The 55,395-nt window shown below is 74.1% G+C and carries 55 protein-coding genes and 2 pseudogenes (2 of these 57 only partly in view); 25 read left to right on the forward strand and 32 right to left on the reverse strand.

The window, feature by feature from the left end:
* From AC1WTP_RS11965 to AC1WTP_RS11980, 4 genes are all read right to left on the reverse strand, one after another.
* Positions 1-471, reverse strand: the 5' portion of a protein-coding gene (locus tag AC1WTP_RS11965) for a M67 family metallopeptidase (RefSeq protein WP_481649296.1). Its footprint begins 18 nt before the window's first position; the window shows 471 of its 489 coding nt (coding positions 1-471); its start codon is at positions 469-471; its stop codon lies off the left edge, out of view.
* Positions 472-524: 53 nt separating this feature from the next.
* The gene (locus AC1WTP_RS11970; RefSeq protein WP_481649362.1) at positions 525-1,019 is read right to left on the reverse strand and encodes a DUF2017 domain-containing protein; all 495 of its coding nucleotides are present in this window, start codon (positions 1,017-1,019) and stop codon (positions 525-527) included.
* Positions 1,020-1,080: 61 nt separating this feature from the next.
* Positions 1,081-1,371, reverse strand: coding sequence for an ATP-dependent Clp protease adapter ClpS (clpS, locus tag AC1WTP_RS11975; RefSeq protein ID WP_481649297.1), 291 nt, complete (start codon positions 1,369-1,371; stop codon positions 1,081-1,083).
* 148 nt (positions 1,372-1,519) lie between these two features.
* The gene (locus AC1WTP_RS11980; protein ID WP_481649298.1) at positions 1,520-3,058 is read right to left on the reverse strand and encodes a P-loop NTPase family protein; all 1,539 of its coding nucleotides are present in this window, start codon (positions 3,056-3,058) and stop codon (positions 1,520-1,522) included.
* Between the two features lie 228 nt (positions 3,059-3,286).
* Between AC1WTP_RS11980 and AC1WTP_RS11985 the strand changes: the two genes are divergently transcribed.
* From AC1WTP_RS11985 to AC1WTP_RS12000, 4 genes are all read left to right on the forward strand, one after another.
* Positions 3,287-5,965: a LuxR C-terminal-related transcriptional regulator gene (locus AC1WTP_RS11985; protein ID WP_481649299.1), complete on the forward strand. Its 2,679-nt coding sequence runs from the start codon at positions 3,287-3,289 to the stop codon at positions 5,963-5,965.
* Between the two features lie 16 nt (positions 5,966-5,981).
* Positions 5,982-7,268, forward strand: coding sequence for a nicotinate phosphoribosyltransferase (locus AC1WTP_RS11990; RefSeq protein ID WP_481649300.1), 1,287 nt, complete (start codon positions 5,982-5,984; stop codon positions 7,266-7,268).
* A gap of 42 nt (positions 7,269-7,310) precedes the next feature.
* Positions 7,311-7,892: an isochorismatase family protein gene (locus AC1WTP_RS11995; RefSeq protein ID WP_481649301.1), complete on the forward strand. Its 582-nt coding sequence runs from the start codon at positions 7,311-7,313 to the stop codon at positions 7,890-7,892.
* A 65-nt stretch (positions 7,893-7,957) separates the two neighbouring features.
* A complete protein-coding gene (locus AC1WTP_RS12000; protein ID WP_481649302.1) occupies positions 7,958-9,199 on the forward strand; it encodes an MFS transporter in 1,242 nt (413 codons plus the stop codon).
* Positions 9,200-10,009: 810 nt separating this feature from the next.
* Here AC1WTP_RS12000 and ctaD read toward each other — a convergent pair.
* Together ctaD and AC1WTP_RS12010 are read right to left on the reverse strand one after the other, a co-directional pair.
* On the reverse strand, positions 10,010-11,770 hold the full coding sequence (gene ctaD, locus AC1WTP_RS12005) for an aa3-type cytochrome oxidase subunit I (RefSeq protein WP_481649303.1): 1,761 nt from the start codon (positions 11,768-11,770) through the stop codon (positions 10,010-10,012).
* A 165-nt stretch (positions 11,771-11,935) separates the two neighbouring features.
* Complete coding sequence (locus tag AC1WTP_RS12010; protein WP_481649304.1) at positions 11,936-13,042, reverse strand: FAD-dependent monooxygenase; 1,107 nt, start codon at positions 13,040-13,042, stop codon at positions 11,936-11,938.
* A gap of 304 nt (positions 13,043-13,346) precedes the next feature.
* Between AC1WTP_RS12010 and AC1WTP_RS12015 the strand changes: the two genes are divergently transcribed.
* Positions 13,347-14,483, forward strand: coding sequence for a glycoside hydrolase family 12 protein (locus AC1WTP_RS12015; RefSeq protein ID WP_481649305.1), 1,137 nt, complete (start codon positions 13,347-13,349; stop codon positions 14,481-14,483).
* A gap of 50 nt (positions 14,484-14,533) precedes the next feature.
* On the opposite strand, the gene AC1WTP_RS12020 is transcribed toward AC1WTP_RS12015, so the two are convergent.
* The 3 genes from AC1WTP_RS12020 to AC1WTP_RS12030 all read right to left on the reverse strand — a co-directional run bounded on the left by AC1WTP_RS12020 (position 14,534) and on the right by AC1WTP_RS12030 (position 16,600).
* Positions 14,534-15,496, reverse strand: a complete 963-nt coding sequence (locus tag AC1WTP_RS12020) for a golvesin C-terminal-like domain-containing protein (RefSeq protein WP_481649306.1) — start codon at positions 15,494-15,496, stop codon at positions 14,534-14,536.
* Positions 15,496-15,663, reverse strand: a complete 168-nt coding sequence (locus tag AC1WTP_RS12025) for a hypothetical protein (protein WP_481649307.1) — start codon at positions 15,661-15,663, stop codon at positions 15,496-15,498. Before AC1WTP_RS12025 ends, AC1WTP_RS12020 begins: the two co-directional genes overlap by 1 nt.
* A 151-nt stretch (positions 15,664-15,814) precedes the next feature.
* On the reverse strand, positions 15,815-16,600 hold the full coding sequence (locus AC1WTP_RS12030) for an aldo/keto reductase (protein WP_481649308.1): 786 nt from the start codon (positions 16,598-16,600) through the stop codon (positions 15,815-15,817).
* 118 nt (positions 16,601-16,718) lie between these two features.
* Between AC1WTP_RS12030 and AC1WTP_RS12035 the strand changes: the two genes are divergently transcribed.
* Entirely contained in the window at positions 16,719-17,768 is a 1,050-nt protein-coding gene (locus tag AC1WTP_RS12035; protein ID WP_481649309.1) for a DNA polymerase ligase N-terminal domain-containing protein, read from the forward strand.
* 16 nt (positions 17,769-17,784) lie between these two features.
* A pseudogene (locus tag AC1WTP_RS12040) lies at positions 17,785-18,976 on the forward strand (threonine synthase).
* A 14-nt stretch (positions 18,977-18,990) separates the two neighbouring features.
* On the opposite strand, the gene AC1WTP_RS12045 reads toward AC1WTP_RS12040, so the two are convergent.
* The 4 genes from AC1WTP_RS12045 to AC1WTP_RS12060 form a co-directional block, all read right to left on the reverse strand.
* A complete protein-coding gene (locus AC1WTP_RS12045) occupies positions 18,991-20,784 on the reverse strand; it encodes a glycoside hydrolase family 15 protein (RefSeq protein WP_481649310.1) in 1,794 nt (597 codons plus the stop codon).
* Between the two features lie 202 nt (positions 20,785-20,986).
* Positions 20,987-21,379: a cupin domain-containing protein gene (locus AC1WTP_RS12050; protein ID WP_088995725.1), complete on the reverse strand. Its 393-nt coding sequence runs from the start codon at positions 21,377-21,379 to the stop codon at positions 20,987-20,989.
* A gap of 258 nt (positions 21,380-21,637) precedes the next feature.
* Complete coding sequence (locus AC1WTP_RS12055; protein WP_481649311.1) at positions 21,638-22,042, reverse strand: hypothetical protein; 405 nt, start codon at positions 22,040-22,042, stop codon at positions 21,638-21,640.
* A gap of 181 nt (positions 22,043-22,223) precedes the next feature.
* Positions 22,224-22,685, reverse strand: coding sequence for a septum formation initiator (locus AC1WTP_RS12060; protein ID WP_481649312.1), 462 nt, complete (start codon positions 22,683-22,685; stop codon positions 22,224-22,226).
* Positions 22,686-22,788: 103 nt separating this feature from the next.
* On the opposite strand from AC1WTP_RS12060, the pseudogene AC1WTP_RS12065 reads away from it, so the two are divergent.
* From AC1WTP_RS12065 to AC1WTP_RS12080, 4 genes and pseudogenes are all read left to right on the forward strand, one after another.
* Positions 22,789-23,483, forward strand: a pseudogene (locus tag AC1WTP_RS12065) (response regulator transcription factor).
* A complete protein-coding gene (locus AC1WTP_RS12070; RefSeq protein ID WP_481649313.1) occupies positions 23,480-24,754 on the forward strand; it encodes a sensor histidine kinase in 1,275 nt (424 codons plus the stop codon). The pseudogene AC1WTP_RS12065 and the gene AC1WTP_RS12070 overlap by 4 nt, the downstream one beginning before the upstream one ends.
* 103 nt (positions 24,755-24,857) lie before the next feature.
* Positions 24,858-25,394, forward strand: a complete 537-nt coding sequence (locus AC1WTP_RS12075) for a PepSY domain-containing protein (protein WP_481649314.1) — start codon at positions 24,858-24,860, stop codon at positions 25,392-25,394.
* Between the two features lie 126 nt (positions 25,395-25,520).
* Positions 25,521-26,597 carry a beta family protein gene (locus AC1WTP_RS12080; RefSeq protein ID WP_481649315.1) on the forward strand — a complete coding sequence of 359 codons (1,077 nt, stop codon included), beginning with the start codon at positions 25,521-25,523 and terminating at the stop codon, positions 26,595-26,597.
* A gap of 24 nt (positions 26,598-26,621) precedes the next feature.
* Here AC1WTP_RS12080 and AC1WTP_RS12085 read toward each other — a convergent pair whose 3' ends face one another.
* Positions 26,622-26,900: an adhesin gene (locus tag AC1WTP_RS12085; protein ID WP_481649316.1), complete on the reverse strand. Its 279-nt coding sequence runs from the start codon at positions 26,898-26,900 to the stop codon at positions 26,622-26,624.
* 177 nt (positions 26,901-27,077) lie between these two features.
* On the reverse strand, positions 27,078-28,151 hold the full coding sequence (locus AC1WTP_RS12090; protein WP_481649317.1) for an NAD(P)-binding domain-containing protein: 1,074 nt from the start codon (positions 28,149-28,151) through the stop codon (positions 27,078-27,080).
* A 152-nt stretch (positions 28,152-28,303) separates the two neighbouring features.
* Here AC1WTP_RS12090 and AC1WTP_RS12095 point away from each other — a divergent pair, with 152 nt between their 5' ends.
* A complete protein-coding gene (locus AC1WTP_RS12095) occupies positions 28,304-28,744 on the forward strand; it encodes a hypothetical protein (protein WP_481649318.1) in 441 nt (146 codons plus the stop codon).
* Positions 28,745-28,851: 107 nt separating this feature from the next.
* Positions 28,852-30,435: a D-alanyl-D-alanine carboxypeptidase/D-alanyl-D-alanine endopeptidase gene (dacB, locus tag AC1WTP_RS12100; protein WP_481649319.1), complete on the forward strand. Its 1,584-nt coding sequence runs from the start codon at positions 28,852-28,854 to the stop codon at positions 30,433-30,435.
* Positions 30,436-30,472: 37 nt separating this feature from the next.
* On the opposite strand, the gene AC1WTP_RS12105 is transcribed toward dacB, so the two are convergent.
* From AC1WTP_RS12105 to AC1WTP_RS12125, 5 genes are all read right to left on the reverse strand, one after another.
* On the reverse strand, positions 30,473-30,793 hold the full coding sequence (locus tag AC1WTP_RS12105) for a hypothetical protein (protein ID WP_481649320.1): 321 nt from the start codon (positions 30,791-30,793) through the stop codon (positions 30,473-30,475).
* Between the two features lie 98 nt (positions 30,794-30,891).
* Positions 30,892-31,236, reverse strand: a complete 345-nt coding sequence (locus AC1WTP_RS12110) for a DUF1330 domain-containing protein (RefSeq protein ID WP_481649321.1) — start codon at positions 31,234-31,236, stop codon at positions 30,892-30,894.
* Positions 31,237-31,377: 141 nt separating this feature from the next.
* Entirely contained in the window at positions 31,378-32,340 is a 963-nt protein-coding gene (locus AC1WTP_RS12115; RefSeq protein ID WP_481649322.1) for a hypothetical protein, read from the reverse strand.
* Positions 32,341-32,505: 165 nt separating this feature from the next.
* A complete protein-coding gene (locus tag AC1WTP_RS12120; RefSeq protein ID WP_481649323.1) occupies positions 32,506-32,955 on the reverse strand; it encodes a pyridoxamine 5'-phosphate oxidase family protein in 450 nt (149 codons plus the stop codon).
* 45 nt (positions 32,956-33,000) lie between these two features.
* On the reverse strand, positions 33,001-33,594 hold the full coding sequence (locus tag AC1WTP_RS12125; protein ID WP_481649324.1) for a pentapeptide repeat-containing protein: 594 nt from the start codon (positions 33,592-33,594) through the stop codon (positions 33,001-33,003).
* A gap of 81 nt (positions 33,595-33,675) precedes the next feature.
* Between AC1WTP_RS12125 and AC1WTP_RS12130 the strand changes: the two genes are divergently transcribed.
* Both AC1WTP_RS12130 and AC1WTP_RS12135 read left to right on the forward strand, forming a co-directional pair.
* Positions 33,676-34,908, forward strand: coding sequence for a serine hydrolase domain-containing protein (locus AC1WTP_RS12130; RefSeq protein WP_481649325.1), 1,233 nt, complete (start codon positions 33,676-33,678; stop codon positions 34,906-34,908).
* Between the two features lie 54 nt (positions 34,909-34,962).
* Positions 34,963-35,604: an NAD(P)-dependent oxidoreductase gene (locus AC1WTP_RS12135; protein WP_481649326.1), complete on the forward strand. Its 642-nt coding sequence runs from the start codon at positions 34,963-34,965 to the stop codon at positions 35,602-35,604.
* Positions 35,605-35,610: 6 nt separating this feature from the next.
* Here AC1WTP_RS12135 and AC1WTP_RS12140 read toward each other — a convergent pair whose 3' ends face one another.
* Both AC1WTP_RS12140 and AC1WTP_RS12145 read right to left on the reverse strand, forming a co-directional pair.
* On the reverse strand, positions 35,611-36,075 hold the full coding sequence (locus AC1WTP_RS12140; RefSeq protein ID WP_481649327.1) for a PPOX class F420-dependent oxidoreductase: 465 nt from the start codon (positions 36,073-36,075) through the stop codon (positions 35,611-35,613).
* Positions 36,076-36,222: 147 nt separating this feature from the next.
* On the reverse strand, positions 36,223-36,864 hold the full coding sequence (locus AC1WTP_RS12145) for a DUF6642 family protein (protein WP_481649328.1): 642 nt from the start codon (positions 36,862-36,864) through the stop codon (positions 36,223-36,225).
* A 307-nt stretch (positions 36,865-37,171) separates the two neighbouring features.
* Between AC1WTP_RS12145 and AC1WTP_RS12150 the strand changes: the two genes are divergently transcribed.
* Positions 37,172-37,960 (forward strand): D-Ala-D-Ala carboxypeptidase family metallohydrolase, encoded by a 789-nt coding sequence (locus AC1WTP_RS12150; RefSeq protein WP_481649329.1) that lies wholly within the window; start codon positions 37,172-37,174, stop codon positions 37,958-37,960.
* Positions 37,961-38,058: 98 nt separating this feature from the next.
* Here AC1WTP_RS12150 and AC1WTP_RS12155 read toward each other — a convergent pair whose 3' ends face one another.
* The 3 genes from AC1WTP_RS12155 to AC1WTP_RS12165 form a co-directional block, all read right to left on the reverse strand.
* Positions 38,059-38,523 (reverse strand): hypothetical protein, encoded by a 465-nt coding sequence (locus AC1WTP_RS12155; protein ID WP_481649330.1) that lies wholly within the window; start codon positions 38,521-38,523, stop codon positions 38,059-38,061.
* A 185-nt stretch (positions 38,524-38,708) separates the two neighbouring features.
* The gene (locus AC1WTP_RS12160) at positions 38,709-39,434 is read right to left on the reverse strand and encodes a response regulator (RefSeq protein WP_481649363.1); all 726 of its coding nucleotides are present in this window, start codon (positions 39,432-39,434) and stop codon (positions 38,709-38,711) included.
* Positions 39,413-40,666: a sensor histidine kinase gene (locus tag AC1WTP_RS12165; RefSeq protein ID WP_481649331.1), complete on the reverse strand. Its 1,254-nt coding sequence runs from the start codon at positions 40,664-40,666 to the stop codon at positions 39,413-39,415. The genes AC1WTP_RS12160 and AC1WTP_RS12165 overlap by 22 nt, the downstream gene beginning before the upstream one ends.
* Positions 40,667-40,799: 133 nt before the next feature.
* Here AC1WTP_RS12165 and AC1WTP_RS12170 point away from each other — a divergent pair, with 133 nt between their 5' ends.
* The 5 genes from AC1WTP_RS12170 to AC1WTP_RS12190 all read left to right on the forward strand — a co-directional run bounded on the left by AC1WTP_RS12170 (position 40,800) and on the right by AC1WTP_RS12190 (position 45,447).
* Complete coding sequence (locus AC1WTP_RS12170) at positions 40,800-41,735, forward strand: ABC transporter ATP-binding protein (RefSeq protein WP_481649332.1); 936 nt, start codon at positions 40,800-40,802, stop codon at positions 41,733-41,735.
* Positions 41,732-42,523 carry an ABC transporter permease gene (locus tag AC1WTP_RS12175; protein ID WP_481649333.1) on the forward strand — a complete coding sequence of 264 codons (792 nt, stop codon included), beginning with the start codon at positions 41,732-41,734 and terminating at the stop codon, positions 42,521-42,523. The genes AC1WTP_RS12170 and AC1WTP_RS12175 overlap by 4 nt, the downstream gene beginning before the upstream one ends.
* Before the next feature lie 2 nt (positions 42,524-42,525).
* On the forward strand, positions 42,526-43,266 hold the full coding sequence (locus AC1WTP_RS12180; protein ID WP_481649334.1) for a YqeB family protein: 741 nt from the start codon (positions 42,526-42,528) through the stop codon (positions 43,264-43,266).
* Between the two features lie 39 nt (positions 43,267-43,305).
* Positions 43,306-43,863 (forward strand): SOUL family heme-binding protein, encoded by a 558-nt coding sequence (locus AC1WTP_RS12185; RefSeq protein WP_481649335.1) that lies wholly within the window; start codon positions 43,306-43,308, stop codon positions 43,861-43,863.
* A gap of 141 nt (positions 43,864-44,004) precedes the next feature.
* The gene (locus tag AC1WTP_RS12190; protein ID WP_481649336.1) at positions 44,005-45,447 is read left to right on the forward strand and encodes an amino acid permease; all 1,443 of its coding nucleotides are present in this window, start codon (positions 44,005-44,007) and stop codon (positions 45,445-45,447) included.
* On the opposite strand, the gene AC1WTP_RS12195 is transcribed toward AC1WTP_RS12190, so the two are convergent.
* The 4 genes from AC1WTP_RS12195 to AC1WTP_RS12210 all read right to left on the reverse strand — a co-directional run bounded on the left by AC1WTP_RS12195 (position 45,384) and on the right by AC1WTP_RS12210 (position 49,715).
* Positions 45,384-46,403 carry a hypothetical protein gene (locus tag AC1WTP_RS12195; RefSeq protein WP_481649337.1) on the reverse strand — a complete coding sequence of 340 codons (1,020 nt, stop codon included), beginning with the start codon at positions 46,401-46,403 and terminating at the stop codon, positions 45,384-45,386. The genes AC1WTP_RS12190 and AC1WTP_RS12195 overlap by 64 nt on opposite strands.
* Before the next feature lie 99 nt (positions 46,404-46,502).
* A complete protein-coding gene (locus tag AC1WTP_RS12200; protein ID WP_481649338.1) occupies positions 46,503-48,626 on the reverse strand; it encodes a hypothetical protein in 2,124 nt (707 codons plus the stop codon).
* Between the two features lie 269 nt (positions 48,627-48,895).
* Positions 48,896-49,264, reverse strand: coding sequence for a DUF4180 domain-containing protein (locus tag AC1WTP_RS12205; RefSeq protein WP_481649364.1), 369 nt, complete (start codon positions 49,262-49,264; stop codon positions 48,896-48,898).
* Complete coding sequence (locus AC1WTP_RS12210; RefSeq protein ID WP_481649339.1) at positions 49,257-49,715, reverse strand: helix-turn-helix domain-containing protein; 459 nt, start codon at positions 49,713-49,715, stop codon at positions 49,257-49,259. Before AC1WTP_RS12210 ends, AC1WTP_RS12205 begins: the two co-directional genes overlap by 8 nt.
* A gap of 154 nt (positions 49,716-49,869) precedes the next feature.
* On the opposite strand from AC1WTP_RS12210, the gene AC1WTP_RS12215 reads away from it, so the two are divergent.
* Positions 49,870-50,409 (forward strand): DUF1697 domain-containing protein, encoded by a 540-nt coding sequence (locus AC1WTP_RS12215; RefSeq protein WP_481649340.1) that lies wholly within the window; start codon positions 49,870-49,872, stop codon positions 50,407-50,409.
* Between the two features lie 46 nt (positions 50,410-50,455).
* Here the strand turns inward: AC1WTP_RS12215 and AC1WTP_RS12220 are convergent, their stop codons facing one another.
* Positions 50,456-51,445, reverse strand: coding sequence for an MBL fold metallo-hydrolase (locus AC1WTP_RS12220; protein ID WP_481649341.1), 990 nt, complete (start codon positions 51,443-51,445; stop codon positions 50,456-50,458).
* 154 nt (positions 51,446-51,599) lie between these two features.
* Positions 51,600-52,520 carry a serine hydrolase gene (locus AC1WTP_RS12225; RefSeq protein WP_481649342.1) on the reverse strand — a complete coding sequence of 307 codons (921 nt, stop codon included), beginning with the start codon at positions 52,518-52,520 and terminating at the stop codon, positions 51,600-51,602.
* Positions 52,521-52,594: 74 nt separating this feature from the next.
* Between AC1WTP_RS12225 and AC1WTP_RS12230 the strand changes: the two genes are divergently transcribed.
* The 3 genes from AC1WTP_RS12230 to AC1WTP_RS12240 all read left to right on the forward strand — a co-directional run bounded on the left by AC1WTP_RS12230 (position 52,595) and on the right by AC1WTP_RS12240 (position 55,287).
* Positions 52,595-53,551 carry a LysR family transcriptional regulator gene (locus AC1WTP_RS12230; protein ID WP_481649343.1) on the forward strand — a complete coding sequence of 319 codons (957 nt, stop codon included), beginning with the start codon at positions 52,595-52,597 and terminating at the stop codon, positions 53,549-53,551.
* A gap of 107 nt (positions 53,552-53,658) precedes the next feature.
* Entirely contained in the window at positions 53,659-54,510 is an 852-nt protein-coding gene (locus tag AC1WTP_RS12235; protein ID WP_481649344.1) for an aldo/keto reductase, read from the forward strand.
* A gap of 81 nt (positions 54,511-54,591) precedes the next feature.
* Positions 54,592-55,287 (forward strand): hypothetical protein, encoded by a 696-nt coding sequence (locus AC1WTP_RS12240; RefSeq protein ID WP_481649345.1) that lies wholly within the window; start codon positions 54,592-54,594, stop codon positions 55,285-55,287.
* Positions 55,288-55,356: 69 nt separating this feature from the next.
* Here the strand turns inward: AC1WTP_RS12240 and AC1WTP_RS12245 are convergent, their stop codons facing one another.
* Positions 55,357-55,395, reverse strand: partial view of a nuclear transport factor 2 family protein gene (locus AC1WTP_RS12245; RefSeq protein WP_481649346.1) — the end only. Its footprint extends 486 nt past the window's final position; the window shows 39 of its 525 coding nt (coding positions 487-525); its start codon lies beyond the right edge, outside the window — the gene reads right to left on this strand; the stop codon is at positions 55,357-55,359.

The following is a 55,395-nucleotide window of genomic DNA, read 5'->3' on the forward strand; positions in this document are numbered from 1 at the left end:
GTAGTCGACCGTCGCCGGGCTCTGCCCGAACATGTAGGACTGCACGGCATGCGGGTCCACCACCGCGTCGAGGATGCGCACCGGCTCCTCGGTCACCACGCCGTCGACGATCCGGAACGAGCGGATCTCCTCGGTGTCCGGTTCCCGGGTGGAGACGAGCAGGTAGTGCGCGCCCGGCTCACCGGCGAAGGAGACGTCCGTGCGGGACGGGTAGGCCTCGGTCGCGGTGTGCGAGTGGTAGATGACGACGGGCTCCTCGTCCCGGTCGTCCATCTCCCGCCAGATGCGCAACTGCTCCATCGAGTCGAACTCGTAGAACGTCATCGAGCGGGCGGCATTGTCCATCGGGATGTGCCGGGTGGGGGTGTCGCTGCCGGCGGGACCGGCGACCACGCCGCACGCCTCGTCCGGGTGGTCCCGGCGGGCGTGGGCGACGATCGCGTCGACGATCGACCGGTCGATGCTCAGCACGCGCTCCAGCCTAACGCCTGGCGGGCCGCAGCTTAAGGTGGTGCCGGTCACGCTCAGTCGATCAAGGCGTTGAGCAGCGACTCCTGGAGATAGCCGAGGTACACGTAGACCGACAGCTGGAACACCCGGCTGGAGGTCGGGTCCTCGGCGACCGCGTCGTCGAGCTCCTCGCCGAGATCGGTGCCGTCCTTGATCTCCAGCCGGACGCCCATCGCCAGCCGGGCGTCGTTGAGCGCGCGCAGCCACGCCTCGGCCGCCTCGGCGTCGAGGCGCACCTCACCGCCGGCCTCGCCGGGCAGCGCGGCGAGGATCGCGCCCGCCTGGTCGATCTTGGCGGTCTTGAGGTCGCCCTCGGTGTACCGGCGAAACTCCGCGGTGCCGCCCGGGTCGTCCGGGTAGACCTCGGGGAAGAGCCGGCACACCACCGGGTCGGAGTGGTCGAAGCCGTCGGTGAGCAGCCCGACCACCTCGGAGGCCACCTTCCGCAGCACCCGAACCTCGTCGGCGGCGAAGGTGGCGACGTAGCGGCCGCCCTGGCGGCGGAACATGCTCACAGCGCCATCCCTGTCCGCGACCGCGGGGCTCGCAACCCCGGCCCACTCCTCGCGCTCACGCGCGGTCCACCGTCGCCCAGAGCCCGTACGCGTGCAGCTGCGACGCGTCGTGCTCCATCCGCTCGCGGGCGCCGCTGGAGACCACCGCCCGCCCCTTGTGGTGCACGTCGAGCATGAGCCGCTCGGCCTTCTCCCGGCTGTAGCCGAAGAGCTTCTGGAAGACCCAGGTCACGTACGTCATCAGGTTGACCGGGTCGTCCCACACGATCGTCACCCACGGCCGGTCGGCAGCCGGCACCTCTTCGGTGTCCGGCGTCTCGACCGGTGCAACCTGCGGAGCCGTCATGCCCCCCATCGTGCCACCGGATTCGGCGAACCGAGGAACCGGAACGCCGGCCCGGCGCGGATCGCCGTCCGCGACCGCCCCCACCGGGCGGCGGGCGGGGGCGGCCGCGGCCCCGGCGGGGCGGCCGGCCGGGGTGGCGGGGACGCCGTCAGGCGAGCAGGATGCCGTGGTCGACCGCATCGGCCAGCACCGCTCCCAGCGAGAGACGGACCACCTCGAACCGCCGGGAGATCTCCCGGGACAGCTCCAGCTCGATCTCGCGCAGCGCCCGCTGGGCCCAGGCGCGGGCGGCGTTGGGGTCGTCGTTGCCGGGACTGCGCCAGTGCTGCCAGCAGCCGCCGGAGAGCGCCACCGCGACCGGCGGCAGCACCTCGGCCCGGGCCGCGCCGGGGTAGCCGGCGAGCGCGTCGATGGCCGCTGCCCCGGTCAGCCCGGCGACCCCGGCCGTGCTGGTGACCAGCAGCACGCGGTCCAGGTCCTGGCCGGCGGGGTGGTCGGCCAGGCCCCAGCGCACCGCGGCGAGGATCCGTCGACGGACCCCCTCGGGCAGCGGCCCGCCGAAGACCAGCGCGCCGCACTCCTCGACGATGCCCCGCACGGCCTGGTCGCACTGGGCGGTGGCCAGCAGCGACAGCGCCTCCATCTCGCGGTCGAGCAGCTGCGGCAGGCCGGCACAGCCGACCCCGAAGACGATCTCCTGCACCACCCGCAGGTGGGTGTTGGCCAGCTCCAGCGCGAGGTGCTGGCGGATCCGCCGGGCGCAGGAGCGGGCCCGCCGGTCGAGCCCCTCGGACCAGTCGCCCGGCTCGGCGAGCACCGGCACCCGGCCGTGCGCGCCGGGCAGCACCGGCGGCTCGGCGCTGGCCCGGCGCAGCCCCTCGTCGGCGGCCCAGCCGACCAGGGCCCGGCGGAGGTCGGCGCCCTCGTCGTCGCGGACCGGGAACCAGCGGGCCTCGGCCAGCGCGGGCACCGCGGACAGCAGGGCCGCCCGGTGCGCCTCGACGGTGACCGCGACCGGGTCCACCGTCTCGGCGCCGGGACCGTGCGGGGCGGCCCCGGTGCCGGCCGGCGGGACGGACGCCCCCGCGTCCTCCGTCGTCGCCGCGCTCTCCGGCACCGGGGCCCAGCCGGTGGTGCCCGGGGTGACCGCGAAGAAGACCTCGACCTCGGCCCGGGCGACCTCGGCGAGCAGGTTGAGCTCCACGGCGGTGAACGCCTGGTCGGCGGCGATCACGAAGAGCAGCGCGCCGGCGCGGCCCACCGCGTCGAGCAGCACCCGGCCGCCCGCCGCGCCGAGGGCCCCGGTGTCCGGCGTGTCGACCAGGTTGAAGTGCCGCAGCAGCGGATCGGACAGGCTCAGCTCCACCCGCCGCGGCGGCCGGGCGAGTGCCGGGCCCGCGGCGAGCGGGTCGGCGCCGTAGGCGTGCGGCTGCCGGTAGCCGGGCACGTAGGCGGCCCGCGTCGAGACCTTGGCGTGTCGCACCACCAGCCAGCTGCCCGCCGGCACGGCGAGCATCCCCCGCTGCACCCGCAGCAGCCGGGCGAGCGCCTCCGGCCGACCGGCGCCGGCGGGCCCGGCCGCGACCACGGCCAGCGGTTCCTGTGGGCTCGGCTCGGTCACCCCGATCCGGGTGGGCAACCGCCCGCACTGCGGCAGGTCGGCTCGCCCGGCCGTGTCGTCGGGCATGTCGACCGAGGGGAGAGGACCCGGCACTGTCACGCGGCCTCCCGTGGCAGGCGACCGGCGGCAACCGGTCGCGCGGAAAATCCGGTTATGACACCCGGATGCCGGAAGAGACGGGCGGCCGCACCCCCCGGCGGAACACTTCGGATACTCAGCAGTAATCACGAGATTACTCAACTTCGCAGCGTGACGATCTGCGCGCGGACGGAATCCGGTCGATATGCTGCCCGGATGAGTCGGTGGAGGTTCGTCGGCCGCACGGATGAGCTCAACCGTCTGCTGTCGGCGGTGACCGGCACGGAGGGGCGTGGGATCTTCTTCAGCGGCAACGCGGGGATCGGCAAGAGCCGGCTGCTGCGGGAGGGGGTCGCCGCGCTGCCCCGCGACGGGTACGCGGTCTGGTCCATCGCGGCCAGCGCGACCACCGCCGCGCTGCCGTTCGGCGGGCTGGTCCAGGTGCTGCCGGCCGAGCAGCCGCAGGGCCTCTCCCCCGCCGGCATCCTGCGCTGGGCGGTGGACGTGCTGCAACAGCAGGCCGCCGGCCGCCGGATCGTGCTCGCCATCGACGACGCCCACCTGCTGGACCCGCCGTCGGCCGCGCTGGTGCACCTGGTCGCCCGGGCCGAGAACGCCATCGTGATCGGCACGCTGCGCAACGGCGAGCAGATCCCGCTGCCCATCCGGGCACTCTGGACGGACGACCTGGTCGACCACGCCGAGCTGAGCCCGATGGCGCCGGCCGACACCGCCGGGCTGCTCGCCGCCATCCTGGAGGGGCCGGTCGACGCCGCCTCCGCCGACCGGCTGGGCCGGCTCTCCGCCGGCAACCCGCTGCTGCTGCGCGAGCTGGTGCACGCCGCCGCCGGCAGCGGCGAGCTGACCCGCACGTACGGGATCTGGAAGTGGACCGGCCGGTTCGAGCTGGCACCCAGCCTGACCGACCTGATCGACACCCGGATCGGCCAGCTCACCCCCGGCGTACGGGCGGTGGTCGAGCTGGTGGCCTTCGGCGAGCCGCTCGGCCTGCACCTGCTCAACCAGGCCGTCGACCCGGTCGACGTGGAGACCGCCGAGGAGCGCGGGCTGATCACGATGGTCCAGCACGACCGGCGGCTCAACGTCCGGCTGGCCCACCCGCTCTACGGCGAGGTGATGCGCCGGCAGTGCCCGGTCAGCCGGACCCGCCGGTTGCAGGCCCGGCTGGCCGAGCTGCTGGAGCAGGTCGGCAAGCGCCGCCGTGACGACCTGCTCCGGGTGGCGGTCTGGCGGCTCGACTCGGGCACCGCGCAGGACCCGGCGATGCTGCTCGACGCGGCCGGGCAGGCGTTCGCCCGGTACGACGTACCGCTGGCGACCCGGCTGGCCCGCGCGGCGCTGGAGGCGGGTGGCGGGTTCGACGCCGCGGAGCTGCTGGCCACCATCCTGATGTTCGCCGACCGGCCGGAGGAGGCGATCGAGGTGCTCGACGCGGTCTCCGCCGACATCGAGGGCGACCGGCGGCTCAGCCGCTGGCTGACGGTGCACGGCATGGTCAGCTACTGGGGCCTGAGCCGGGAATCCACGGTGGAGGAGATCTCCGCCCGCGGCGCCGCCCTGAAGGACTCCGCCGACCAGGCCCGGGTGCTCGCCTTCGAGGGCATCATGCGGCTGCACCGGCTGGACACCGGCATCGCGCTGCGGCTCGGGCAGACCGTCCTGGACCGGCCGGCGGCCAGCGTCGCGGCCCGGGAGCTGGCCCGCAGCACCGTCGCCTACCTGCAGGCCGCGCAGGGGCAGCTGCGCCGCAGCGCCACCGCGATCAACCAGGTGCAGGCCGAGGCGGCCCGGTGGCGGGCCGACATGCCGTACCTGCAACTGGCCCTGGAGCTGGCCCGCGGCACCCGGCTGGCGCTCGCCGGCGACCTGGCCGGGATCGACGCGATCGTGGCCGACGAGTTCGCCGACCTGGCCGGCGCGGGCGACTTCCGGCTCGGCACCGGCTACCTGGCCATCCTCCAGGCGTACGCGGCCCGGCTGCGCGGGCAGAGCGACACCGCGCTGCGCACCAGCCTCGGCGCCTGCGCGGTGCTGGCGACCAGCCGGGTCTACGCCGGCCTGGCGCAGGCCGAACGGGCCCAGGCGGCGGCGCTGCGGGGCGACGCGGCGCAGGCGGCCGAGGCGATGGCCGAGGCCGACCGGACCCACGCGCCCAGCATGGCGGTGCTCTACCCCTGGTTGGAGCAGGCACGCGGCGCGGTGCTCGCCGTCGGCGGCGACGTGCCCGGGGCGGTCAAGCAGCTGACCGAGCTGGCCGAGCGGCTGCGCACCGACGGGTTCGCCGGTCACGAGGTGCACGTGCTGCACGACCTGGTCCGGCTCGACCAGGCCGGCGCCCAGGTCGGCCCGACCTGCTCCGACGGCAGCCGGCGCACCGTCGCACAGCGGCTGGCCGAACTCTCCGAGCGGGTGGACGGGGTGCTGCCGCCGCTGCTGGCCCGGCACGCCCGGGCCGCCGGGGGCGGCTCCGCCGACGAGCTGCTGGCGGTCGCCGACGGCTTCGCCGCGCTGGAACTCGCGGTCTACGCCGCCGAGGCGACCGCCGCCGCCCTGCACCGGCTGCGCGAGCAGCGGTCCCCGGCCGCGGCGGTGGCCCGGGAACGCCTGGCCGCCCTGCTCGGCCGCTGCGACCTGATCCGCACCCCGGCGTTGCAGGCCGGGATGCCGTCGTTGACCGAGCGGGAGTGGCAGGTGGCCCGGCTCGCCGCGGACGGGGCGAGCAGTCGGGCCATCGCCGAGCGGCTCTACCTCTCGGTGCGCACCGTGGAGAACCACCTCCAGCGCATCTACAGCAAGCTCGGCGTGACCGGCCGGGCCGAGCTGCGCGCGGCGCTGCGGGCGATCCCGGGCCACGAGGGCGGCGAGCCGGAGTGAACTCTAGGCTGGGCCGGTGAGCACCCTCCGCCCCGCGCTGCTGACCGACCACTACGAGCTGACGATGATCAGCGCCGCCCTGCGCGACGGCACCGCCGACCGCCGCTGCGTGTTCGAGGTGTTCACCCGGCGGCTGCCCACCGGCCGCCGCTACGGCGTGGTCGCCGGCACCGGCCGGCTGGTCGAGCTGATCCGCGATTTCCGCTTCGACGCCGACGAGATCGACTTCCTGCGCCGCGCCGGGGTGGTCGACGAGCAGGCCGCCGCCTGGCTGCGGGACTACCGCTTCACCGGCGACGTCCACGGGTACGCCGAGGGCGAGCTCTTCTTCCCCGGCTCGCCGATCCTCACCGTCTCCGGCGGCTTCGCCGAGTGCGTGGTGCTGGAGACGCTGGTGCTCTCCGTGCTCAACCACGACTGCGCGGTGGCGGCCGCGGCCGCGCGGATGGTGACCGCGGCCCGCGGGCGCACGCTGATCGAGATGGGCTCCCGGCGGGCGCACGAGGAGGCGGCGGTGGCCGCCGCCCGGGCCGCGTACCTGGCCGGCTTCCGGTTCACCTCCAACCTGGCCGCCGGGCAGCGGTACGGCATCCCGACCGCGGGCACCGCGGCGCACGCGTTCACCCTGCTGCACGACGACGAGCGGGCGGCGTTCGCCTCGCAGGTCGCCACGCTGGGCAAGGACACCACCCTGCTGGTCGACACGTACGACATCACCCAGGGCATCCGCAACGCGATCTCGGTGGCCGGGCCGGAGCTGCGGGCCGTCCGGATCGACTCCGGCGACCTGGCGGTGATCGCCCAGCAGTCCCGGGAGCTGCTCGACTCGCTCGGTGCCACCGAGACGAAGATCATCGTCTCCGGCGACCTGGACGAGTACTCGATCGCCGCGCTCGCCGCCGAGCCGGTCGACATGTACGGCGCGGGCACCTCGGTGGTGACCGGCTCCGGCGCGCCGACCGCCGGCCTGGTCTACAAACTGGTCGAGGTCGAGGGGCGCGCGGTGGTGAAGCGCTCCGAGCGCAAGGCCACCATCGGCGGCCGGAAGGTGGCCGTCCGGCGGCACAAGCCGACCGGCACCGCCACCGAGGAGGTCATCGTCCCGCAGGGCGAGCCGGAGCGGCAGCCGAACGACCGGCTGCTGCAGCGGCCGTTCCTCACCGGGGGCGAGCCGGTCAGCCTGCCGACGCTGGACGAGTCCCGGGAGCACCTGCGGCAGTGCCTGATCTCCATCCCCTGGGAGGGGCTGAAGCTCTCCGCCGGAGACCCGGCCGTGCCGGTCACCGTCGTACCCGCGGACTGAACCGGTCGCGCCAGCGGACCGGACGAGGAAAGGAGCACCCTGGTGGGCAACGCGCTGATCATCGTGGACGTGCAGAACGACTTCTGCGAGGGCGGGTCGCTGGCGGTCGGCGGCGGCGCCGGCGTGGCGGCCGGCATCAGCCGGCTGCTCGCCACCGAGCCGGACCGCTGGGACCACGTGGTGGCGACGAAGGACTACCACATCGACCCGGGCGCGCACTTCGGCGATCCGCCGAACTTCGTGGACACGTGGCCGCGGCACTGCGTGGTGGGCACCCCGGGCTCGGAGTTCCACCCCGACCTGGCGACCGACCGGGTCGAGGCGATCTTCCACAAGGGCGAGCACGCGGCCGCGTACTCGGGCTTCGAGGGGCACACCGACTCCGGCGAGTGCCTGGCCGACTGGCTCCGCCGGCACGGCGTCGACTCGGTGGAACTGGTCGGGATCGCCACCGACCACTGCGTCCGGGCCACCGCCCTGGACGCCGCCGAGGAGGGCTTCGCCACCACGGTGCTGCTGGACCTGACCGCCGGGGTCGCCCCGGACACCACCGACGTGGCGCTGCGGTCGCTGGACGGCGCCGGGGTCACCCTGCGCGGGAAGCCTGTGATCAGGGCCGCATGAGGCGGTAAATGGTTGGCGGGTGTCGTACCCCCGGTCGAGGATGTCGGGCGGAGGTACGCACCGACATGAACTTGAAGCCTTACCGGGCGGCGCTCGCCCTGCCCGGTCTCCGGTCGCTGCTGCTGGTGTCGGTGCTCGCGCGCGTCCCACTCACCGCGACCGGCGTCACGCTGACCTTCTTCGTCGTGCTCGACCTCGGTCGGGGCTACGGTGCGGCCGGCCTGGTCGGCACGGCGATCACCGTGGGCGCGGCGATCGGCGGCCCGCTGCTCGGCCGGCTGGTGGACCGCCGGGGCCTGCGGCCGGTGCTGGTGCTGACCGGCATCGTGGAGGCGATCTTCTGGTCGACCGCGCCGATGCTGTCCTACCCGCTGCTGCTGCCGGCGGCGTTCGTGGCCGGGATGCTGGCCCTGCCGATCTTCTCGGTGGTCCGGCAGTCCATCGCCGCGCTGGTGCCGGCCGAGCGGCGACGCCCGGCGTACGCGCTGGACTCCATGTCGGTGGAGCTGTCGTTCATGGTGGGCCCGGCGCTCGCCGTGGCGGCGGTCACCGCCATCTCCGCCCGCACCACCCTCTACCTGGTCGGCGCCGGGATCGTCGCCTCCGGCGTGGCGTTCTGGCTGCTCAACCCGCCCGTCCGGGGCGCCGACGAGCCGGCCGGCCCGCAGCCGAAGCTGCCCCGCCGGGCCTGGATCACCCCGCGGCTGCTCGCCGTGCTGGCGGTCAGCACCGCCGGCACCCTGGTGCTCGGCGGCACCGACGTGGCGGTGGTCGCGGTGCTGCGGGACAGCGGCGAGGTCGGCTGGACCGGCGCCGTGCTGGCCATCTGGGCGGTCGCCTCGCTGATCGGCGGCTTCGCGTACGGAGCGGTGCGCCGCTCCTTCTCCCCGCTGGCGCTGATGGCCGCTCTCAGCCTCTTCACCATCCCGGTGGGCCTGGGTGGCTCGCACTGGTGGCTGCTCGGCCTGGCGTTGATCCCGGCCGGCATGCTCTGCGCGCCCACCATCGCCGCCACCTCCGACGCGGTGAGCCGGCTCGCCCCGACATCGGTCCGGGGTGAGGCGATGGGCCTGCACGGCTCGGCGGTCACCGTCGGCATCGCGGTGGGCGCCCCGCTGGCCGGCGCGGTGATCGACGCCTCGGCGCCGCTCTGGGGCTTCGCGGTGACCGGCGCGATCGGCGCGCTGGTGGCGCTGGTCGTGCTCCCGATCGAGCTGCGCCGCCGCCGCGCCGCGACCCCGCCGGCGCCGCCCGTGCCCGACGCGCCCGACACGCCCGACGCCGAACTGGCCACCGCCAGCGCCTGACCGGACCGCGCCGTCCGACCGGACCGGGGCATGCGGCGCCCCGGCTTCCAGAGCGGCACGCCCGGACCGCGCCGTCCGACCCGGACCGGGGCATGGGGCACCCCCGCTTCCGAAGCCGCACGCCCCGGACCGCGCCGTCCGACCCGGACCGGGGTATGCGGCACCCCGGTTCCGGAGTGGCACGCGGCAGGGCAGCGGCGCCCCGGTTTCCGGAGCGGCCCGCGGCCGGGCAAGTGGCGCCCGTTCTCTCCGGCGTCGGCGCCGCATCGCCCCGCATGCGGCGGGCGCCAGCCGGTTGACGGGCATTCCTCGCAGGCAGATGGCCATGAATGACCGACACGACCTGTTGGCCGGCGTTACCGGTGGCAGGCGACCGGCACGGTGCCGGCCGAACGAGCGGACGACGGCCGCCACCATGCGCCCTTGGCACCCGAGGGGTCACGCGGTCCGGCCGCCGCAGGAGACGAGGTGCTCACTAGGGCGATACCTCAGAGTCATATCGATGACTCTGAGGTATCACGCTCATCGGCGCGACCGTCCCCGGCGAGATCGCTCTCCGTGTCAGGCGGCTGGTCACGCGCACCCATCGCGGCACATCGCGTGGCCGGCCCACATACGACACGTCGCGTGGTCGCCGACATACGGCACGGCGCGCGGCCGGCCGGCATAGGGCACGTCGAGCAGTGGGGTGGCAGGCCCGGCGCCGTTTCGACGGCGCGGATGCCGTAGGCCCCGCCGAGGGCGTCCCGCGACGGCGACGGGCGCCGTCCCCCGGGTGGGGGGCGGCGCCCGTCGTGGTGGAGCTGAGCGTCAGTTGCGGTCGATGTTGCTGGCGGTGTCCTCGGTGTAGCGGGCTCCGCCGTCGGACTCGCTGGTCAGCGGCTTGGCGCCACCCTCGGGCGGGCCGGCCAGGCTCTGGCCACCGGCAGCCAGCTCGGGGAACTTCAGGTCGAACGCCGGCCGCTCGGAGCGGATCCGCGGCATCCGGTCGAAGTTGCGCAGCGGCGGCGGCGAGCTGGTCGCCCACTCCAGGGAGTTGCCGTGGCCCCAGGGGTCGTCGACCTCGACGACCGGACCGGCCTTGTACGACTTCCAGCAGTTGTAGATGAACGGCAGCGTCGAGATACCGGTGATGAAGGCACCGACGGTGGAGATCATGTTCAGCGTGGTGAAGCCGTCGCCGGGCAGGTAGTCGGCGTACCGCCGCGGCATGCCCTCGCTGCCCAGCCAGTGCTGCACCAGGAACGTGGTGTGGAAGCCGATCATGGTCAGCCAGAAGTGCACCTTGCCGAGGCGCTCGTCGAGCATCCGGCCGAACATCTTCGGGAACCAGAAGTAGATGCCGGCGAAGACCGCGAACACGATCGTGCCGAAGAGCACGTAGTGGAAGTGCGCCACCACGAAGTACGAGTCGGAGACGTGGAAGTCCAGCGGCGGGCTGGCCAGCAGCACGCCGGTGAGGCCGCCGAAGAGGAACGTCACCAGGAAGCCGATCGACCAGAGCATCGGCGACTCGAAGCTGATCTGGCCGCGCCACATGGTGCCGATCCAGTTGAAGAACTTCATACCGGTGGGCACGGCGATCAGGAAGCTCAGGAAGCTGAAGAACGGCAGCAGCACCTGGCCGGTGGCGAACATGTGGTGCGCCCAGACGCTCATCGACAGGGCGGCGATGGCGAGGGTCGCGGCGACCAGGCCCTTGTAGCCGAAGATCGGCTTGCGGGAGAAGACCGGGATGATCTCGCTGATGATGCCGAAGAACGGCAGCGCGACGATGTACACCTCGGGGTGGCCGAAGAACCAGAACAGGTGCTGCCAGAGCATCGGCCCGCCGGTCGCCGGGTCGTAGACGTGGGCGCCCATGAGGCGGTCCGCGGCGAGCGCGAAGAGCGCGGCGGCCAGCAGCGGGAAGACCAGGATCACCAGGAGGCTGGTGACCAGGATGTTCCAGGTGAAGATGGGCATCCGGAACATCGTCATGCCCGGGGCGCGCAGGGTGAGCACCGTGGTGATCATGTTGACCGCGCCGAGGATGGTGCCCAGACCGGAGATGGCCAGACCCATGATCCACATGTTGGCGCCGACACCCGGGGAGTGCTCCACGCTGCTCAGCGGGGCGTAGGCGAACCAGCCGAAGTCGGCCGCGCCGCCCGGGGTGATGAAGCCGGCGGTGGCCATGGTGCCGCCGAAGAGGTACAGCCAGTACGCGAAGCTGTTGAGCCGCGGGAACGAGACGTCCGGCGCGCCGATCTGGATCGGCACGATGTAGTTGGCGAAGGCGAACACGATCGGCGTCGCGAAGAACAGCAGCATGATCGTGCCGTGCATGGTGAACAGCTGGTTGTACTGCTCGGGCGACAGGAACTGCAGCCCGGGCCGGGCCAGCTCGGCCCGCATGACCAGGGCCATCAGGCCGCCGATCATGAAGAACGCGAACGCGGTGACCATGTACATGATCCCGATCTGCTTCGCGTCCGTGGTACGCAGCAGCCGCGCGATGGCCGACCCCTTGACCGGCGTTCGGACCGGCCAGGGCCGGGTCACGACCGGCTTGGGTGCGACGGTGGTCACGAGTGGCCTCCGGTTCTCGGTTGTCCCGCTCGGCACGCGCTGTTGTCTGCGGGCCGTCATCCGCAAGGAGGATAGTCCCCGGCAGGTGGCAGCGCCGCGTGGGGTGGCCGGGTACCCTCCGCCCCCCGGCCCGGCGACGGGGACCGGTCGGCCCCGGTCGCGCCGCTAGAGCGGGCCGAGCAGCAGCCGGTAGTGCTCGCCGAAGATCCGGCCGCCACGGCCGCGCAGCAGCGGGTCGCGCAGCGCCGGCGGGACGTCCCGGGTCCGGTTGCGGTCCCGGGTCCGGTCCCGCACCCATCGGGTACGCGGGCGGCGGCGACTCTCGTACGCGGTCAGCGCCGCCTCCACGCTGCCGGCCATGCGCAGCGACTCGGCGAGCACCACGGCGTCCTCCAGGGCCATCGCGGCGCCCTGGGACAGCGTCGGCGCGGTGGCGTGCGCGGCGTCGCCGACCAGCAGCACCCGACCCCGGGACCAGCGCCCCAGTTCGACCTCGTCGGTGATCCCGACGTGCACGTGCTCCAGCGACTCCAGCACGGCCGGCACCGGGCCGCCGTACGAGCCGAAGAGCTCGTGCAGCCGGGCCAGCGGGTCGGCCGGCGGCTCGACGCCGGTCTCGTCGGCGTAGCAGTGCAGCCGGCCGGCGCCGATCGGCACCACCAGGAAGCCGGCCCGCTGCCCGAGCAGCGCGGTCCACTCGGCAACCGGCGGGCCGTCGCGGACCACTCCCCGGTAGACGACCTGGCCGGTGGGGCGGGGCGGGCCGCCGAGGGCGGCGAGGGTACGGATCGAGGAGCGCGGCCCGTCGGCGCCGATCACCAGGTCGTACTCGGCGGTGGTGCCGTCGACGAAGGTGACGCCGACGCCGGCGGGGAGCAGGTCGATGGTGCGGACCTCGGCGCCGTGCCGGACGGCGCCGCCGGCCCCGGTGAGCAGCACCCGGTGCAGTTCGCCCCGGGGCAGGGCGCGGCACTCGCCGACGCCGGCCCAGAGGGCGTCGAGGTCGACCTCGCAGAGCGGGGCCCCGGCCGCGTCGAGGAACCGCTGCCGGTGGATGACCTGGCCGAGCGGGCGGACCGGTCCGTCGAGGTCCAGCCGGCGTAGCGCCCGGGCGGCGTTGCCCGGTAGGTAGAGACCGGTGTCGGTGAGTTCGCCCGGGGGAAGCTTCTCGGTGACGTCGGGCCGGAAGCCCGCCATCCGCAGCGCCCGGGCCACGGCCAGACCGGCGATGCCCGCGCCGACGACGAGGATGCGCAGGGGAGAGCCACCCATGGTGGTGTACGCCTCCGGAGGGGTTCGGCACGCGTTGGAGGCAAGACACTACTCGGCGCTACCGACTCACACCAGAGTCAATCGGTCCACGCGTGACACTCCTCGGCCGGTGGCGACGGTCGGCTGGACGACACCTGCCGACCGCGTGTCGCCAGCGTGACAAACCTCACTTTCGCCACCAATACCGCAGGGCCATTGCGCCAGAGTTTCAGAAGTGTAAATGTGTCGACGAAGCGTGGGAGCGCTCCCGTCCGGTCCTCGTCCGACATGTCCGGCGTCCATGCGCCGTATGCCAAGGAGCATCATGAAACGTCCACTCCGGGCCCTCGCGGCGGCCGGCCTGCTCGCCGCCGGCTCGATCGTCGCCGTGGCCCTCGGCGGCACCGCCTCCGCCGACACCCAGATCTGCGAGCAGTACGGCTCGACCACCATCCAGGGCCGGTACGTGGTGCAGAACAACCGCTGGGGCACCACCGCCCAGCAGTGCATCAACGTCACCGACACCGGCTTCGAGATCACCACCCAGAACGGCAGCAACCCCACCAACGGCGCCCCGACCGCGTACCCGTCGGTCTACCTGGGCTGCCACTACACGAACTGCTCCCCCGGCACCAACCTGCCGATCCAGGTGAGCCAGATCAGCAGCGCCACCAGCAGCATCACCTACCGGTACGTCAGCGGCGCGACCTACAACGCCTCGTACGACATCTGGCTGGACCCGACGCCGAAGCGGGACGGGGTGAACCAGATGGAGATCATGATCTGGCTCAACCGGCAGGGCTCCATCCAGCCCATCGGCTCGCCGGTCGGCACCGCCACGCTGGCCGGGCGCACCTGGGAGGTCTGGCGGGGCAGCAACGGCTCCAACAACGTCGTCTCGTACGTGGCGCCGTCGGCGATCAGCAGCCTGAGCTTCAGCGTGCTCGACTTCATCAACGACGTGCGCAACCGCGGCGCGATCACCAACTCCTGGTACCTGACCAGCATCCAGGCCGGCTTCGAGCCCTGGCAGGGTGGCGTCGGGCTGGCGGTGACCTCGTTCTCGGCGGCGGTCAACGGCGGCGGCAACCCGACCACCCCGCCGCCGACCACGCCCCCGCCGACCACTCCGCCGCCGGGCGGCTCGGGTTGCGCGGTGAAGTACACGCCCAACGCGTGGAACAACGGCTTCACCGCCGACGTGCAGATCACCAACACCGGGTCGAGCGCGGTCAACGGTTGGACGCTGACCTACTCCCTGCCCGCCGGGCAGCAGGTGACCAGCGCCTGGAACGCCACGGTGAGCCAGAGCGGGTCGACGGTGACCGCGCGGAACCTGAGCTGGAACGGCTCGATCGCACCGGGCGGCACGGCGAGCTTCGGCTACCAGGGCACGCTGAGCGGGGCGTACTCCTCGCCCACCAGTTTCTCCCTCAACGGCGTCGCCTGCTCCCGCAGCTGACCGATCGGCGGGCGGCGGCCTCGCGTTCGCGGAGCCGCCGCCCGCACCCGTCAGACCCGGGTGAGCCGGACGGCGTCGGCGATGATCAGCCCGCTGGCCGAGCTCCACCGGCTCACCGCGACCCGGTTGGCGTCCCCGGCCGGCAGCGCGAAGGTGCCGAGGATCCGCCACTGCCCGCCGGTCACCCGCTGGTCGACGTGGACCGTCTGGTTCCCGCTCGACGTGGCGATGATGTACGGGGTCGAGGCGTTGTAGCCGGCGTTCGCCGGCCACCAGGCGTCGACCCGGTAGTTGCCGGCCTCCGGCACGTTGAACTTGTACCAGGCGGCGTCGCTGGCCAGGACCGGGTCGGCGAAGCGGTAGTCGGTGCCGTAGCGCTGCCCCGAGTACGACGACACCCCCCAGTTGGCACTGGCGGTGAACCGGCCGGCGGTGGTGTTGTCCACCACCGAGGACCACGCCGTGCCGCCGGCCATCTTGGCGGCGACGTCGGCCCGCATCACGTTCAGGTCGATGAAGGACGGGTCGATCTTGCCGGTGGTGCTGGTCTCCCGGTGGCCCCGGGCGTAGCTGGCGTCCCGGCCCAGCCGCTTCAGCACGGCCGCGGTGGCCGCGATGGAGGCGTTGTACTGCGCCGCGGTCATCTCCTGGTTGACGCCGTTGTAGTCGATCTCCCAACCGATCAGCATGGTGTTGCCGTCACCGGCCGGGATGGGCCCGCTGGCCCTGGCGGTGCCCGCGTGGTTGCAGCGACCGGCGGAGATGACGTGGAAGACGCCGTGGTAGTCGACCAGGGCCTGGCAGAGCGGGCCCGGCAGGTCGGACCGGCCGTTGATGCAGATGTTCAGCGCCGGGTGCGGGTTGGTGGCGCTGGAGGTGGCCGCGGTGTGGTGCCACAGCACCCCGATCGGGTCGAACGAGCCGGGGCGCATCCGGTTGAGCCAGTCACCCTCGACGACGACCTGGACGCCGGCCGAGCGCAGCACGTCCACCAGCCAGGGAATGGTGGCCATCAGGACTCCCCGAGCAGGTCGGCGAGGCACTCGGGCTTCGGCGCGGCGAGCGGGGCGGCGCCCGCCGGGGCGGGCCGCACGGCAGCGGCGGTCAGCGCGGCGGCCGCCAGGGCGGGGATGCCGAGCAGACCTCGGCGCCGCAGACGGATGGTTCGGGACGTGGCCATGGCGCTCCTTCAGCGGGGGCGGAGGGGTCCGACGGATCGACGATCGTCGTGACGCGCACGGTATATCGTCACGAGCGTCTATGTCGATACCCTTCACTGCCGAAGGCTCGGCTGAAGGAAATTGGCAAAAACCCGGGCGGCGGACGGCCGCTCAGGCGGTGCCGAGCGCGTCGATGTCGCGCATCTCCTCGGCGGTGAGCGCGAACCGGAAGACGTCCGCGTTGGCCCGGATCCGGTCCGGCGTCACCGACTTCGGGATCACCACGATCTCGTGGTCGATGTGCCAGCGGAGCACCACCTGGGCCGGGGAGACGTCGTGCGCGGCCGCGATCCGGCTGAGCACCGGATCGGACAGGTCGCTGCGCTTGAACGGGCTGTAGCCCTCCAGCACCACGCCCCGGTCCCGGTGCTCGATGTGCCGCTGCCGGTCGTACAGGAAGGGGCTCCAGGGGATCTGGTTGACCGCCGGGCTCTCCTCGGTCGCCTGGATCAGCTCGTCGATCTGCGCGGTGCTGTAGTTGCTCACCCCGACCGCGCGGGCCAGCCCCTCGTCGCGGGCGGCGAGCATCTCGCGCCAGACCGGGATGCTGTCGGCCGGGTTCGACGGCGGCCAGTGCACCAGCCACAGGTCGACGTGGTCGACGCCGAGGGCGCGCAGGCTCGCCTCGATGGCCGCCCGCTCGCGGCCCACGTCGTCGGGCAGCAGCTTAGTGGTGAGGAAGACGTCCTCGCGGCGCAGCCCGCTCTCCTGCACCGCCCGGCCGACCTCCTCCTCGTTGCGGTACATGGTGGCGGTGTCGACGTGCCGGTAGCCGGCGTCCAGCGCGGCCAGCACCGCGTCGTACGCGGCCCTGCCGGTGGCCTGCCAGGTGCCGAAGCCGAGCAGGGGCATCCGCACCTCGCCCGGGAGCGGGATGGTGGGCTGGTCGAGGTCCATGCCGACGGTTCTACCCGTGATCGTCCGCGACATGCCCGGGATTCGGGCATCCGGGCGGTCGGCGGTCAGCCGGCACCGCCGGCCGGCGAACCGGGCCGGATTGCCGGAGAATGCGGATGTGGCCGACCGGCTGGAGGAGTACCGGCGCAAGCGGGACGCGGCGCGCACCCCGGAGCCGGTGCCGCGGCGCGCCCCCCGCCGGAAGAAGCCGGCCGACGGCACCGCCCGCTTCGTCATCCAGCAGCACCACGCCCGCAGCCTGCACTGGGACCTGCGGCTGGAGCACGAGGGGGTGCTCGCCTCCTGGGCGGTGCCGCGTGGCCTGCCCCGGGACCCCGGCCGCAACCACCTCGCCGTGCACACCGAGGACCACCCGATGGAATACCTGACCTTCCACGGCGAGATCCCGGCCGGCGAGTACGGCGGCGGCCGGATGACCATCCACGACCGGGGCACGTACCGGCTGGAGAAGTGGCGCGACGACGAGGTGATCGTCGTGCTCGACGGCGAGCGGACCAGCGGCCGGTACGTCCTCTTCGCCACCGGCGGCAAGGACGGCAAGGACTGGATGGTCCGGCGGACCGACCCGCCCCCGGAGGGCTGGACGAGCATGCCGGAGCTGGTCCGCCCGATGCACCCCACCCCCGGCGGGAAGCTGCCCCGGGACGAGGCGCAGTGGGGGTACGAGCTGCGCTGGGACGGGGTGCGCGCGGTCGCGTACGTCTCCGGCGGCCGGCTGCGGCTGCTCTCCGAGACCGACGAGGAAGTCACCGGTTCGTACCCCTGGCTGCGGGAGCTGGCCGAGGAGCTGGCGCCCACCGAGGCGGTGCTGGACGGCGTGCTGGTGCGGATCGACACCGCCGGCCGGGTACGGCCGGCACGCGGCGGGCGGGCCACCGCGGACGCCCAGTACCTGATCTTCGATCTGCTCTGGCTGGAGGGGGTGACCAGCGTCGACCTGCCGTACGCGCAGCGCCGGGAGCTGCTCGACGGCCTGGCGCTGACCGGAGCGCACTGGCAGACTCCGCCCTGGTTTCCCGGCACCGGCGCCGAGGCCCTGCGCACCGGGCGCGAGCAGGGGCTGCCCGGGGTCGTGGCCAAGCGACTCGACTCGGTCTACGAACCGGGCCGACGCAGCCGGCGCTGGCTGAGCATCGACACGGGCTGAGACGGCGAGGAGCGATGTGTACCTGACCCATCTGGAGTGCCCGCGCTGCGGCCGGGAACACGACGCCGGCAAGCCGCGCAACCTCTGCGACTGCGGTTCCCCGCTGCTGGCCCGCTACGACCTGGCCGCGGTGGCCGAGGTGGTCACGCCGGAGCGGTTCGGGCTGCGCCCGGCCGACCTGTGGCGCTACCGCGAACTGTTGCCGGTGGCCGATCCGCGGCACGTGACCACGCTGGGCGAGGGGTGGACGCCGCTGCTGCACGCCCCGGCGTACGGGGCGGAGATCGGCATCCCGGAGCTGCTGGTCAAGGACGAGGGGTTGACCCCGACCGGGTCGTTCAAGGCGCGCGGCGCGGCGGTGGGCGTGAGCCGGGCGCGGGAGCTGGGCGTGCAACGGATCGCCATGCCGACCAACGGCAACGCGGGCGCCGCCTGGGCGACCTACGCGGCCCGGGCCGGGATGGGCGCGACGATCGTCATGCCGGTGGACGCGCCGGGCATCTGCCGGCGGGAGTGCGTGGCCGCCGGCGCCGACCTGCGCCTGGTCGACGGGCTGATCAGCGACGCCGGCCGGCTGGTGGCCGAGCTGGTGGCCGGGTCGGCGGGCGCGGTTCTTCGACGCCGGCACGCTGCGCGAGCCGTACCGGCTGGAGGGCAAGAAGACCATGGGGTACGAGATCGTCGAGCAGCTCGGCTGGCAGGTGCCCGACGTGATCATCTACCCGACCGGCGGCGGGGTGGGGCTGATCGGCATCCACAAGGCGCTGCACGAGCTGCACGAGCTGGGCTGGATCGGCGACCGGCTGCCCCGACTGGTGGCGGTGCAGTCGACCGGGTGCGCGCCGGTCGTGCGGGCCTTCGCCGCCGGGGAGGACCGGGCGCGGCCCTGGGCGGACGCCCGGACCGTGGCGTTCGGCATCACCGTGCCGGCCCCGCTCGGCGACGAACTGATCCTGGCCGCGCTGCGGGCCAGCGGCGGCACCGCGGTGGCGGTCGAGGACGCCGAGATCCTGGGCGACCTGCGGGACTTCGCCGCCCGCGAGGGGCTGCTGCTCTGCCCGGAGGGGGCGGCCTGCCTCACCGCCGCCCGGCAGTTGCGGGCGGGCGGGTGGATCCGGGCCGGCGAACGGGTGGTGGTGCTCAACACCGGCGCCGGCCTGAAGTACCCGGAGACGGTGGACGTGGCCGGGGTGCCGGTGCTGGCCTGACGGCGCCGACGTCACTAGCTGGACGGGTCGGTGAGCCGCCAGGCCGCGTTGATCAGACCGATGTGCGAAAGCGCCTGCGGCGTGTTGCCCAACTGCGCGCCGCTGCTCAGGTCGATCTGCTCGCTGAGCAGGCCCAGGTCGTTGGTGTGCTCGATCACCCGCTCGAACAGCCGCTGGCCGCGCTCCCGCTCACCGGCCAGCACCAGGCACTCCACCAGCCAGAACGAGCAGAGCAGGAAGCCGGCCGGATCGGTGTTCCAGCGCCGCACCAGCCCGTCGGGGGTGCCCAGTTCCCGCTCGACCGCCTCGATGGTGGCGCGCATCCGCGGGTCGGTCGCCGGCAGGAAGTGCACCACCGGCAGGAAGAGCGCCGAGGCGTCCAGCTCGGTCGAGCCGAAGGCTCCGGTGTACGCGCCGATCCGGTCGTTCCAGCCCTCGCGCAGCACGGTGTCCCGGATCTCGTCCCGGATCGCGGCCCAGCGCCGGGGGTCGGCACGGTCGCCGAGCCGGGGCGCCAGCGCCACCGCCTTGTCCATGGCCGCCCAGCAGAGCACCTTCGACGACAGGTAGTGCCGCTCGACGTCCCGGATCTCCCAGATCCCCCGGTCGGGCAGGTGCCAGGTGGCGGCCACCTGCTCGGTCAGCCCGAGCACCATCTCGCGCAGTTCCTTCTCGAAGCTGGTGCCGAGGTAGTCGCGCAGCTGCCAGACCGCCGAGATCACCTCACCCGGGACGTCCAGCTGGCGTTGCCGCCAGGCGTCGTTGCCGACCCGCACCGGCGAGCTGCCGGCGTAGCCGGGCAGGTGCACGAGTTCGTGCTCGGAGAGGTCCCGCTCCCCCTCCAGGCCGAACATCACCGGCACCGGCGTGTCCCCGACCTGGCCGATCGAGCGGGCCACCCAGGCGAAGAGGCGGGACGCCTCGTGCGGGCAGGCGGCCACCCAGAAGGCGCGCAGGGTCATCGCGAAGTCGCGCAGCCAGGAGCAGCGGTAGTCGTAGTTGCGGTCGCCGCCGAGCTCTTCGGGCAGCGAGGTGGTGAGCGCCGCGGCCACCGACCCGCTGCGGGCGTACGTCAGCCCGGTCAGCACGGTCGCGCTGTGCCGGACCAGCTCCGTGTAGCGGCCGGGATAGTTGTGCGCCTCCCGGTAGGCCTCCCACGCCTGCACCGTCTCGGCGAGCGCGACGGCCGGGTCCAGGCGCGCCGGCGGGCTCCCGTAGGCGTGCCCGTACGCCAGGTCGAAGCCGACCACGTCACCGCCGGAGACCTCGAACTCCTGCCGGACCCGGTCCTGGCCGGCGTGCAGCGGCAGGTCCGGGCAGCGCAGCGTCAGGGTCACCGAGCCGCACGCGGCCAGCACCCCGCCGTCCGGCTGGTCGTGCAGGTACGGGGTCAGCAGCCCGTAGTCCGGCCGGGGGCAGCAGTCGAGCTGCATCCGCACCCGGCCACTGAGCCCCTCGACCACCCGCACCAGCACCGCCGGGGAGTTCATGCCCAACTGGTGCCCGCGGGCGCCGAGCTCGGCGGCGAGCGCGTCGGTCACCGCGACGCTGCCCTCGGGCGTGTGGTGCACGGTGCGCAGCACCAGCGTGTCCGGCCGGTAGGAGCGCTCCACCCGGTGCCCGGGCCGGCCGGCGGCGACCGGCGCCAGGAGCCAGTGCCCGGCGCGGGGACCGAGGAGCCGGCCGAAGACCGACGGGGAGTCGAACCGGTCCGGGCACCACCAGTCGATCGAGCCGTCCCGGCCGACCAGCGCGCCGGAGCGGCAGTCGGAGAGGAAACCGTAGTCGGAGATCGCCGGCTGGGTCACCCGCTGCGGGTACCCGGATCCACCCGCCTCAGACGAGGGCCGTGGCGACCCGCACGAGCTGGCGCGGCCCCCGCCGGGTCCACGGGGTACCTGGTGGGCTGCCGCGCCCCTCAGAGTCATCAGGCCTTCCGGACACCCACCTGGCGAGCCGCACCGCGCCGCGGCGTCCCGACCCGGGTGGCCGTACCGCTGCCCGACCCGTTCAGGAGGTGGGCGGCTCGTCCTCGCCGGCGGCCTCCGCCGCGTCGGCCTCCTCCTTGGTGCGGTGCACCGCCTGGTCGGCGTGCTCCGGCGGGCCGTAGACGGTGTACAGGACCAGCGGGTTCGGCCCGGTGTTGACGAAGTTGTGTTTCGTGCCCGCCGGCACCACCACCAGGTCGCCCTGGACGACCTCGCGCTTCTCGCCCGCGACCCGGGCCTCGCCGGTGCCGCTGACGAAGGTCAGGATCTGGTCGATGTCCTCGTGCACCTCCTCGCCGATCTCACCGCCCGGCGGAATCGTCATGATCACCAGCTGGGTGTGCGCACCGGTCCACAGCACCCGCCGGAAGTCCGGGCTCTTCTCGGCGACGGTCGCGATCGTGAAATGCTCCATGCCGCGCTCATACCCGGTCCGGCCCCGCGTCACGCCGGGACTGGCAGATGGTGGAATTTGCCACTGAATCGAGGTTTGGTTCCCCCGAGGACGGGGATCGAGACCCTTGACCGGTGCAGCGGGCCGGTCGAGCCAGGTCCCCGCTGACGTACCGCCGTACGGCTGCGGTGGCGGGAGACGGCCAGAGCGCGGCGACGTTTCGACCCGGGTCGAGCGGCGCCGTGCGCTCGTCTGCGCGACCGGAGGATCGCCGACCGGTCAGGAGAGCACCGTCAGGTGGAACGGCCGGTCCGCGACGCTGCCGTCGCCGGCGAAGGTGGAGACGAAGACGCCGTTCGGGATTCCGGTGCGGCCGGCCACGGCCACCTGGCCCGAGGGCGCGACACCGGCGCTGCCGGGCAGTCCGATCGTTCCCACGTACCCGGCGGCGGTCACGTCCTGGTCGAAGATGACCTGGTATTTGCCCCGCGCGAGGCGGGTGGCCTGCGCCGCGCCGAGCCCGCGGATCAGGTCGCCGTCGGCGGTCACCACCGCGAAGAGCACCCGCGCGGTCGCGGGCAGGCCGACGGTGGCGCAGGTGGTGACCTCCGCGTCGGCACGGGCGGTGTCGTCGTCCCCCGGATCGGGCTGTGCCGGCCCGCGCCGGGACCTGGGGCTGGACATCGTGCCCTCCCGGGCCGCCCGGTCAGGCGGCCATGAGGCAGTTGTTGCGGCAAGGGAGAATCATCGCCGATCACACCCTTTGTCACCGAACGTATGTCGCGACCGATCCGGCAACCAGGCCGGCCGCTGTCCGATCATGGACACTCGACCGGTTCCGCCGCAGGTCAGCGCCGGTGCCGGGTCAGTCGTCGGGAGCGGCCACCGGTTCCCGCCCCACGCAGCGCACCTTCAGCTCGTACTCGCCGGCCGGGCCCTCGAAGGTCACCTCGACGTCGTCGTCCGGCCCACGGTCGACCTCGCCGACCCGGTAGCCCTGGGCCGGCGCCCAGGACACCAGCCACACCCCGCCGGGCACGCACTCGGCCGTCGCGGTGCCGCCGGCGGTGGTGAACATCCGCCGACCCGCGGCCGGCCCGCTCGGCGACGCGGCACCGGTGGGCGGCGCGGGCGACGCCCCGCCCGGCGACGCGGCGGGCGGCTCGGCGGAGGCCAGTGCCCGCTCGACCTCCCGCTGGCTGAGCACCCCGCCCGGGGTGCCGGTGATGCTCTCCCCCACCAGCCGGATCGCGGCCAGCCCGATCAGGGTGGCGAGCGCGGCGGTGGCCAGCCACCCGGCCACGGCGAGGATCGAACGGCGGCGCATCACCCGACTATCCCCGATCCACGGTTGGGCGTGGCACCGGACGACCCTAAGGGAGGGTTAACGGCGACCGCCGGACCAGCCGGCGGCGGATAGCCTGCCAGCTGTGGCCCGCCTGCTGCTCATCGAGGACGACCTGACGATCCGGACGCCGCTGATCCGGGCGCTGCGCGAGCGCGGGCACGCGGTGGCGGCCGCGTCGACCGCTATGACCGGCCTGCGCGACGCTCTCGACGACCGGCCCGACCTGGTCGTGCTCGACCTCGGGCTGCCCGATCTGGACGGGCGCGAGCTGCTGCGGATGCTGCGGGCGGTCAGCGTGGTGCCGGTGATCGTGGCCACCGCCCGCGACGACGAGACCGAGATCGTCCGGGTCCTGGACGCGGGCGCCGACGACTACGTGGTCAAGCCGTTCACCGCCGCCCAACTCACGCGCGGATCCGGGCGGTGCTGCGCCGCGGTCCGGCCGGCGCCGGCCCGGACCACCCGACGCTGGTCGTCGGCGGGCTGCGGATCGACCCCCGGTCCCGCCAGGTGAGCCTGGACGGCCGACCGGTCGAGCTGACCCCGCGCGAGTTCGACCTGCTGCACCACCTGGCCGGTCGGCCGGGCGAGGTGGTCACCAAACGGGAGCTGCTCACCGAGGTCTGGCAGATCCCGTACGGCGGCGCGGACAAGACCGTCGACGTGCACCTGTCCTGGCTGCGCCGCAAGCTGGGCGAGAGCGCGCAGCAGCCCCGGTACCTGCACACCGTGCGCGGGGTCGGGGTACGGCTGGAGTCGCCCGGGGAGGCCGGGTGAGGGCGCGACTGGCGCTGCTGGTGGCCGCGGTCAGCGTGCTCACCCTGGTCGCCTTCCTGGTGCCGCTGGCGCTGCTGGTGCGTACGGTCGCCGAGGACCGGGCCACCGTCCGGGCGACCGCGGACGTGCAGAGCCTGGTGCCGGTGGTGGGGACGGAGGATCCGGAGACGATCCGGCTGACCGTCGAGCAGCTCGCCGCCGAGTCCGGCCGCCCGGTCAGCGTCTTCCTCCCGGACGGCACCGTGCTCGGCGCTCCCGCCCCGCGTACGCCGGCGGTGGCCCTGGCCGAGCGGGGGCGCAGCCTGACCGCGGAGTCGGCGCGGGGCCGGGAGGTGGTGATCGCGGTGCAGGGCCGGCCGGACGGCACCGGGGTGATCCGAACGGTGGTCCCGCGCGCCGAGCTGAGCGCCGGGGTGACCCGGTCCTGGCTGGTGCTGGCCCTGCTCGGGGCGCTGCTGGTGGTGATCGGGCTGGCCGTCGCGGACCGGCTGGCGCGCACCCTGGTCCGGCCGATCAGCGAGCTCTCCGCGGTGTCGCACCGGCTGGCCGGCGCCGAACTGGACGCCCGGGTGGAACCCGCGGGGCCGGCCGAGCTGCGGGAGGTGGCCGGCGCCCTGAACCACCTGGCCGGGCGGATCCAGGTGTTGCTGGCGCAGGAACGCGAGCGGGTGGCGGACCTGTCGCACCGGCTGCGCACGCCGCTGACCGCGCTGCGGCTGGAGGCCGAGTCGCTGCGCGACGCACAGGAGGCGGCCCGGGTCACCGCGGCGGTGGACGGGCTGGAACGGGCGGTCACCGGCCTGATCCGGCAGGCCCGCTGGCGGGCGCCGGCGGCGGGCGCCGCGGTCGCGGACGCGGCCGCGATCGTGGCCGAGCGGGTCGCCTTCTGGTCGGTGCTGGCCGAGGACACCGGACGGGCGGTCACCCTCGACCTGGCCCCCGGGCCGCTGCCGGTCGCCGTGCCCGCCGACGAGTTGGCCGCCGCCGTGGACGCGCTGCTCGGCAACGTCTTCGCGCACACCCCGGACGGCACCGCGTTCGGCGTCCGGCTCGGCGTGGAAGCGGGGCAGGTGGTGCTCGCCATCACCGACGAGGGCCCCGGGATCCCGGCCGGTACGGTCCGGCGGGGCGCCAGCCAGGCCGGGTCGACCGGTCTCGGGTTGGACATCGCCCGCCGGGCGGCCCAGGCCGGCGGCGGCCGGCTGGAGCTCGGCAGCACCCCCGGCGGCGGCGCCGAGGTGCTGCTCACGTTCGGCCCGCCGGCCGCCTGAACCCGGGCCGGTCGGCCTTAACCCGGCCTTAGCGTCCGGGCAGCGCGCCGCTATCCCGTTCCGCCGGATCCTCGTAAGCGGCAACCGAGGAAAGGTGGACGAGATGAAGCGCAACTCCCTGATCCTGGCGTCGCTCGGCGCCGCAGCCGTGCTCGCGGTGACCGGGGTGGCCCTCGGCGCGGCGGCGGCCGACGGCGAGCGGGCCGGGCCGAGCGCCCTGGCCGCCGCGACGACCGCGCCGAGCGCCGCCGGCACCCCGGACGGCAGCCGCACCCCGGACGACGACGCGACCAGCGCCACGCCCACCGGCGACCCGACCAGCGGCTCCCCGGCCGCGACCGGCGGCGCACCGGCGACCGGCGGCGACGCGGTGAACCAGCAGCGGGCCGGCGAGATCGCGCTGGCCGCGGCCGGCGGCGGCCGGATCACCGAGGTCGAGGCGGAGCAGGAGCACGGCCGTCCGGTGTGGAGCGTCGAGATTCTCGCCGGCGCGACCGAGCACGAGGTCGACGTGGACCGGGAGACCGGCGCGGTGGTCAAGGCCGAGCAGGAGCCGGTCGACGACGATGACGACGACTCCGACGACGACCGCGACGACGACTCCGGCCACGACGACGATGACGACGGTGACGACGACTGAGCCGGCACCGGTGCCGCCGCCCCTCGTGCAGCCGGGCGGCGGCACCGGCGTGGACCGGTGTGCCGCGCGGCGCCGTCCACCCGAACGTTCCGGTGACGATCGACGATGTCTGGCCTAGGCTGAGGTATGGAGCCCGCCCACGGGGGTCGGGCGGCGGAACCGGTCTACCGCCCCGTCCTCGCCTGCCGGCGGGGTGAGCTGGAAGCGCTCGGCCACCTCGACGGCGTCGCCGTTTCCCTGCTCGCCCCGATGCTGCTGGTGTCCACACCGGACGCGTACACACTGGACGCGCTCGGCCGGTTGCCCGAGGGTCTGGTGCCGGCCGTCGACGTCAGCGCCCTGCCCGACCTGCCGGAGACCGAGCTGGTCCGGTGGGGCGTACCGCTGGTGCCGGTGGTGGGGCTCGCGGACAGCGACCGGCGGCTCGCCGCGCACGGCCTGACGGCCCGGGAGTACGCCCACCGCGCGGTGGTGCGGCTGCGGGTGGCCCAGGACCGGGCAGGGCCGGACGCCACCACCGGTGCCGTGGAGCGGGTGTGGCGGTTCACCCGGCTGGTGCCCGAGCAGTGCGACCTGCTGGTGGACGCGGGCGACGTGTGCTGTCCGGCCGACGTGCGGGTGGCCGAGCCGCGGGTCCGCCGGTTGCTGGACTGGGCGCGCCGGCACGCCTGGCGGTCGGTGACCGTGGCGGCCGGCGGGATGCCGCCGAGCCTGTCCCGGCTCCCGACCGACGAACCGGTCCGCCTGGAGCGCTGGGACTGGCTGCTCTGGCAGCGCCTGGCCGACCTCGGCGTCGGCTACGGCGACTACGGGGTGGTCTCCGCCGTGCCCGCGGCGGACCACCCGGCGGACCGGCTGCCCACCGTGCGCTACACGGCCGACGGTGAGTGGTGGGTCTACCGCTGGTCGCGGCGGGGCGGGCGGGGCGACGACCGGTTCGCCGACCTGTGCCGCACCCTGGTCTCGGCGCCGCACTGGCCCACCGCCGGCGCGGCCTACTCCTGGGGCGACCACGAACTCCTCCGCCGCGCCCGGCGGGTGGCCGGCGCCGGCTCGGCGACCAACTGGGCGGCCTGGAGCACCTCGCACCACCTGGCGCACGTGCTGGCCACGCTGCTGCGCCCGGACGCCCGGCCAGCGCGGCCCGGGGCGCCGGGCCGTCCGGCCCGGGCGCGGGGCGAGCAGACCCGCCGGGCCGGCTGACCGGGCCCGGCGGACTACCAGGGCCTACTTCTCGGTGAACCCGAACTGGATGATGCCCTCGTCGTCGACGGTGGCGTCCACCGAGGCGTCGCCGAGCAGCTCGGCCGCGTCCGGGTCGAGGAAGATCCGGGCGCCCTGGTTGTCCACCACCTGGTCGCCCTGCGCCGGCTGGGCGGCCAGTTCGACGGTGAGCGAACCGGCGCCGGTGTCGGCGGCGATACGCACCCCGCCCTCGTCGGCGACGTCCTGCTGGTTGGCGAGGTCGCGGATGACCATAACGGCGTTGTCGGTCATGGTGAGCATGGCGGAACTCCTCGTGGATTTCTCGGATTCACGACGCGGGCCAGACTCGGCCCACGGACGAGCACACGTGGGAGGCGATGGCGGGGTGATGGTCGTCCCCGTCGCGTCGGGGCAGCTGGAGGCCCCCTTCACGGCCTACGGTGCCCGCTGCCGCCGGATCCGTCAAATAGACCGGGATCAGTTCGCGGCGGTCGCCGGGGCGAGCAGGGCGCGGATGTCGCGTACCGCCGCACGCCCGGCCCGGTTGGCACCGATCGTGCTCGCCGAGGGCCCGTACCCGATCAGGTGAATCCGCTCGTCGGCCACCACCCGGGTGCCGTCCATGGTGATACCCCCGCCCGGGCCGCGTAGGCGCAGCGGGGCGAGGTGGTCCAGCGCGGCCCGGAAACCGGTGCACCAGAGGATCACTTCGGCGGCGACGAACCGGCCGTCGTCCCAGGCCACGCCGTCCGGCGTGATCCGGTCGAAGACGGGTAACCGGTCCAGCACGCCGCGCTCGCGCAGCCGGCGCAGCTCGGGGGTGAGCGGCAGCCCGGTCACCCCGACCACGCTCGACGGCGGGCGACCGGCGCGGACGGCCTGCTCGACCAGGGCCACCGCGGCGCGGCCGTGCTCCGGGCCGAACTCGCCGGCCCGGAAGTCCGGCGGCCGCCGGGTCACCCAGGTCGTCTCGGCGGCGACGGTGGAGACCTCGCCGAGCAGTTGCACGGCGGAGGTGCCGCCGCCGACCACCACCACCCGCCCGCCGGCGAACTCGTCGGGTCCCCGGTAGTCGGCGGTGTGCAGCTGGCGACCCCGGAACAGCGACCGGCCCGGGTAGTGCGGCCAGAACGGCCGGGTCCAGGTGCCGGTGGCGTTGATCAGGGCCCGGGTGGACCACCGGCCGTGGTCGGTCGCGACGTCGAGGCGACCGTCGGGGCGGGAGGTGACCGCGCGGACGTGGACCGGCCGGCGCACCGGCAGGCCGAACTCCCGCTCGTACGCGGCGAAGTAGCCACTGACCACCTCGGCCGCCGGGCGGCCGGGGTCGGCCGCCGGGAAGGGCATGCCGGGCAGCTCGTGGAAGCCGTGCACCCGGTCCAGCCGCAGGGTCGGCCAGCGGTGCCGCCACGCCCCGCCCGGGCCGTCGTCGCCGTCGAGGACGACGAAGCCCGTACCGGGGGTGAAACCGGTGCGGCGCAGGTGGTATCCGGCGGAGAGGCCGGCCTGACCGGCCCCGATCACCAGCACGTCGACGTCGCGGGCGTCCATGTGCCGTGCAACAACGCCGGCCGCCGGCGGCTGCCCGCCCGGGAGCGTCTCTCCGCTCACACCGCGCCCGCGGTCCGGCCGGATCGGTGGACGGTGGAACCGGTCCACCGCCCCCGGGGTCTGATCGAGCGGGATCGAGGCGTGGAGGCGGGATGGGCGGGCGGGGCAGGTGGCGGGCACTGTTCCCGGCGGTGGCGCTGGGACTGCTGCTGCTGACCGGGTGCGAGGGGGTGGGGGTGGCCGACGCGCCGGACGAGGGCCGCGCGTCGTATCAGGCGTGGGGGCTCAACGAGGCGTCCAGCGACCTCGACGGCGAGGACCGGACGGTGGTGCTCAACGGCGACCTGGAGCGGGACAGCGGGGCGTTCTTCACCGTCGACGGGCGGTGGGACGCCGAGGGGTTCGTGCTCGACGACGCCTCCGCCGAGCAGGTACGTGCCCTGGCCGGGCGGCTGCCGGAGCGGACCGGCGACCCGGCGTGCCGCCGGCTGGTGCTGGTGCGCGACGGCCTGGCCGACCGGGCCGTCGCCGTCCTGGCCCCGGACGAGCAGCCGCCGGGCGGGCCGGTGACCGCCCGCCGGCTGGACGGGTGACCGCACCGCGGCGGCAGCCCCGCACCGCACCGCCGGACCGGGCGGGCCGCAATTTTCTTTCGGCCTTGGCACTTCTCTGGCAGATATCTCCATGACAGCATCGACGCATGCATCGACGTCTCTTCCCCCGGACGCTCGCGCTGGTCGCGCTGGTCGCCGCCGCGGCCACCGCCGGCGCGCCCGCCGCCACCGCCGAATCGCCGACGCCCGCGGCGACCCGCCTGAACGCCACCATCGACGCGATCCTGGCCGACTCCCGGCTCGCCGGGGCGCAGGCCTCGGTGGTGGTGGTCGACGCCGCCAGCGGGGAGACCGTCTACAACCGCAACGGCGACCGGCGGCTGATCCCCGCGTCCAACACCAAGCTGCTCACCTCGGCCGCCGCGCTGGAACTGCTCGGCCCCGGGCACCGGTTCCACACCGACGTGCTGGCCACCGGCACCCGCCGGGCCGGGGTGCTCTCCGGCGACCTGCACCTGCGCGGCGGCGGCGATCCGACCCTGCTCGCCGCCGACTACGACGCGCTCGCCGCCCAGGTGGCCGCGGCCGGCGTCCGGCTGGTCACCGGGAACCTGGTCGCCGACGACACCCGCTACGACCGCACCCGGCTCGGGCCGGACTGGACCTGGGACGACGAGCCGTACTACTACGCCGCGCAGGTGTCCGCGCTGACCGTGGCGCCGGACACCGACTACGACGCCGGCACGGTCATCGTGCACGCGGCGCCGGGTGCGGCCGCCGGCGACCGGCCGGTGCTGACCACGACGCCGCCGACCGGGTACCTCCGGTTCGACAACCGGGCCGAGACGGTGGCCGGCGGCGGGACGTCGATCTCCTTCGAGCGCGAGCACGGCAGCAACACCGTCGTGGTCACCGGCCGGATCGCCGTCGGCGACGAGCCGGCGAGCGACTGGGTGACGGTCTGGGAGCCCACCGGGTACGCCGCCGACGTCTTCCGCGCGGCGCTGCGCAAGCACGGCGTACGGGTGCTCGGCCGGTCCGTCCTGGGCCAGCCCACCCCGGCGACGGCGACCGCCGTGGCCCGGCACGAGTCGATGACCCTGGCCGAGCTGATGGTGCCGTTCCTCAAGCTCTCCAACAACGGCCACGCCGAGGTGCTGACCAAGGAGATCGGCCGGGTACGCGCCGGCTCGGGCACCTGGTCGGCCGGGCTCGGCGAGATCAACCGGTACCTCGCCGGCGCCGGGATGGACACCGGCACGCTGCGCCAGCGGGACGGCTCCGGGCTGTCCCGGCGCAACCTGGTGCCGGCGGACGAGTTCGTGGACCTGCTCGCCGCGGTCCGCGCCGAACCCTGGTTCGACGCCTGGTACGCGGCCCTGCCGATCGCCGGCGAGCCGGAGCGCTTCGTCGGCGGGACGCTGCGCAGCCGGATGCGGGGCACCCCGGCGGCCGGCAACGTGCACGCCAAGACCGGCAGCCTGACCGGTGTCTCCGGCCTCTCCGGCTACGTCACCGACGCCGACGGCCGGGTGCTGGCGTTCTCGATCCTGCTGAACAACTACCTCGCCTCGTCGGTGAAGCCGCTGGAGGACCAGATCGCGATCGCGCTGGCCGCGTACCGCGAGCAGAGCGTGAGCACGGCGCGGGTGGCGCCGCCGGCGGCCCCCGAGGCGTCCGCGGCGCCGGAGGACCGGGAGTGCTCCTGGGTGAAGCCGATCGCCTGCTGACACCGGTGCGGGCCCCCGCTCCGGGGGCCCGCACCGGTCAGGCGCGGGGCCGGCGCGGCGGCGGCACCGCGGCGGCCGGGTCGCCCCGCTCGATCAGCGCGGCGATGTCGGCGGCGCGCAGGCCGCGCAGCGCCAGCACCCGGGTCCCCCACCGGTGCAGCCGGCACGGATGCGGGCTGGCGTCGTTGCGGCACACCGTGCCGCCGGACCAGCGCCGGGGCGCGTGCACCACCACCGCCCGCACCGCGAACTGGGCGTCCTCGACGGTCACGTACGGCGGCAGTGGGATCTCCCGGAGCACCTCCCCGGCCGGCTCCCGCGCGGCGGCCGGTCGGACGGTACGGGTGGTGCTGCTCATCGGCGGACCCTCCATACAGGAACGTCGGACTGGACAGCAGAAAGCTACGACGCCTCCGACCCGGCGCGACGGACAAACTGTCCCGGTGTCCGGGTGGCTCAGCCGGCGGCCCGGGACCGCAACCGGGCGGCCGTGCGGGCGGGGTCGTAGTCGGCCGGCACCCCGTCGACGATGAGCGTCGCGCCGTCGATGTGCCGGGTACGCAGCGGCAGGATCTCCCGGTAGGCGGGCGAGTCGTACCAGGCGCGGGCGCGGTCCAGGTCGGGGAACTCGACGATGACCACGGTGCCGGGCCACTCGCCCTCCTTGACCTCCACCTCGGCGCCGTGCACCCGGAACCGGCCGCCGAACGGGTCGAGGGTGGCCTGGATCCGCTCGATGTAGGTGAAGATGTCCTCGTTGAGCTGCGGGTTCCGCAGGTGAGCGAGCGCGAACGCGGGCATGGGTGTCCTCCCCCTCGTGACGGCGGCCGGCGGTGCGCCGGGCCGCTGTGGGGAGTCTGCGGCCACCCGGGTCGCGGTGTCGATGACCTCCGGGGTAACGGCCGGCCGCTGCGGCCCGTACGACGGGGAGAGAACCGCTGGTCAGCGCAGGGCGAGCGCCTGGAGGCCCACGCTGCCGCACTCCCCGGTGAACACCTCCTCGGCCACCCAGTTCAGCACCAGCCGGGCGCCCTTGGGCGCCTGGAACCGGATGGTGAACTCGGCGGACCGCAGGGTGTGCGGATCCTCCACCCGCAGCGTCCGGCTCAGGTCGCCGGTGGAGAGCCGGACCTCGAGCCGGCCCCGGGCCATCCAGACCTCGGCGTACAGGCGCACCGTGCGCGCCTCGCCGCCCGCCGCGACGGCCAGCGCGAAGCCGCTGCCGGCACCGCAGGTGTAGACGCCGGTGGGGGTGCCGTCGGCCGAGCTCACCGGCACGCCGTCGCGCCAGCTGACCGTCTCCTGGTTGGCGTCCCAGCCGCCCCGGACGCCGCGGCCGCCGGCGTCGACCAGTTCACCCGAGCCGTCGCGCTTGCGGACGGTCGAGTCACCACCGTTCAGTCCCCAGTGGATCCAGTCGCGGGCGCCCGCCACGGTCAGGTCCACCCGCCCGGGCACGTCGCGCTGCTCGACGGTGAGGGTGGGACGGACCGGGGGCGCGGGCGTCGCGGCGGCGGACGGGGTCGGGCTCGGCGGGCGTTGGCGGGGCTGCAACCCGGGTGATGCCGGACCGGTGGGCGGATAGCGCACCTCGGCGCCGGTGACCGCGCTCGGCCCGCCGATACCGGCCGGCACGCCGCCCGGGTGGGCCGTCTCCCCGCCCTGATCCGGCCCCGGCTCGACGGCGAGGTACGACACCAGGGCGGCCAGGCAGGCGAGCACCGTGAACCCCTCGAGCACCCAGCGGCGGCGCTGCCGGAACCGGGCCAGCCGGCGCAGCGCCTCGCCGGCGGGGGCCGGCCACGGAAGGGTCGAGCGGTGCCGGGCCGGGGTGCCGGCCGCCCGGTGACCGGCCGCCCGGCCGGTCGCACCGGCGCCCGCCCGGGTGAGGTCTTCCTCCGCCACCGACCCTCCACTCCCCACCGGCCCGCCCCCGGTGGCACGCGCCGCCGGCGGTGAGCCGTCCCACGTTCGCACCGGCGCGATCGTTCCACCACATGTGGACGGTCGCGTGCCCGGCTGTTACCGCAAGGTAGCGGACGTTACCCGAGTGGGGAATCCCGGTCCGGTTCAGCGCCGCTCGCGCCGCCGCAACCCCCGGCCCGGATGCCAGCTCTCGATGACCAGGTGGTCCGCCGGGTCGCCCACCCGGGTCAGCACCACCTCGGTCAACTCGATCCGGAACCGGTGCGAGCCGTCCTCGCCCGGCGGTTCCTCGTGCGCCAGCCCGGCGATCTTCGCGTCGCCGTCCCAGGCCCGCGGATCGTCCTCGGGAGCGTCCTCGGTCGGGCAGTGCAGCGCCACCCGCGGGTCACGCCGCAGGTCGAGGGCCTTGAGCGCGCCGGCCATGCTGCCCAACCGCAGCTGATCGGGGCCGAAGTCGAACTCGGTGCCACTGATCCGCGGCGAGCCGTCGCGGCGCAGCGTCGCCATCGTGCCGTGCTTGCGCACCGTGAAGCGGGCACGCACCCGCTCGGCGAAGTCGGGTTGCTCATCGACGAGGTCGGACCACCATGCCATGCCACCCAGCCTGGCAGGGAAACCTGACAGCCGGCGGCGCCTTTCTCAGCGGATCTCGAACCCGAGCGCCTGGGCGATCACCACCGCCTGCCCGGCGTCGACGATCGCCCCGGCCCGCTCCACCACCGTCGGGTCGAGCGCGGTCAGGTCGCTACCCCGCAGGTCGGCGCCGGCCAACCGGGAGCTGTGCAGCTGCGCGGCGGACAGGTCGACGCCGGTGACCGTGGCGCCGGTCAGGTTGGCGCCGGTGAGGTCGACCTCGCGCATCCGGACGTCGGTGATCCGGACCCCGCGCAGGTCGGCGCCGGGCAGCGCGACGAACGACCAGTCGCCGCCGGCGATCGTCAGCGGCCGCAGGTCGCACTGGGCGAAGCTGCTGCCGACCAGCTTGCAGCCGGCGAACTCGGCCTCGAAGAGGTTGCACCGCGCGAAGGTGCAGCGGGTGAAGGCGGAGTCGGTGTGCCGGGAGGCGTTGAACCGCACGTTGCCGAAGGTGCACCCGTCGAAGACCGCACCCTGGCTGACCGCCTCGGTGAGGTCGACATGGTGGAACGTGCAGCGGACGAAGTGCCGGTCCACCAGTTCCTCGCCGTACCAGTCCTCGTTGCGGAAGGTCGCGTCCTCGGTCAGCTCGGGCATCCGGCCACGCTAGCGGCGGGGACTGACAGGTGTGGCCGCCAGCCCTTCCGGCCGGGGGTACCGCCGAGTAGGTTCGGCGGCGTGAGTGTGGCACGCAGCATCGACCCGGATCAGATCGGCTTCGACCCCGCGCGGCTGGCGCGGATCGACGAGCACTTCGGCAGGTACGTCGACGCCGGCCGGCTGGCCGGCTGGCAGGTGGTGGTCACCCGCCGCGGCGAGGTCGCGCACGCCTCGACGTACGGGCTGCGGGACGTCGAGGCCGGCCGGCCGGTGGAGCCGGACACGCTGTGGCGGATCTACTCGATGACCAAGCCGGTCACCTCGGTCGCGGCGATGATGCTCTGGGAGGAGGGCCGGTTCGAGCTGACCGACGAGATCAGCCGCTGGCTGCCCGAGTTCGCCGACCTGCGGGTCTACTCCAAGGGATCGACGCTCAAGCCGTACACGGTGCCGGCGATCGAGCCGATCCGGGTCTGGCACCTGCTCACCCACACCGCCGGCCTGACGTACGGCTTCATGCAGACCTCGGTGGTCGACGGCCTCTACCGGGCCGCCGGCTACGACCTGTACCCGCCGACGGACGTCGACCTGGCCACGGCCTGCCGGGCCTTCGCCGAGCTGCCGCTGCTGTTCCAGCCCGGCACGGCGTGGGGCTACTCGGTCGCCACCGACGTGCTCGGCCGGCTGGTCGAGGTGGTCTCCGGGCAGAGCCTGGACGCGTTCCTCGCCGACCGGATCTTCCGCCCGCTCGGCATGACCGACACCCACTGGTGGGTCGACGGCGACGCCGCCGACCGGCTCGCCGCGCTCTACGCGCCCGACCCGCGCTCCGGCCGGGCGTTCCGCTACGACAAGCTGGGCGCCCTGGCGTACGAGAAGCCGTCCTTCCTCTCCGGCGGGGGTGGCCTGGTCGCCAGCGCCGCCGACTACCACCGGTTCACCCAGATGCTGCTGCGCGGCGGCGAACTGGACGGGGCACGCCTGCTCGGCCCCCGCACGGTGCGCTTCATGACCCGCAACCAGCTGCCCGGCGGGCAGGACCTGGGCACCCTGTCCACCGGCGGCTTCGCCGAGACCACCCTCGACGGGATCGGCTTCGGGCTCGGCTTCGCCGTGGTGGAGGATCCGATCCCGAGCCGGGTGCCGAGCAGCGTCGGCGAGTACTACTGGGGCGGTGTGGCGAGCACGGCGTTCTGGGTGGACCCGGTCGAGGAGATCACCGCGCTGCTCTTCACCCAGCTGCTGCCGTCGAGCACCTACCCGCTGCGGCCGCAGCTGCGCCAACTGGTCTACTCCGCCCTGGTCGACTGACCGGGATCGCCGTTCCACGGACGGGCGACGGGACCGCTCCATAGCCTGGGAACCGTGAGCAACATCGTCGTGTTCGGGGCGGGTGGCACCGCGGGCTCGCGGGTCACCGCCGAGGCGGTCAACCGGGGGCACCGGGTGGTCGCGGCGGTGCGGCGCCCGGAGGCCATCTCGTACCTGCCGCCCGAGGTGCACGTGGTGACCGGCGACGCCACCAGCGAGCGCAGCGTGCGGGAGCTGGCGCCGGAGACGGACGCCATGGTGGTGGCCATCGGCGGCGGCGAGCACGGGCTCTGGCTCGCCGCGGCGCGGAACCTGGTCACCACGCTGCGCGGGATGCCGGACGCGCCCCGGATCATCCACCTGGGCGGCGGGTCCACCCTGCTCACCCCGAAGGGGACCCGCTACCTCGACGAGCCGGACTTCCCGCAGGAGTACCGCCCCTCGGCGCTGGGTCAGGCCGAAGCCCTGGACTACTACCGCTCCTCGGCCGACGGGGTGCGCTGGACGTACGTGTCACCGCCACCGTTGGAGTTCCACCCGGGCGAGCGCACCGGGCACTACCGCACCGGCGGCGACCAGCCGGTCACCGACGACCAGGGCCGCTCGGTGCTCAGCTACGAGGACCTGGCGGTGGCGATCGTGGACGAGATCGAGAACCCGCGGCACGAGAACGCCCGCTTCACCGCCGCGTACTGACCGGACTCAGTCGGCCAGGCGGGCGGGGAAGCCGCCGGTGGCGATCGGTCCCCAGTTGTCGATGGTGACCCGGATCAGCGACTTGCCCTGGCGCACCATCGCCTGCCGGTACTCGTCCCAGTCCGGGTGCTCGCCGGAGATGCAGCGGAAGTACTCCACCAGCGGCTCCAGCGCCTCGGGCAGGTCGAGCACCTCGGCGGTGCCGTCGATCTGCACCCAGGGGCCGTTCCAGTCGTCGGAGAGCACGCACGCCGACACCCGCGGGTCGCGGCGGATGTTGGTGACCTTGGCGCGCTCCGGGTAGGTCGAGACGACCAGCCGGCCGGCGGGGTCCACGCCGGCGGCGACCGGCGACGACTGCGGCCGGCCGTCGGCCCGGGTGGTCATCAGGATGACCTTGTGCCGGGGCCGGATGAAGTCGAGCAGGGCATCCCGGTCGACCCGGGTGTTCGTCGCGATGCTTCTTGCCACCGCTCGTTTCTACCAGAGCCGGCCGGACAGCGAGACTTTCCGAAGATCAACTCCGGTTAGCGGATATCGGGGTGACCCACCCGGACGGTCACCTCGACATCCCGTAGCTCGTGTCGATCATGCTCCGCGGAGGGGTCGAGCAGCGGGTCAGCGGGGGCGGACGGGGGCGTGCCCGCCGGCCGGCTGCGCCGGGACCCGGGGGCGGGCGTTCGGCCGCCACGCCCGGCCGTTCGCGTAGATCACCCGGAAGCCCAGGTAGGACGCCAGCGGCGCCCAGTGCGCCGAGCCCATCCGCAGCTCGGCGGCGTTGTGCCGCTGCCCGTTGGCCAGGACGTCGAGCAGCACGGTTTCGAAGGCGGCCGATTCGACCCAGTCCACGTCCCGGGTGTAACCGCAGATCAGGGCGGCTCCGGTGACCTCGAGGAATTCGCGCAGCACCGCGTCCGAGGCGCGGAGCACCGAGCAGCTGCCGAAATAGAGCCGGCGACCGTCGCAACGTCCGGCCATCAACTGCGCGACGTCGGCGAGTTCGACGGAGTTCCAGTCGGTCAGGCAGAGCCGGCTCGGCTCGCCGTGCATGGCGAAGAAGCCGACCCGGTAGTCGGCGTACTGCTTGAGCAGCCAGCGGTCGAGGAAGTAGAACAGCTCGTCGCGGGTGGCCGCGTCCCGGTGGATGAACCGGATCTTCCCGAGCCGCTCCAGCAGCTCCAGCGTGGGTAGCACGGAGCCCCGTTCGTTGAGGTCCCGGTGCCACTGCCCCTCGACGCAGAAGACGCCACCGCGTGCCACGCCCACCTCCGCCAGTCCGCCGCCCGGCGCTGACGTTACCGGCCGCGCCCGACCGGAGGACATCACCCTCGGTGTCGCCGAATGCGACGTGGCGTGCCGTTCTGCTGCGCCTGCGCCTCGTCGGTGGTGAGTGGGTGTTTCGCGAATGGGTCCAATTCCCAGCCAAGACCCAGGAACGGCGAATCATGAGGACAATTCTCGTTTATCGCCTCCTAACCCTCCGGTCGGTGTCAAGGTGGGAATCGCGGGACGTCCCGGTCGATGTCCCGGATGCCACCCCAATCCCACTCCTATCGGGAGGACTTCTGTGCGCGTAAACACCTTGAAGCGGGTCGCCGTCGCGTTCGCCCTGGCGTTGCCGGGGGCCGCGATCGCCACCGTGGTCGCCGCGCCAGCGGCCCATGCCGACGGCTGCTACACCTGGAACCGGAATCTCTACCAGGGCCGATCCGGCGACGACGTCCGCCAGCTGCAGCTACGGGTCGCCGGCTGGGCCGGCAACCGGGACATCGTCGAGCTGGACGGCCGGTTCGGCCCGAAGACCGACGCCGCGGTCCGGCGCTTCCAGGCCGCGTACGGGCTGCGGGTGGACGGGGTCGCCGGCCCGCAGACGTACGCCAAGCTCTACGAACTCCAGGACAACGACTGCACGCCGCGGCACTTCAGCTACACCGAGATGGACGACGGCTGCGGCCGGGGCGGGTGGAGCGGGGGCCCGCTCTCGCCCGCGGAGACCCGACAGAACGCGCTGCGCACCATGTGGAAGCTGGAGGCGTTGCGGCACAGCATGGGCGACAAACCCATCTACGTGAGCAGCGGCTTCCGCAGCCGCGCCTGCAACGACCAGGTCGGTGGCGCGTCGGACAGCCAGCACCTCTACGGCAACGCCGCCGACATCACCTCGCGCACCAGCTCCCTCTGCCAGCTGGCCCGGGACGCCCGGAACCGGGGCTTCAGCGGGATCTACGGCCCGGGCTACCCGGACCACGACGACCACGTGCACGTGGACTCGCGGCGGGAGAACAACCGGGACAACACCTCGAACACCACCAGCTGGTCCGCGCCGGACTGCGTGATCGGTGCCGGCAACGACTGAGACACCACGGCCGACGCCGGCCCGGGCGGGGAAGGGGGAACCCCGCATCCGGGCCGGCGTCGTCCTGCCCCGGCGGGCGCTGGCGGCCGTACCTCCGCTCAGCTCGCCCGGGGCCAGCGCGGCGCGGTGGCGGGGGGAGCCACCGGCCGGGTGGGGTTGCCGGGTCGGACCACGGGCCGCGTGCCCGGCGCCGGCACCCGCGCGGCCTGGCCGTGCAGCGGGTAGCCGGCGCGTGACGTCGCGGCGGTGCGCGCCGGCGCGGGACCGGTCGCGGTGAACGGGAAGGGCACGTGCACGAACGGGTTGCCGTGCCGCACCAGGGCGTCGATCTGCCGCTCGTTGAGCCCGTGTGCCTCCAGCACCCGCCGCCCCCAGCGGTGCAGCCGGCACGGGTACGTCGCGCCGTCGTTGCGGCACAGCGGCCCCGCCGGCCACTCCTCGGCGGCGTGCACCACCACCGCCCGCACCGCGAGCCGGACGTCCTCGGGGGTCAGCGGCGCCGGGACCGGCACCTCACCCAGCACCTGGTCGATGGGATCCGTCGACTGCTCACCAACTCGCACGGTAGGCCTCCCGCGGTTCCGGCAGCGGTGCGGCTGACCCGCCGCACCGCATCCTCGGCCAGTGGTACGGCCCCCGTCCCCCGAAAGTTCAATCCGGGTACCTCAGCGCGGAGCCCGTGGGCGGAACGCTCACCGATGGAACACTCATCGGTGAGCGTTCCATCGGTGAATGTCTCCGGGGCTGCTCAGACCAGGCCGGCGTCGTGCACCAGCAGGGCCACCTGCACCCGGTTGTTGAGGTCCAGGCGGGTCAGCAGCCGGGAGACGTACGCCTTGACCGTCGCCACGCTCATGTACAGCTCGGCGGCGATCTCGGCATTGGTACACCCCTGCCCGAGGGCGACCGCGACCTCCCGCTCCCGCTCGCTGAGCCCGGCCAGCAGCCGCAGTGCCCGCTCCCGGCGCGGGTCCGCCCCGGCCGGGGTCCCCGGGCCGGTGACGTGGTCGATCAGCTTCCGGGTCACGGTCGGGGAGAGGGTCGCCTCCCCCGCCGCCACCCGGCGCACCGCCCGCACGATCTCGGCCGGTGGGGTGTCCTTGAGCAGGAACCCGCCCGCCCCGGCCCGCAACGCGCGCAGCACCTGGTCGTCGGCGTCGAAGGTGGTCAGCACCAGCACCTCCGGCGGCCGGGGCAGCGCCCGCAGCGCCTCGGTGGCGGCCAGCCCGTCGAGCCGGGGCATCCGGATGTCCATCAGCACCACGTCCGGCGCGTACGCGGCGACGGCGGCGGGCACCTCGCTGCCGTCGGCGGCCTCGCCGACCACCAGCAGGTCCGGCACGCCGCCGAGGATCATCGACAGGCCGGCCCGCACCAGCGCGTCGTCGTCCACGATCAGCACCCGCACCGGCCCGTCGGCGCCCGCTCCGGGCGCACCCGGGGCCGGCCCGGTCACGCCGGCCACGGCAGCCAGGCGGCCAGCCGGAAGTCGCCGGAGTCGTCGCGGCCGTGCTCCAGCCGCCCGCCGGCCAGGTGGACCCGTTCGGCGATGCCGACCAGACCGGTGCCCGCGCCGGGGATCTCCGGGCCGGTGAGACCCCCCACCGGCCAGCGGTTGCGGATCTCCACGGTCAGCCCGTCGCCGGGGGCGCCGGCCACGTCGACGGTGACCGCGGCGCCGGCCGCGTGCTTGCGGGCGTTGGTCAACCCCTCCTGCACGATCCGGTAGACGCTGCGGCCGACCGCGGCCGGCACCCGCTCCGCCGCGCCGACCAGGTCGCGCACGCTGACCCGGACGCCGGCCGACCGGGACTCCTCGATCAACGCGGGCAGGTCGTCCAGGGTGGGCTGCGGGCGTTCCGGGGCCTGCCCGGCACCGGTCTCCGCGCGGAGCACCCCGATCACCTCCCGCAGGTCCTGCAATGCGGCGTGCGCGCTGCCGCGGATCACCCCGGCCGCCTTCGCCACCTCCTCCGGCGGGGCGTCCGGACGGAACTCCAGCGCGCCGGCGTGCAGGCTGAGCAGCGAGATCCGGTGCGCCAGCACGTCGTGCATCTCCCGCGCGATCCGGGTGCGCTCCAACTGCCGGGCCTGCGCCACCCGCAACTGCTGCTCCGCCTCGGCCCGCTCGGCGCGTTCCCGCAGCGACACGATCAGCTGCCGCCGGGCCCGGACGAACATCCCCCAGGCCAGCACGGTCAAGCTGAGCACGACCCCCCACGCGGTGCTCACCCAGTAGGGCATGTCCGGTTCCGGGCGCAGGTAGGCGAAGGCGAAGTTGGTGCAGAGGCCGGCCGCGGTCATGGCCAACGCCACCGCGGTACGTCGGTGCACCACCAGGGTGAAGTAGATGATCAGCAGCGGGATGGCGGAGGCCATCGAGAACGCGGTCAGCGGCAGGGTGGCCACCGCCAACCCGAGCGGCCACCGCCGGCGCAGCCAGAGCAGCCCGCAGCAGACCAACCCGACCAGGGCGTCCGCCGCGATCATCCAGTCGTACGGCGGCGGCGCGGCGAGTTCCGGGTCCGGGGTGGCGGCGTCCAGGGTGACCAGCAGGACCCAGCCGAGGGAGAGCAGGAAGGCCAGGCCGTCCACGATCCAGTCGCGGGTGGTGCGCCGCGGGTGCGCGCCGGTGCGGCCCGCCGCCTCGGTCAGCACGCCGGGCAGCAGCCAGGGGTGGTCCGGTGCGGCGGCGGTGCTGGTCACCTGGCCATGCTAGGCAGCCGCCGCGAACGCCGACCAGCTACCAAAGTCGAGACCTCGACCTCGACCAAGGTAGCCGCGAGGCGAGACCGCCGGCCGCTGCGGGTGACCGACCGGCTCCGGCAGTGTCCTCGGCATGATCACCGTCGAACACCTCACCAAGCGGTACGGGCGGCACACCGCCGTCGACGACGTGACGTTCCGCTGCGAGCCGGGCACGGTCACCGGATTCCTCGGCCCGAACGGCGCCGGCAAGTCCACCACCCTGCGGATGATCTGCGGGCTCACCCCGCCGACCTCGGGCGGCAGCACCGTCGACGGGGTTCCCTACCAGCGGCTGCCCAACCCGGGCCGGGAGGTGGGCGTGCTGCTGGACGCCTCGGCGCAGCACGCCGGGCGGACCGGCCGGGAGGCGCTGACCGTCGCGGCCCTGACCATGGGGATGGACCGCCGCGAGGTGGCCGCCACGCTCGACCTGGTCGGGCTGGACGAGACCGCCGCGAAGCGCCGGGTGCGGGCGTACTCGCTCGGCATGCGGCAGCGCCTCGGCCTGGCGCACGCACTGCTCGGCGACCCCCGGGTGCTGATCCTCGACGAGCCGGCCAACGGCCTGGACCCGGAGGGCATCTTCTGGATGCGCGGGCTGCTGCGCGACTTCGCCGACCGGGGCGGCACCGTGCTGCTCTCCTCCCACCTGCTACGCGAGGTGGAGGCGGTGGCCGACCGGCTGGTGGTGATCGGCGGCGGCCGGATCGTGGCCCAGGGCGACAAGGACGAGCTGCTGGCCGGCGCCGGGACCCGGGTCCGGGCCCGGGACCAGCAGGCCCTGCGCCGGGCGCTGGCGGCCGCCGGCCTCGACGTGGCCGGTGGCACCGACGGGGGGCTGCTGGTGCACGCCGAGGCCGAGGCGGTCGGCCAGGCCGCCGCCGACGCCGGCGTGGCGCTCACCGAGTTGCGACCCGCCGACAGCGGCGGCCTGGAGCAGCTCTTCCTCACCCTCACCGTCGGCGAGACCCGCGGCGCCGACGAGACCCGGGCCGCCACCGAGCCGACCAGGGAGACCGTCCGATGACCACCACCGCCGCCGCCACCGCACCCGCCGCCCCCCGGCACCGCCCGGGCGTACGCCGGCCCTCGCTGCTCCGGCTCACCGGCGTGGAGCTGCGCAAGCTCGTGGACACCCGGGCCGGGCTCTGGCTGCTGATCACCATCGGGCTGGTCGCCGCCGCCATCGTCGTCCTCCAGCTGAGCTACGCCGAGGACGCGGAACAGACCTTCACCAACTTCTTCATCCCGTCACTGCTGCCGGTCGGGATCCTGCTGCCGGTGCTGGGCATCCTGTCGATCACCAGCGAGTGGTCGCAGCGCACCGCGCTGACCACGTACGCCCTGGTGCCCCGCCGGGCGCGGGTGATCGTCGCGAAGCTGGTGGCGGTGGTGCTGGCCGCGCTGGCGTCGGTGCTGGCCAGCGTGGCGGTGGCCGCCGTCGGCACCCTGGTCGCCGGGGCCACCGGCGGCGCCGGCACCTGGCGGATCGAGGCATCGCTGCTGCTGAACGCGGTCGTGCTCCAGGTCGCCAGCGTGCTGATGGGCGCCGGCTTCGGCCTGCTGCTGCTGAACACCCCGCTGGCCATCGTCACCTACCTGGTGCTGCCGACCCTCTGGACGGTCCTCGGCGAACTGGTCCGGCCGCTGCGTGGCCCGGCCGGCTGGCTGGACACCGGCCGGACCATGGAGCCGCTGTTCACCCCCGACGTGACCGCCGGGCAGTGGGGACGGCTCGCGGTGTCGCTGCTGGTCTGGCTGGTCGTGCCGGTGGTCGCCGGCCTGGTCCGCACGCTGCGGCGCGAGGTGTCGTGACGGTGGACGGCTACCGCGCCGGCACCCGGGTCAGCGGCGGCGCCGCGGAGCTGGCGGTCCTCTGGGTGGGCTTCCCGGCGGTCGGCGCCGGGGCGGCCGCGCTGCTCGTCCGGTTCGCCGGGTGGGTGGCCGAGCTGCCCTGGGCGCCGGTACAGAAGCTCTTCGAGGTGGTCGACCGGCTGCCCGACGCGCAGGCGGGCATCGGCGGGCTGGCGGTCGGCGCGCTGGGCGGTCTCGCGGTCGCCGCCGTCGGCACCGCGGAACGGCTGATCGTCACCGTCTCCGTCGAGCGGGTCCGGCTGCGCCGTGGCGGCACGGAGCGGGACGTCGAGCGGCGGGCGGTGCGCGCGGTCTTCGTCGACGGCAAGGATCTCGTGCTGCTCGGCCCGGATGATGAGGAGGTGGCCCGGGAGCGCTTGGATCTGTCGGCCGGGCGGCTGGCCACCGCCTTCCGCGAGCACGGCTGGCCGTGGACCGACGGCGACCCGCACCGGGACGCGTACCGGCGGTGGGTGCCGGGGCTGCCCGGGCTGCCCGGTGGCGCGGACGCGCTGCTGCGGGCCCGCCAGCGCGCCCTCGAGTCGGACCGCGGCGGCGAGGCCCGCGAGCTGCGCGCGGAACTGGCCCGCTGCGGGGTGGTGGTGCGCGACGACGGCAGGCGCCAGTACTGGCGGCTGACCCGATCGGCGGTACCGGGGCCGGACCCGGCCACTTCCGGGGAGCGGGAGGTCGACGACCGGTAGCGTTGCTGACGACGGGGCCCTGGGCGCGGGGAGCGCACGATGACCGAGCAGCAGCCGTACCGGGTGGTGGCGCGACAGCCCGGCTTCGAGCTGCGCCGCTACCCGGCGCACCTGGTGGCCGAGGTGCAGGTCGAGGGGACGTTCGAGCGGGTTGCCGCCGAGGCGTTCCGGCCGCTGGCCGCGTACCTCGCGGGCGCCAACCGGCCCCGGGCGGCGGGCGCGGACGGTCCGGTGGCACAACGGGCCGGGCCGGAGACGATCGAGATGACCGCGCCGGTGGTACAGGAGGAGGGGGATCGCCCGGGCTGTTGGCTGGTGCGGATCGGGCTGCCGGCCCGGTTCACCGCCGCCACCCTGCCCGAGCCGGCCGACCCCCGGGTGCGGACGCGGGAGATCCCCGCGCAGCTCGCCGCCGCCATGCGGTTCGCCGGGCGGTGGACGGCACGGAAGTTCGACCGGCGGGCCACCGCGCTCGGCCGGGCGGTCACCGCCGCCGGGCTGCGCCCGGCCGGCGCGGTCCACTACGCCCGCTTCGACCCGCCGTGGAAGCCCTGGTTCCTGCGCCGCAACGAGGTCGTGCTCCCGGTAGCCGAGTAAACCGGCCCGCGCACCCCCACCGGTCGGGGGAGCCAGGGCCGCGCACCCCGGAGCCGGTCTCCTCGTTGGAGATTTGCGCGTGCCGGGCCCGGGTATCGCAGGACGCGTCCCGCGCCGGGCGGGACGGGAAGGGGGACGACGATGACCTCCGGAGGCAGCGCCGCGGGCAGCGGCATCTTCCGTCGTAAGCCGGTCGACGAGATCGCCGACACCAGCGAGGAACAGCTGTCCCGGACCCTCGGGCTGTGGCAGCTCACCGCGATCGGCGTCGGCGGCATCATCGGCGCCGGCATCTTCGCCCTGGCCGGCGCCGTGGCCAGCGAGACCGCCGGGCCGGCGGTGCTGGTGTCGTTCCTGATCGCCGGCCTGGCCAGCGCGGCCGCCGCGCTGTCCTACGCCGAGTTCTCCGGCATGATCCCCAAGGCCGGCTCGGCCTACACCTACGGCTACGCCGTGCTCGGCGAGGCGGTCGGCTGGTTCATCGGCTGGGACCTGCTGCTGGAGTACACCGCGATCGTGGCGGTGGTCGCGATCGGCATCTCCGGCTACTTCAACTTCCTGGTCGGCGAGCTGGGGCTGGACCTGCCGGCCTGGATGCTCGGCGCGCCGGGCACCGGCGACGGGCACGTGGTCGACCTCTTCGCGGTGGTGCTCTGCCTGCTGATCGCGTTCCTGCTCAACCGGGGGATCAAGACCGCCGCCCGGTTCGAGACGTTCGTCGTCGGGCTGAAGGTCGCCGTGGTGCTGCTGGTGATCGTGGTGGGCTTCTTCTACGTCAAGACCGCGAACTACTCGCCGTTCTTCCCGTTCGGGCTGAGCGGGGCGTTCACCGGCGCGGCCACCGTCTTCTTCGCGGTGTTCGGCTACGACGCGATGAGCACCGCCGCCGAGGAGTCCCGGGACGCCCGCCGGCACATGCCGAAGGCGATCATCTACTCGCTGGTCATCTCGATGGTCCTCTACGTGCTGGCCACGCTGGTGTTGACCGGCATGCAGAACTACCGGGACATCGACCCGGAGAGCGGCTTCTCCTCCGCCTTCGCCTCGGTCGGCCTCTCCGGGCTGGCCAGCGTGATCGCGGTGGGCGCGATCATCGGCATCCTGACGGTGATGTTCACCTTCATGCTCGGCGTGACCCGGGTGTGGTTCTCGATGAGCCGGGACGGCCTGCTGCCCGGGTGGTTCGCCAAGCTGCACCCGGTGCGCCGGGTGCCGAGCCGGGTGACCTGGATCGTCGGGGTCGGCTCGGCGTTGATCGCCGGGTTCCTGCCGATCCGGGAGGCGGCGGAGCTGACCAACATCGGCATCCTGCTGGCCTTCGTGGTGGTGTGCATCGCGGTGATCGTGCTGCGCTACCGCCGCCCCGACGCGCCGCGTACGTTCCGGCTGCCGGGCATGCCGGTGGTGCCGGCGATCGGCGCGCTCTTCTCGGTCTGGCTGATCACCTTCCTGGCCCCGGAGACCTGGCTGCGCTTCGCGGTCTGGTTCGTGATCGGCGCCTTCATCTACGCCTTCTACGGCTACCGCCGGTCGGCGCTGGCCCGGCGCGGCCCGTCCGGCCCGGCGGGACGGTCGGGGCGATAGCCGAGGGCGGGCGGGAAGGCCAGCAGCAGCGCCATCCCGAGGCCGGCGACCACCCCGGACAGCGAGTACAGCACGTCGGAGTCGGCGCTGTTGATGGCGGTGTTGCCGGCCAGCGCGGTCAACGGCGCGCCCGGGTTGGCCGGGAGCGTCCCGACCACGATGATCAGCAGCATCGCGTACGGGCCGAGCAGGGCCGCCAGGGCGGCGAGGGCATGCCACCGCCGGACCGGGCGGCCGTCCGGCCAGTCCCAGGCCAGCAGGGTGACCCCGGTCAGCAGCACCGCGCCGAGCAGCATGCCCGGCAGGATCCGCGGGCCGGGTGGAACCGCCCGCACCAGCAGGACACCGGCGGCGGCCGCCGCGCCGATCCCGACCGCCAGCCGCTGCCGGGCCGGGTGCCACCCGGGGGCCGCCGCCAGCGCGCAGCCGAGGGTCAGGGCGAGCAGCAGCAGGCTGGTGAGGACCGCCGCGCGGTCCAGTTCCGGCTCCCGGTCGGTCGGTGACTCGATGCCCGCCGCGATCAGCACCAGCATCCCGGTGACGCAGGCGGTGGCCACCAGCGCCCGCCGGTCCCGGCCGCCGAGCTGCCGGCGTACGGCGAGCAGGGCGGTGGCGGCGACGGCCGCGCAGCCGGCGACGGCGAGCAGCACGGTGAGCCCCGCGCCGGTGGGGTCGGCCCGGTCGACGGCCACGTCGGCGGCCAGCCACGCACCGCCGAGCAGCACCGCCGGCACGGTCCACCGCCGGTTGCCGCCGCCGGCCAGCACGAGCCCGGCCACCACCCCGACGATCGCCACGAAACGCAGGTCGCGGGCCCAGTAGGCGTTGTTGCCGGGCAGCGCCTCCGGCCACGGCCCGATTTGCTCGGTCAGCGGTTGCAGGACGGTCATGCCGAGCGCCCAGAGCACCGCCGCGACGGCGGCGAGGAGGACACCGGCGGGGCGTACGGTGCGCATGGCCGGAACCCTAACCGGCCGTCGGCGCGACCGACGTCCCCGAACGGCCGTGGGCCCGCACCGGAGAACCGGTGCGGGCCCACGGGTTATGGGGTGGTGCTATCGCTTGTTGCCGGTGTTGGTGACCCGGAAGGTGTAGTCCGCGTCGAGGTAGGTCAGGTCGCCGGTGGGCAGGTTGGAGATCAGCACGGCGAAGTCGTCCTGATTGCCGTTGGCGCACCTGGTCCGCAGGCCGGCGGCGGTGAACTCGTCGCCGGTGTAGCGGTAGACCCAGTTGCCCGCGCCGTCGGTGCTCTCCCCCGCCGACGTCGTGCCGGGCGTGAGGTCGCAGTGGGCGACCAGCTGCACGGTCCAGTTGTTGTCCTGCACACCGGTGGTGGCGAACCACTCGCCGGCCGCCGAGGTGACGGTGGCGGCGGCGCCGTTGACCCGGACGTCGTCGACGAACCAGCCGGTGTCCAGGTAGGCGGCGTCGGTGGAGTAGCGGAACCGCACGTCGGTGGCGCCGGCCGGCAGGTCGGCGGTGAGGTGCACGTAGACCGGGTCGTCGACGAAGTACGCGCCGCCGGAGGTGCCGGTCAGGCCGTTGCCCTCGGTGTTGTTGCCGTGCGGGTCGGTGTCGGTGGTGACCACCTGCCCGGCGTCGTCGCGCACCGGCACGGTCACCCAGTCACCGCCGACGAGCGCCTCGACGAAGCCGTAGTCCCAGCCTTCCTCGATGAAGTACCAGCTCCAGAAGTCCAGCGAGGTGACCGGGCCGGAGGTGGTGACGTCGAGGATGTTGTCGGACTGGCTCTCGTAGCCGGCGTACCAGTGGGTGGTGCCGGTGTGCGGGGCGATGACCGTCTCGTCGTCGCCGTCGAAGGCAACCGCGACGGTCGGGCCGGGGTTGCGGAACCGCTCGACCGACATGCCGAACGGCACGGCGGTGGTGTCGGGCCGGTTCTTCAGCCGCGCCCACTTGGCCTCCGGCGTGGCGCCGTTGTAGCTGCCGCGGCCGCCCCAGAACACGTCGTCGGCGATGTCCATCGTCCACGACGTGTCGGCCGGGTCGCCGAAGTTGAAGGCCTTGATGTCGTAGACCGGGGAGTCCTCGTCGTCCAGGTAGACGGCGACGGACCAGTCCCGGAACAGCGCCTCGGCGCTGCGCAGGTTCGCGCCGGTGGCGGCGTTGAAGGTGTCGATGGCGTTCTGCACGCCGGTCATCCCGTCGGCCTGCTCCTCGAAGATCGTCTTGATCAGCAGGTCACCGGCCCGGCCGTCGTACTGCTTGTCCGGGGTGAAGGTGCCGTCGCCGTTGCCGCCGGCCTGCTCCCAGAGGTACTGGAAGTAGGTGAACGCGGCGCCGTAGTTGGCCAGCGTGCCGCCCCAGCGGGTCAGCGACGTCTCCTCGTAGAACACCTGGTGGTTGCTCAGGTGCGAACCGCCGGCGTCGAGGCCGTTGAGGAAGATGGCGAAGTCGGCCAGGCCCTCGTCGACCCAGGAGAGCTCGCCCGGGTCGCTGTAGTTGTGCAGCAGGTGCTCCAGCTCGTGGGCGACGGTGCCCTCGTACAGCTCGGGGCGGTCGTTGGCCGGGTTGGCGTCCCGCCAGGGCGAGTCGTTCGGCCCGACCCGGTTGGCCCAGTCGAGGGCGTCGACCACGATGACGTTCATCCCGCTGCTGTCGATGAAGTCCGGGGCGAAGTAGCCGGCGGTGTAGGAGGTGACCGCGCAGTCGTAGTAGGCCTCGTCCTGGACGTTGTAGATGACCATGACGAGCGAGTCGCTGGCCGGCTCGTCCGGGTCGGCGGCGTCCATCGGCCCGAAGTGTTCCTCGTCCACGGCGACGATCTGGCCGGCCAGCTTGTCGCCGACGTAGTTGATCTGCGCCTGGGTGAGGGTGAACTGCGCCGCGGTGGCGGTGGCGCACGGGGTGAACCCGTCGGCCGGGTTGTGGTCGAACTGCGGATCAAGGCTGGCCACGCCGGCCGGTGCGGTGCCGTCGAGCGGGGTGCCGGCCGGGACGTAGATGTAGACCGGGGTGCCGTCGGGGGTGGTGTTGGCGTACGCCCGGGTGAAGTTCTGGCTGTAGGTGCCGCCGGCCGCGCTGTCGTTGATTGGCAGCGTGATGGTCGGCTCGCCGGGAAGGTTCTCGTGGTCGTCTGCGTGGGCCGGAGCCGAGACCGTGAAGGCCAGCGCGGTCACGCCCGCCAACGCGGCCGCGACCCGGCTCGGTCGTCTCATTCGCACGCGGTTGCCTCCTGCGGGTGAGCCGGGCGGATCGGGCCGCCCAGACCGTCCATGTAACACTCTCGGGCCCTGTGACGCTGCGGCCGGACCGCAGCTGACCAGGGAATACCCCTCCCAGGAGAGCACTTCGGACGGTCCGATGCGAAGTCACCTCGGGTCACAACTGCGTCACGAACACGAGTCAATCCGCCGGCCGTGGCGGCGGGCGGCGGGCGGGCGACGATCACCAGGGGCCGCGCCGACCGCCGGCCCGGCCACCGAGGTCAGCCGCCGGCGCGCAGCCGCTCATCGAGCGCGTCGAGATCGGGCACGAACCAGATGTGCTCGGCGCGGTTCGACTCCTGCACGAGGGCGCGCAGCGCCGAGCTGGCGGCGAGGTGCCCGGAGATGTCGCCGACCACGGCCATCCGCAGCCGGTAGTTGACGAACTTCTGCATGACCTCGCCGGCGAAGCAGGTGCCCAGGGAGAAGAACCGCCCGTCCAGCCGGCTCGCCGGAACGGCGACCACCTGGGCGCCGAGGAAGGCCGCGCCGATCAGATCCAGCGCATCCTGTTCGGTCGCGATCGTCGGGCCGGCCGGGTCGCACACCAGCACCGGCACCCCGGCCCGCTGTTGCAGCACGTCAGGCATCATCCTCGCCCTCCCCCGCCAGCAGGCCGTTGTCGCCGTCGAGCACGGCATCGACCAGCCGCAGCAGGTCGGCGGTGGCGGTCGCGCCGCCGATGATCACGATCTTCATGCGGTTCCGTTCCTCGTCGTGGACGGTCTGGACGCGCAGCGGTCGCCCGGAGTCCCGGCCGGTGTTCACCGCGGCCAGGACGAGCGTGCCGAGCCGGTCGGCCGCGGCCCGGTCGACGCCCTCGACCTGCACGATGCTCGACACCTCCACCGGCACCACGGCGGTGGGACGGACCGGCTCCGGCCGCCCGGTCAGCGCGTCGAGGTCGGCGCGGGCGATCCGGTACTGCTTGCCGATCCGCACCGCCCTGAGCCGGCCGGCGCGGATGTAGCCCCGCACGGTGCGTACGTGCAGGCCGAGTCGCTCGGCGACCTGCTCGACCGAGTACATTTCCTCACTCATCGCTCCCTAACTTACCCGCAATAGGGAATGATAGGGAAGTTGGCGGTGTTGGTATGGCGGGCGTCACGGCTCGGCGTGACGTCGGGCGCGCGGGGCGACGGCCCGGGCGCCGACTCCCTAGGCTGGGCGGCACCCGCACATCGAGGAGGTCGCCATGGACCGCTACGTCGCCCTGCTGCGCGGCGTCAACGTGGGCAACGTCCGGATCGCGATGGCCGACCTGCGCCGGCTGGTCACCGACCTGGGGCACGACGACGTGAAGACGTACCTGCAGAGCGGCAACGTGGTCTTCGGCAGCACGGTGCGCGACGCCGGAAAACTGGCCCGGGGCATCGAGGGGGCGATCGCCGGCGAGCTGGGGCTGACCGTGCCGGTGCTGGTGCGCGGCGGCCGGGAACTGGCCGCGGTGGCCGGCGGCAACCCGTACGCGGAGCAGGAGGGTGACCCGACGAAGCTGCTGGTCGCCTTCCTGGCCACCGCGCCCGCGAAGTCGGCGGTGACCGCGCTGACCGTGCCCGGCGGTGAGCACGTCGCGTTCACCGTGACCGGGCGGGAGGTCTACCTGCACTACCCCGAGGGCGGGTACGGCCGCTCCAAGTTCACCAACGCCTACCTGGAGAAGAAGCTGGGCGTGGTGGCCACCACCCGCAACTGGCGGTCGGTGCGGACCCTGGCGCAGATGTCGGCGGGCTGACGACCGGGAGTGGGCGGCCCACCGCCCGCCCACCCCCGACCCCCGGTCAGAAGTGGTACGCGGTGCCGTACTCGGGGACCAGCACCCGGCTGCGCGGCGACACCCGCCGGATGGTGGCGATCAGCTCGTCGAGGCGCCTGCGGTCGTTCGGCGCCACCGGCACCGGGTTGCGCAGCTCGGTCTCGAAGTTGTCGAAGTGCACCGGCACCACGACCTTCGGGTGGCCCAGCGCCGCGAGCAGCCGGTCGGCGTAGTCGGCGGTGACGGTGGTGGCCGGCAGCGCCACCATCGCCACGTCCGGGGCGAGGCCGGTCAGGTTCCGCTCGGCGAAGTCGCTGGCGCCCATGAAGAACACCGCCGGGCCGCCGTCGACCCGCAGCTGGTAGGCCAGGGTGTCGCCCTCGGGCAGGTCGGCGATGGTCGTCGGCTTCGGCGGCGGGCTGACCCGTACCCCCGGGAAGGCCAGCGAGTAGGACAGGTTGCGGCTGTGCAGCGCGGCGACCACCTCCACGGTGTAGCCGTCGAAGTCGAGCACCTCCCCGCCCTTGACCGGGCTGAGCTGCCCGGACGGCACCCCGTACGCCAACCCGAGGTGGTAGGCGGTCAGCGTGCCGAACACCCGGGCGCCGGTGCGGCCGGCGATGTGCGGGACGTCCATGTAGTGGTCCCAGTGGGTGTGCGTGACGAGCACCGTCTCGGCCCGGTCCGCCAGGGCGTCGACCACGTCGGTGCGGACCTCCAGCGGGGTGGACTGGTTGAAGGCGCCGGAGAACAGCCCGGTGTCGAGGCGGCTCAGGTAGGGGTCGACCAGGACGGTCCGGTCGCCGATGTCGACCCGCCATCCCGACGTACCCCACCAGCGGAAGCTGACCGGGCCCCGGCGCCGGCCGGCCGGTGCGGCGGCGACCGGCGCGGTGGCCGGCGGCGCGGCCTGCGCGGGGGCGGCCAGGGCAGCGCCGGTGAGCCCGGCGGTGGAGACCAGGGCGGTGCCGGCGGCGGCGTCCCGGAGGAAGCGGCGGCGGTCCAGGTTGGGCATGCGGAACTCTCCCGTCGTGGTGCTGATCGGTTCGGCGCCGAGCCAACCAGCGCCACCGCCGCCCGGTCCAAGATCGGTGGCCGAAACGGTCGATATCCGCTGCGATATCAGGCCAGGTCAGAGCCGGGCCGACGAGCCGGACCCGGTCGGAAAATCACGCGTCGCGCAACGCCTCGACCGCCGTCCGGGCGGCCTCGCCCATGGCCAGGTCCACGTCGATGCGCCGGGTGGCCAGGTCCGCCACCCGGGCGAAGACCGCGACCGCGTACCGGCCGCCGTCGGGGTACTCGGCCACCCCCGCCTCCAGGTGCAGCCCGGGCAGGCTGCCGGTCTTGCCGGCGACCCGCACGCCCGGCGGGAAGCCGGCGGCGAGCCGGGTCCAGAACAGCTGCCGGGCCATCCACTCCCGGACCATCGCGCAGGCCTGCGCCGGGCCGGCCTCGTCCCGCCAGATCAGGCCGAGCAGCCGGGTGATCTCCCGCGCGGTGCTCGACGTGGTGTGCGCCGGGTCGAAGACCCGCATGGCCCGGACCCGCTCGGCCGGCAGGGTCGGGAAGATCCGGGCGAAGTCCGCCTCGGTACGCGCGCCGACGTCGGCGAGCATCGTCTCGGCGAGCTGCCGGGGGCCGCCGACGATCCGGGTGCGGGACAGCCCCAGCTCGGCGGCGAGCATCGGCAGCAGGTCCGGGCCGACCCGGCGCAGCAGCAGGTCGGCGGCGGTGTTGTCGCTCACCGACATGGCGAAGTAGGCGAGGTCGCGCAGCGACACCTCGGCGTCGTCGGCGCAGCCGGCGATCCCCCAGCCGCCGAGCCGGTCGCCGGCGGTCACCAGCACCCGCTCGCGGGGGTCGAGCTGACCGGCGACCACCTGCCGGGCGAACTCCAGCACCAGCAGGATCTTGAAGATCGAGGCGATCACCACCTGCTCGTCGGCCCGGACCGCCACCTCCCGGCCCCCGGGTGCCGGGCCGCCGCCCGGCCCGTCCCCCGCCGGCCCGGCCAGCTCGACCACGTGCAGGTTGGCGGTGACTCCCACCCGGCCGAAGATCTCGTCGATCCGCTCCCGCACCGTCACAGCAGGGACGCTAGCGGTCACCGGGGCCCGGGCGGGGCGGCGGGTGGCCCGTCCCCCTGCCGTAGCCTGCGGCGGTGGACCTGCTCCGACACCTGCGGCACTTCGTGGTGGTCGCCCGGGAGCTGCACTTCGGGCGCGCCGCCGAGCTGCTGGGCATGGCGCAACCGCCGCTGAGCCAGTCGATCCAGCGGCTGGAGCGGGAGCTGGCGGTCGAGCTGTTCGACCGGTCCCGCCGCCAGGTGCGGCTGACCACCGCCGGTGAGCTGCTGCTCGCCGAGGCCGAGGAGCTGCTCTCCGGCGAGCGCCGGCTGCGCAACGTGCTGCGGCAGGTACGCGAGGGCGCGCTCGGCGTGCTGCGGGCCGGGGTGCCGCCGGAGACGCCGGCGGTGAGCCTGCGCGAGCTGCTGGACCGGCTGGCCGACCGGGCGCCCGGCCTGGACGTGGAGCTGCACGAGCTGACCAGCGGCGAGCAGGAGCGGATGCTCGCCGAGGGGCGGCTCGACGTGGGGCTGCTGCACCATCCGGTCGCCGACGACGGGCTGCGCTTCGGCACGGCGGTCGACGTACCGCTGGGGGTGCTGCTGCCCCGGACGTCGCCGCTGGCCCGGGCCCGGGAGGTCGAGCTGGCCGCGCTGGCCGGCCTGGACCTGGTGGCCGCGCCCCGGGCCACCGCGCCGGGCTGGCACGACCACCTGCTCGACGTCTGCCGCCGGCACGGGTTCGCGCCGGCGCGGGTGCGCCCGGCCCGCAACCCGGAGTTCCTCTTCGGGCTGGTGCTGGCCGGCGGCGGGGTCGCCGTCGAGCCGGCGGCGCTGGCCCGCCGGGAGCCGCGGATCGCCTGGCGGCCGGTCGCCGGCCCCCCGCTGGTCAAGCGGACCTCGGCGGCGTGGCCCCGCCGGGCCGCGCACCCGGCCGCGCCGCTGGTCGGGCAGCTCGCGGCCGAGGTGCTGGCCGTCGCCGACCCGCCGGCGGCGCCACCGGCGGTGCCGGCGCCGCGGCCGTGGCGGGTGCTCTTCGACGCTGCCGGCTGAGGTGGGGATCACCGGTGAGAAACCCCGGCCGCGGGGTACGCGGACAGCTGGCAGACGGTACGTGGAAGCGCATCCGCGACCCGGCGACGACCGGCGAAGGAGCCGCAATGGCGAACACGATCCCCGACATCACCCTCAACGACGGCAACACCATCCCGCAGCTGGGCTTCGGGGTGTTCCAGATCGAGCCGAAGGACACCGTCGCGGCGGTGCGCAAGGCCCTCGAGGTCGGCTACCGGCACATCGACACCGCCGAGATGTACGGCAACGAGGCCGAGGTGGGGCAGGCGATCCGGGAGAGCGGCGTGGACCGCGGCGAGGTCTTCGTGACCAGCAAGCTGAACAACGCCTTCCACCGCCCGGACGACGCCCGCAAGGCGTTCGAGTCGACGCTGGCCGAGCTGAAGACGGACTACCTCGACCTGTTCCTGATCCACTGGCCGCTGCCCACCCTGTACGGCGGTGACTTCGTCTCCACCTGGGAGGCCCTGACGGAGTTCCAGCAGGACGGGCGGGCGCGCTCGATCGGCGTGTCGAACTTCCAGGTGGCCCACCTGGAGCGGCTGGCCGCCGAGGCCCGGGTGGTGCCGGCGGTGAACCAGGTCGAGGTGCACCCGTACTTCGGCAACGAGGAGGTGCGCCGGTACGGGCACACGCACAACATCCTCACCGAGGCGTGGTCGCCGATCGCGCAGGGCAAGGTGCTCGGCGACCCGACGATCGTCGACATCGCCGCGGAGGTCGGCCGGACGCCGGCCCAGGTGGTGCTGCGCTGGCACGTCCAGCGCGGCGACATCGTCTTCCCGAAGTCGACCACCCCGGCCCGGATCGAGGAGAACTTCCAGATCTTCGACTTCCAGCTGGACGACGTGACGATGGAGCGGATCACCGCGCTGGACAGGGGCGAGGCGGGGCGGCAGGGGCCGAACCCGGACACCTTCGACTACCTCCCCGCGTAACGGAGCGGAACGCGTCGGCGCTGCTGGGAAGGGGGCCCGTGCGGGCCCCCTTCCCGTACACGAAAGGACCACGCCGCCGCGATGATGCGCCGCCGTACCCCGCTGTTGCTCCTGTCGGTGCTGGCCCTGCTCGGTTCGGCGGCCTGTGGCCCGGTCGGGGCCGCCGAGGCGCCCCGCTGGTCGGCGCCGGTGTCGGCTTCGCCGACCGCTCCGGCGCCGCAACCCGCCCCGACCTCCACCGCCGAGGTCCGCACCCGGGTGAAGGCGGCGATGCTCGACCTGGACGCGACGTTCCACCCGGAGACCGCGGAGTTCACCGAGGAGAACAGCGAGGCCTGGAAGCTGATCTCGCTGTGCCGGGACAGCCTGCCCTCGGACCGCAAGCGCACCGCCTACCGGGAGCGGGTCTGGGACGGAGAGACGGTCTGGATCCGGCAGTACGTGGTCGGCTACCTCAAGGTGCCCGGGCGCAAGCTCGCCGACGAGTTGCGGGCCGTGCTCAAGACCTGCAAGAAGTACGAGGTGCCGAACGACGGGCGCACCTCGGAGATCGTCCGGCCCACTCCCCCGCCGGTGCCCGAGGGCCCGGACACCATCACCTTCTGCGAGAAGCTGATCGGCCAGGCCACCCGGCACCAGTGCACGCTGCTGCTGGTCCGGGGCAACTTCGTGCTCCAGGTGGACGCCTCGGCGAACGACGGTGACCTGGCCGCCGGCAGCGAGTTGCTTGCCAAGATCGCTCCGCTGGCCACCGCCGCGCTGCAGCGGGCCGGCTGAGCACCCGCCGCGGGGCGGGCGCGGCCCGGGGCCACGCCCGCCCGTTCCCCTCGGCGGTGAACCCCCCGCTCAGATACGGCCCACCGAGTCCTGGTTCTGCAGCACCAG

The organism is Micromonospora sp. R311, from assembly GCF_056780015.1.

Excerpts from the sequence above, each read along its gene's own strand:
- AC1WTP_RS11970 (WP_481649362.1), bottom strand. The coding sequence starts at position 1,019 with ATGTTCCGCCGCCAGGGCGGCCGCTACGTCGCCACCTTCGCCGCCGAC.
- clpS (WP_481649297.1), bottom strand. The coding sequence starts at position 1,371 with ATGACGGCTCCGCAGGTTGCACCGGTCGAGACGCCGGACACCGAAGAG.
- AC1WTP_RS11980 (WP_481649298.1), bottom strand. The coding sequence starts at position 3,058 with ATGCCCGACGACACGGCCGGGCGAGCCGACCTGCCGCAGTGCGGGCGG.
- AC1WTP_RS11985 (WP_481649299.1), top strand. The coding sequence starts at position 3,287 with ATGAGTCGGTGGAGGTTCGTCGGCCGCACGGATGAGCTCAACCGTCTG.
- AC1WTP_RS12000 (WP_481649302.1), top strand. The coding sequence starts at position 7,958 with ATGAACTTGAAGCCTTACCGGGCGGCGCTCGCCCTGCCCGGTCTCCGG.
- AC1WTP_RS12010 (WP_481649304.1), bottom strand. The coding sequence starts at position 13,042 with ATGGGTGGCTCTCCCCTGCGCATCCTCGTCGTCGGCGCGGGCATCGCC.
- AC1WTP_RS12015 (WP_481649305.1), top strand. The coding sequence starts at position 13,347 with ATGAAACGTCCACTCCGGGCCCTCGCGGCGGCCGGCCTGCTCGCCGCC.
- AC1WTP_RS12020 (WP_481649306.1), bottom strand. The coding sequence starts at position 15,496 with ATGGCCACCATTCCCTGGCTGGTGGACGTGCTGCGCTCGGCCGGCGTC.
- AC1WTP_RS12025 (WP_481649307.1), bottom strand. The coding sequence starts at position 15,663 with ATGGCCACGTCCCGAACCATCCGTCTGCGGCGCCGAGGTCTGCTCGGC.
- AC1WTP_RS12030 (WP_481649308.1), bottom strand. The coding sequence starts at position 16,600 with ATGGACCTCGACCAGCCCACCATCCCGCTCCCGGGCGAGGTGCGGATG.
- AC1WTP_RS12050 (WP_088995725.1), bottom strand. The coding sequence starts at position 21,379 with ATGGAGCATTTCACGATCGCGACCGTCGCCGAGAAGAGCCCGGACTTC.
- AC1WTP_RS12055 (WP_481649311.1), bottom strand. The coding sequence starts at position 22,042 with ATGTCCAGCCCCAGGTCCCGGCGCGGGCCGGCACAGCCCGATCCGGGG.
- AC1WTP_RS12060 (WP_481649312.1), bottom strand. The coding sequence starts at position 22,685 with ATGCGCCGCCGTTCGATCCTCGCCGTGGCCGGGTGGCTGGCCACCGCC.
- AC1WTP_RS12075 (WP_481649314.1), top strand. The coding sequence starts at position 24,858 with ATGAAGCGCAACTCCCTGATCCTGGCGTCGCTCGGCGCCGCAGCCGTG.
- AC1WTP_RS12080 (WP_481649315.1), top strand. The coding sequence starts at position 25,521 with ATGGAGCCCGCCCACGGGGGTCGGGCGGCGGAACCGGTCTACCGCCCC.
- AC1WTP_RS12085 (WP_481649316.1), bottom strand. The coding sequence starts at position 26,900 with ATGCTCACCATGACCGACAACGCCGTTATGGTCATCCGCGACCTCGCC.
- AC1WTP_RS12090 (WP_481649317.1), bottom strand. The coding sequence starts at position 28,151 with ATGGACGCCCGCGACGTCGACGTGCTGGTGATCGGGGCCGGTCAGGCC.
- AC1WTP_RS12095 (WP_481649318.1), top strand. The coding sequence starts at position 28,304 with ATGGGCGGGCGGGGCAGGTGGCGGGCACTGTTCCCGGCGGTGGCGCTG.
- dacB (WP_481649319.1), top strand. The coding sequence starts at position 28,852 with ATGCATCGACGTCTCTTCCCCCGGACGCTCGCGCTGGTCGCGCTGGTC.
- AC1WTP_RS12105 (WP_481649320.1), bottom strand. The coding sequence starts at position 30,793 with ATGAGCAGCACCACCCGTACCGTCCGACCGGCCGCCGCGCGGGAGCCG.
- AC1WTP_RS12110 (WP_481649321.1), bottom strand. The coding sequence starts at position 31,236 with ATGCCCGCGTTCGCGCTCGCTCACCTGCGGAACCCGCAGCTCAACGAG.
- AC1WTP_RS12120 (WP_481649323.1), bottom strand. The coding sequence starts at position 32,955 with ATGGCATGGTGGTCCGACCTCGTCGATGAGCAACCCGACTTCGCCGAG.
- AC1WTP_RS12125 (WP_481649324.1), bottom strand. The coding sequence starts at position 33,594 with ATGCCCGAGCTGACCGAGGACGCGACCTTCCGCAACGAGGACTGGTAC.
- AC1WTP_RS12170 (WP_481649332.1), top strand. The coding sequence starts at position 40,800 with ATGATCACCGTCGAACACCTCACCAAGCGGTACGGGCGGCACACCGCC.
- AC1WTP_RS12175 (WP_481649333.1), top strand. The coding sequence starts at position 41,732 with ATGACCACCACCGCCGCCGCCACCGCACCCGCCGCCCCCCGGCACCGC.
- AC1WTP_RS12185 (WP_481649335.1), top strand. The coding sequence starts at position 43,306 with ATGACCGAGCAGCAGCCGTACCGGGTGGTGGCGCGACAGCCCGGCTTC.
- AC1WTP_RS12190 (WP_481649336.1), top strand. The coding sequence starts at position 44,005 with ATGACCTCCGGAGGCAGCGCCGCGGGCAGCGGCATCTTCCGTCGTAAG.
- AC1WTP_RS12195 (WP_481649337.1), bottom strand. The coding sequence starts at position 46,403 with ATGCGCACCGTACGCCCCGCCGGTGTCCTCCTCGCCGCCGTCGCGGCG.
- AC1WTP_RS12200 (WP_481649338.1), bottom strand. The coding sequence starts at position 48,626 with ATGAGACGACCGAGCCGGGTCGCGGCCGCGTTGGCGGGCGTGACCGCG.
- AC1WTP_RS12205 (WP_481649364.1), bottom strand. The coding sequence starts at position 49,264 with ATGCCTGACGTGCTGCAACAGCGGGCCGGGGTGCCGGTGCTGGTGTGC.
- AC1WTP_RS12210 (WP_481649339.1), bottom strand. The coding sequence starts at position 49,715 with ATGAGTGAGGAAATGTACTCGGTCGAGCAGGTCGCCGAGCGACTCGGC.
- AC1WTP_RS12215 (WP_481649340.1), top strand. The coding sequence starts at position 49,870 with ATGGACCGCTACGTCGCCCTGCTGCGCGGCGTCAACGTGGGCAACGTC.
- AC1WTP_RS12220 (WP_481649341.1), bottom strand. The coding sequence starts at position 51,445 with ATGCCCAACCTGGACCGCCGCCGCTTCCTCCGGGACGCCGCCGCCGGC.
- AC1WTP_RS12235 (WP_481649344.1), top strand. The coding sequence starts at position 53,659 with ATGGCGAACACGATCCCCGACATCACCCTCAACGACGGCAACACCATC.
- AC1WTP_RS12240 (WP_481649345.1), top strand. The coding sequence starts at position 54,592 with ATGATGCGCCGCCGTACCCCGCTGTTGCTCCTGTCGGTGCTGGCCCTG.